Consider the following 57,671-nt stretch of genomic DNA (forward strand, 5'->3'; position numbering starts at 1 on the left):
GGCAGAAACCGTTAATAATTTATAACTACGGCCTGCATCGGTTGGCTGCACGGCAGGAGCTTCTTCCAGGATGGCATGTGCATTGGTGCCCCCGATGCCAAAAGAACTTACCCCTGCCCGTAAGGGCCAGTTGCTGTTGCGAGCCCAGGGCTGCAGGCGGGTGTTCACATAAAAAGGCCCCCCTGCAAAATCGATCTCCGGATTTGCTTCCTGGAAATGCAGGCTCGGTGGCAATTGTTTGTGTTGCAGGCTCAGCGCTGTTTTAATAAGCCCCGCCACCCCGGCTGCCGTATCAAGATGTCCAACATTTGTTTTTACAGAACCGATAGCACAGAATTTATTATTACCGCCAGTGGCAAATGCTTCGTTAAGGGCCCGCACTTCCACCGGATCACCCAATCTTGTACCTGTGCCATGTGCCTCGATATACCCTATGCTGTGCGCCGGTACATTAGCCATCTTTTGCGCAGTTACAATACAATCCATCTGGCCCTTTACAGCCGGCGTTGTATAACCGGCTTTCTGACTGCCATCATTATTGATGGCAGTAGCTTTTATTACCGCATAAATATGGTCCTTATCATTGAGCGCGTCCTGCAGTCTTTTCAACAGCACGACACCTGTACCTTCCCCTACTGATGTGCCCGTTGCAGCGGCATCGAATGCGCGGCAATGACCATCGCTCGAAGTAACTTTTCCTTCCTGCCAACAATATCCCTGTTTAGTAATTGTCTTTATTGATACGCCACCGGCCAACGCCATCCAACACTCCCTGGTGAGCAGGCTCCGGCAGGCAAGATGAATAGCCACCAGTGACGTGGAACATGCCGAATCAACATATACAGCCGGGCCCTTCAAATTCAGTTTATAGGCAACAAGGGTGGCAATGAAATTGGCATAAGAGATCATTTTAAAATACAGCGGGTCCACTGATGAATTCGCCAATTGCCCATGGGCATACAGCTGCCAGTTTGCATTGGCCGAAGCACCTGTAAATAAACCAATCTTTTTATTATCAACCGCAGCTGCATATCCTGCATCTTCGAGCGCCTGCCAGCAATGCTGGTGAAACAGTCTTATCTGGGGATCCATTAATGCAGCTTCTTCCGGACTGTAACCAAAAAACCCATGATCAAACTGATCTTTATTATTTACAATCCCGCCGCAGGACCGCACATAAGAGGGATCCTGCCACAGCGCTTCGTCAATATGCAATGCTTTTAGTTCGGCTTCCGTGAAAAAGGTAAGCGATTCCCTCCCTTCCTGCAGGTTTTTCCAGTATTGCCGGTAATCATCGCTTCCCGGAAATTGCGCCGACATCCCAATGATGGCTACCTCCAGCCCACTGTATCCGTTATCTTTACTCATGCGCTTCAATATTAAACTTGTTAAATGCGGTTATTAGTTCTTCCTGTTCATATACTTCTTCGTTAGCTGGTACCGGCTCCTGCACAATATGATCCACCAGCCCCTTTATACTCGGGTATTCAAATAACAGGGCTACACTTATTTCCCGGCCAAGCAAATTGCTTACAAGACTGGCCAAACGCACGATCCGGATCGAATTGCCCCCCACATCAAAGAAATTATCTGTGATGCTTATCCGCGCTCTTCCCAGCAGCTCACGCCATATTTGCACCAGTTGTTCTTCTATTTCATTCCGGGGTAACTCATGGCCCTGGCTTTCCAGCCGGTTGAATGCCCCCGGAGCAGGTAGTTTACTCCTGTCGATCTTACCATTCACCGTCAAAGGAAGTGAATCCAATTGCAGCAGATGCGCCGGCAACATCCAGGCAGGCAAACGGGTCAACAACCAGCTCTTCAAAGCTGACAGATCCAGTTCGCTTTTTGCTTTTATATAGGCTGCCAGCTCCTGTTCGTCATTGTTGCTCCTTACCATCACGACAGCGGTATCCACGCTTTCATATTTTAGTATTACATTTTCTATCTCACCCGGCTCCACACGATATCCCCGTATTTTCACCTGGTCATCCCGGCGGCCAATAAACACCAGGCTGCCGTCGGGCAGCCATTTGCCAAGATCTCCTGTGCGGTACATACGTTCGCCCGCGCCATAGGGATTTGACACAAACTTTGCGGCAGTTAGCTCCGGGTTGTTTAAATAACCATAGGCCAGGCCCGCACCGGCAATGCAGATCTCCCCGGGTATGTCTGTTCCGCAGGGATTATTATCCTCGTTAAGAATGTAGATAGCCGTATGCGCAATAGGTTTACCGATAACAACCCGTTCGCCCTGTTCTATACGGGCCACCACACATCCTACAGTCGTTTCGGTTGGACCATATTCATTATATATTTCAATTGCCGGAGCTATCTTTTTCAATATATCAACCTGTTCTGCCGTCAACTGTTCCCCGCCTACAATAGCCCGCCGCATGGTATCGGATGACAAAGTCAGGTATTTCATAAGGCCGATGTGCGAAGGCGTTAGTTTAATGCTGTTAACACTGCTTTCCGCACTGAAACTGTGCATTAATACTTCTGCCAATGCTGTCGTTTGGGGATACACCGTGAGTGTGCCACTCTGGGTCAGGGTGCAAAAGATACTGGTAACAGTTAAATCGAACGACAGCGAGGTGAACAACCCAAAACTGGCCGGTTTGCCATTGCTGAAATAATAGTTATTCGACCACTGAATATAATTGGAAAGACTGCCATGGGTAATAGCACATCCTTTTGGGTTTCCTGTTGAACCGGAAGTATAGATCACATAAGCCAGGGCCTCACCTGCCGTTGCAGCCGAATGTACCGGCGCATCGGTTATTCCACTTAATTGGAGGTCCATTGCCACTATCGGCCCCTGATAAGCATCCAGGTCATAGATGTAGTCAGATTGAGTAAGCAAAACTTTTACCCCCGCATCTTGCAAGATATATTCCCTTCGCGTCCGGGGATATTCGGGGTCTATGGGTACATAAGCACCCCCGGCCTTCAACACGCCCAATACACCAACGATCATCAGGGGCGATCTGTCGAGCAGGATGCCTATGCGGTCGTTCGCTCCAATGCCATAATTATTTATCAGGTATGCGGCCAGTCTGCCCGCCTGATCATTCAGCTCCCGGTAACTTACCGCAGTGCTTCCGAAACTAATGGCTACATTTTCCGGATGGCGAACAGCTTCGGCTTCGATCAACGCGGTCACTGACTGGTAACCGGTATAGTTGGGAACAATGTCGTTAAACGATCTCAATACCTTGTTCCGCTCTTCGTCACTTAAACCGGTAATATCCTTCACCGCTGCCGAAGGATCGTTCACTATTTGTTCAATGATCTGTGTGAGGCATTCCTGCAACTGCCGCACCTTGTCTTCAGCATATATATTCCCATTATAATCAAACCGGATAGAGAAGGTGCGGGCCGGATTCACCATCATAGTGAAGTCAAAATTATTTTGTGCAAATACCTTAAAAGAAGTCATGGAAAGGGAATTGCCCTTACTTCCCACAGGCATACTTTCTTCTACCAGTTGCTGAACCGGGAAATTCTGGAATAAGATAATATGATCGAATAATTCCCTCCCGGGTGATAGCGCTTCCTGTATTTCTCCCAGCTGCAGATACCTGTCCCCTACATTATTTATAGATGCCTGTTGCGTTGCTTTCAAAAGCGCTGCGACAGTAGCTGTACTATTTATTGTAATCCGAACCGGGATCGTATTGATGAACATCCCGATCATTTCTTCCACACCTTTCAGTTCGGCAGGGCGGCCTGATACAACAGCGCCGAATACCACATCTGATGTATTATTATACCTGGAAAGTAAAATACCCCAGGCAGCCTGGATAAATGAACTTTCTGTTATCGCCAACTCATCACAAATATTCCTTACGGATTGACGAAGTGACTCCTCAAGAGAAAAACCCACAGACTGCGGTAAAAATGCCCGGTTTGCCACGGTTTCCTTTTTAGGCAGCACACTCATAGTATCATAACCGGACAGATAATTTTTCCAGTAAGAAAGACTGGCTTCCCGATCCTGCTTACCCAGCCATTCAATATATCGCGCATATGGCTGTACTTTGGGCAGTGCGGCCTCCCGGCTCTGTTGCAGACTGTAATAGATCTCAAAAAACTCTTTGATCAAAATGCCCACACACCAGCCATCCATTAAGATATGATGATGACTCCACACAAACTCATAACGATCCTGATCCAGCTTTATAAGCGTGAGTCGCATCTGCGAACCCTGGTGCAAATCAAAACCCTTTGACCGGTCTGCAGCTCGTAATGCCTCTACGGAAAAATCACGGTCTGTTGTTTTATCTTCATAATGAAACCCGTTTGCCACTGTTTTCTTTACCAGTTGCAAGGGCCTTTCGCCTAGCTCTCTACTAAAACAGGTGCGTAATACCGCATGCCGTTCTACCAGTAGTTCATAGCTCTTTGCCAGTTGCGCAAGATCGAGTTCGTCTTGCACCCCATAACACATCTGTTCAAAATACGCCCCGGCACGCGGGTTCATCAGCCACTGATAATACAATCCTTCCTGCAAGGGACTTAAAGGATATACATCTTCTATCTGTTCATCGCGGTTTAAAACCTCCCATTGCGCCACAGACAGTTCTTTCCACGTAAGGTCTACCGGTGTCAGTCGCTCAGTGGTTGTTATAGACAGCTCTCCGATCAATGCTTCCAGCTCCTGCCGGTATATCCTGGTCAGTTCTTCTATGGTTGATTTGTTATATTGCTCATTACTATAGCTTATCGACAATCGCAGCTTCCCCCCTATCGTAATGCCTGTTATATCCAGCAGCGTCTCCCGCTGGCGATCCGGACCGATACGATTGCCTTGCGGTTCGCCCGATAATTCCCCCAGTGGATTACTACTGCCCGCCGCTGTTCCGTCGCCAAAATCGCCCAGGTAGTTAAAGCTGATCTGTGGATCCGGACCATGTGTGCGTCCTTTTAAATATCGCAAAATTCCATAACCGATCCCTTTATTAGGGACCCGGTGCAGGTGCTCCTTGATGGCTATTAGCTGCGCGATCCGGTTGTCGCGGTAACTCAGGTCCAGTACAACAGGATACATCGTCGTAAACCAACCCACCGTACGGCTCAGATCGGTTTCTGCTCCTATGTTTTCACGGCCATGGCCTTCCACACTGATCAACAACCGATCAAGACCCATCACCGAGGACAAGGCAAGACCGAGCGCCGTTAATAAGATATCATTGGTTCCTGTATGGTATGCTTTATAACACCTGGTAAACAACTGCTCCGTCAACTGTTCATCGAGCATAAATGAACACGATGCCCGGTCCTTTTCCAGGTTGCTTCCTTCGCTATTGTCTATTCGAATTGAAGGATGGGGCTCAATCGCCAGCGAAGACCACCATGCTTCTTCCTGCTGCAACACCGTACTGTTGCTGTACTCTAATTGTTGCTGCATCCAGTACTTAAAAGAATCGGTCTTTAAGGGTAATTGCAGTGGCGAACCCGACAGAAACTGCTCATACAGGTTGCCCAGGTCTTCCAGCAGTATACGCCACGAGACCCCGTCTGTTACCAGGTGATGGATCACCAGCAACAACCGGTCGGCTTCCGCACCCCGGAACAAACAGACCCGCAGCAGAGGACCTTCCTGCAGACTGATGCCCGATTGCACCTGCTCGCAGTGTTGTTCAAAGTTTTCCGGCGTCACAACTTCCACTATCTCGAATCCATACTGCTGCTCCCGGCCAAGATTTTCCTGTACCCAGCCCTGGGCAGTTTGCCGGTACACCATCCGCAGTGTATCATGGTGTAATACCAGTTCATCAAGTGCGGTCCGCAAGGCGGCTTCAGACAATCTACCCTTGCTTTGTAATAAGATCGACTGGTTATAATGATGGCTGTTGCCACTGTTGTTGGTGAAAAACCATTGCTGTATTGGACTTAATGGAATAAGGCCTGTTACCAGTTCCTGGTCAATGGAACGACCACTGCTGCTAATGCGTGCTGCCAGTTCTTCCAGCACCGGGTATAACAGCACATCCTGGATCGGCAGGGTGTAACCCTGTTGCTTCAGCCGTGCTACCACCTGGATCGATTTGATGGAATCACCGCCCAGCACAAAAAAATCATCCTGGATGCCTATGCGTTGCTTCTTTAACACTTCTTCGCAAATCGCTATCAGCACCCGTTCTTCTTCGGTTCGCGGGGCTTCGTATGGAACACCAGTTTCATGCGACATCCCATGAGGATCAGGCAATGCCTTTTTATCCAGCTTGCCATTAATATTGAGTGGTATCTTTTCTACTTGTATATAATAAGCCGGCAGCATCCAGGCAGGCAGCCGTGCTGCCAGGTATTGCCGCAAAACAGCAGCATGTATTGTCACTTTACCTACAAAATAAGCAACCAGCTCCAGCTCACCTTTCTCATTCCGCTTAGTCAAAACAGCGGCTTCGAGTATGTGCTCATGATGCTGTAACACATTGCTGATCTCATCCGGTTCAATCCGGTATCCACGTATTTTCACCTGGTCATCCCGGCGGCCAATAAACTCGATATTTCCGTCAGCCCGCCACCGGCCAAGATCACCGGTACGGTAAATGGTGGCCCCGTCTTGAAATGGATCATTCACAAACTTCAATTCCGTCAGTTGGGGATTGTTCAAATAACCACGGGCCAGTCCTGCCCCACCAATGCAGATCTCGCCCACAACACCAACCGGACAAAGCATCTGCGCTGCATCGAGCATATAAATACGGGTTTGTGCTATTGGCCGGCCTATCTGCACCGGTTCTTCTTCCTGTAGTAACTTTACAATACAGCCTACTGTCGCTTCAGTAGGACCGTATTCATTATAGATCTCCATAGCAGGATTGATCCGTTTAAGTATATGCACCTGCTGTGGTGTTATTTGCTCGCCGCCCACCACGGCACAAATGACAGCCTTGCTTTGGATGTCGAGATGGCCTAACAAATTAATATGTGAGGGAGTAAGTTTGATGCTGTCATTGCCACTGTCGAGGTGGAAATAATGCTGTAGAATATCTTCTGTTGCCTGCTCCTGTTTGTATACGGTTAAAGCGCCGCCGGTGGTCAATGAACAAAAAATACTGGTCACTGTCAGGTCAAATGACAGGGAAGTATACAATCCAAAATTTGCCCTGCGGGAACCCGGGAAGTAATAATTATTTGACCACTGAATATAATTTGATAATCCACCATGCGTGATGGTACAACCTTTCGGCTGCCCGGTAGACCCTGAAGTATAAATCACATAAGCAAGATCCATCTCATCGATGGCAGGCAGTGTAATATTGACAGCAGGTGGTAACGTATCCAGTTGAATGTCGATGGAAAAGATTTGTCCGGCGTAATCGCCGAGATCAAACATATAAGCTGTTTCAGTTATCAACAACTGCAAGCCGGCATCCTTAACAATGTAATCGATGCGCGGTTTGGGATAAGCAGGATCAATGGGAACATACACGCCACCAGCCTTCAGTATTCCTAAAATAGCAACAATCATTTTTTCCGACCGGTCAAGCAGTATCCCGACCATATCACCCTTGCGAAGCTGGTATTCATTTAACAAACTGGCCGCCAGTTTCGTTGATTGCTCATCCAGTTGTTTATAGGTGAGACGCTTCCCCGCATACACTATTGCCGTACTGTTCTCGCTCATAGTTACTTGCTCTTCAAACAGGGACAGCACAGACCTGTATGTGTTATAATTTTTCGGTACTGTGTTAAAGGCAACCAACAGCTTATGCTTTTCTTCTTCCCCTAAATAATCCAATTTCGACACAGCCAGATCCGGCGTGGACAGGGCTGCTTTCAGTAGACCTTCGAAATGGAAGCCGATCCGTTCAGCAGTTGCCCGCTCAAACAGATCACTGTTGTATTCCAGCAATAAATTAAGTTGTCCATCCTGTTCAATAAACAGGAAAGTAAGATCAAACTTACTTATAACATGCGTTGTGGCTTCATAAGCATTTACCTGCAATTTTTCCGGTTGCATGGCAGGTGTTGAAGAAAAGGTCCCCGCCGTTTGCAGATCTATAAAAACATCAAACAAAGGGTTCCGGCTCGTATCACGTTGCAGGTTCAATTGCTGCAGTAATTCATCGAATGGATAAGCCTGGTGTTCATAGGCTTCGAGGGTTATCTGTCGCACATGACTGAACAGGTCGCGAAAATTATCATTACCCTTTACCCGGGCCCGTAATGCCAGTGCATTTAAATAAAACCCTATCTGGTTTTCCAGATCAGCATGCTCTCTGCCGGCAATCGGGCTGCCGGTTATCAGATCTTCTTCACCGGTGTACCTGTATAATAAAAGATTCACCATGGCCACCAGCCCCATAAACAGGCTTCCGCCCTGTTCCTGACTAAACTGTTGTATTCCCCGGTAAAGAACCTCCGGCACAGGCACCGTGACTATGCCGCCGTTATAAGTCTTGACAGCAGCCCGTGTTTTATCATAAGGCAGCTCCGGCACGGGTAACTCACCTGCCAGTTGCTGCAACCAATACGTTTTATGTATATCGAAGGCGCCTGACTCCAATTGGTGCTGTTGCCAGACAGCATAATCTTTGTAATGTACGCGTAAAGGGTCCGGTTCATAGGTTACGCCGTTACTATGTGCATAGTAAAACGCCATCAACTCACGAACAAGAATATTCATCGACCAGCCATCGCTGATGATATGATGCATGGTAAACGCAAACACCCATTGAGTATCAGCAATACGGAATAAAGCAGCTCGTAATAAAGGACCATTCACTAAATCGAAAGGCCGGTTATATGCCTCTTGCACCAGCTCTTTTGCTGCGGCGCCGGGATCTGCTTCCCCGCGCAGGTCATGATCGGTCACACTAAATCCTATAACTTCTGCCGCCTTGATTATTTGAACGAGATGCCCCTGCGCATCTTCCCCAAAGGTGGTTCGCAGGCTTTCATGCCGTTCAATGAGACTACTGAAAGCAAACTGCAGGGATGATAAATTCAGCTCGCCTTCAAAAATAAATACCCGGCTAATATTGTAGGCAATATTGCCCTGTGGGAGCTGGCTCAGGAGCCACAATCTCCGTTGCGGGGACGACAGCGCGTAATGAGCGTGCGGAGCCACAACCGGGATGGCATCATACAGCGCTTTTTTCTTTCTGTAGGTAGTAATTAATTCGATCAGGTCTTTTTTATGCAACCTGATTTCATCGAGCAATGTACCGGTTAAAACACCCTTAGGTGCTTCAACGTCTAATTGCCCGTTATTTACGCTGATGTTAACCTTAAGCTGTTGTAATTTTTTATATAATGCAAAGGCCATATAGAAGCATTAACTGTCAGGAATTACCTTTTATATTGAGACTTTCTCCACGTCATCGATTTCAAAAAGTTCATTATTGGCCCAGCCTGTCTTTTCTATTTCATCTGCAAGACTTTCAATGGTAGGCTTATTGAACAGCGTGGAAAGATTGAGGTTGATATTAAACTGTTTGTGGATCTGGCTCGCCAGTCGGATTGCCTTAAGGCTATGACCGCCGATGTGAAAGAAATTATCCTTGGTACTAATTGTTTCTTTATTGAGAATTTCACGCCAGATCACTGCCAGCCGGATCTCTGTTTCAGTCACCGGTTCTACATGTTCTGTCTCCCGGTTGAATGCTGTTGCTTCGTAGCCGGCCAATGCTTTCTTATCTGCTTTTCCATTTGGCAACAGGGGCATTTTTTGCAGCAATACATATCGGGCAGGCTGCATATATACAGGCATGGTTTGCGCAAGACTGGCCCTTAGGTGTTGCAGATCAGGTTCCTCCCGGCACACCAGGTAGGCGACCAGCGATTTTTCAGTTGTTTTTTGATCCTCATATTGCAGCACCACTGTTTCTTCAATTCCCGGCTGTTGCAGTAAGGCCGCCTCTATTTCGCCCGGTTCAACACGAAATCCGCGGATCTTTAGCTGATTGTCTTTCCTTCCCACAATCTCCAGTTGTCCATCAGGCAATCTGCGACCCAGATCGCCGGTCCGGTACAACCGCTCCCCCTTGTGAAAAGGATTATCGGTAAAACGAATTGCCGTTTGTTCAGGCTGGTTGATATACCCCCTGCTCACCCCAACACCACTGGTCCAGATCTCTCCTACCACACCTGTAGCACATAAACTGCCATCGGCCGAAACAACGTATTGCCGCATATTCTGAATAGTGTTACCGATCAACACTTTGTCTTCCAACAATCCGGTTGGCGGCACTTTGTAACAGGTTGTCACATCCGATGATTCGGTTTGCCCGTACGTATTGAAAATTTCCACCTCCGCATTTCCTTTATAGCATTTATTTACAAAATAAGGGGTGAGCTTTTCGCCTGTCAGGATCAGCGTTTTAATACTACCCAGTGGCAGTTGTTCTTCATACAATAAATATTCATTCAGTTGGGAAGGTATAATTTCCAGTATACGCACGTTGTTGGCATTGGCTTTCACCAGCAGCTGTTCTATGTTTGCCAGTTCTTCCTTATTGCACAGCAGTACCCGTCCACCGGTAACCAGTGGTCCCCATAACTGCCAGATGCCACCCACAAAATGCAGTTCGGAGGTATGGCATAACACTTCTCCCTGCTGCAGATGCAACTGATTGAGCTTACTAAAAAGGTGATTGATCACCCCGCGATGCTCCAGCATACAGCCCTTGGGCCTTCCGGTAGAACCTGAGGTATATATTATATAACAAAGCTTATCAGGTGTATTGATAGCCGGGGGATTATTTATACTGTATAATGCGGCATTGTTTTCAATTGCCGTAAAAGTTTTTTCGTCGATTATTACTTTACATCCGCAATCGGCGAGCATTTGATCGATGCGAACAGGAGGAGCTGCCGGATCAATCGGTACACAACCGGCGCCTGATTTCAATACGGCCAGGGTAGCCAGTACCGCCCGTTCGTTTCGTTCCAATTGTATTCCTACCAGGTCGTCGGCCAGAATCCCATATTGGCTGCGCAGGTAATGACCCAGCCTGTTGGCCTGTTCATTCAATTGCCGGTAAGTGAGTTCCGTATTTTCAAATACGAGCGCCACCACGTCGGGCGTTTTTGCTGCCTGCTCTTCAAACAGGCTGATGAGGGTATGCTGGCGCGGATAAGCAACAGAGGTATCGTTGAACTCAGTTAGCAATTGGGTTCTTTCTTCCGGATGCAGGAAGTCTATATCTCCCGTAGTGCCCTGTGGGTGTTGTACCATCTGCCCGATTACCTGTTGCAGGTGATACTGGAGGCGCGCCATTTGCGTCTCCTCATACAACTGATCGTTATACACAAATTCTATCCGCATTGTTTCCTGCGGAATGATCATCACCGACAGATCAAAATTGGTTTGCCAGTTCACTCCTGCATCGATCACTGTCAGGCCACCCGTTCCATGGGCATGCGCCATCTCCTGCACCGGGTAATTCTCAAATATTAAGATGTGATCGAATAAATTTTTTCCCGGCACACTGGCCGACTGTACCTCTATCAACTGGCTATACTGATAAGGTCTGCTTTGGATAGCTTCCTGTTGAACTGCTTTCAACAGTTCTGCAATGCCTGTACTTTCCTGGATGCTAATTCTAACCGGTATGGTATTGACAAACAACCCGATCATATTCTCCACGCCTTCCAGTTCCTCGGGCCGGCCCGATACCACGGAGCCGAATACTACATCAGTTGTGTTATTGTATTTACTCAATACGATCGCCCAGGCCATTTGTATAAAGGTGTTCTCTGTTATGCCCAGACCGGCACACAAGGTCCTGATCGACTGCCGCACCTCGCCTTCAATAGTAAATGCACGTCTTCTTGGTTGCCAGTTGTTGCCCGGCTGCAACAACTTGTGTGGAATACTGGCAAGCGTTTCATAGCCGGCCAGATAATCCGTCCAATATGTCAGCGAAGTCCTTTGATCTGTTTTGTCCAGCCAGTCAATATATCGCGCATATGGATGCACTTTGGGCAGGGCAGGTTCCCGGCCCTGTTGAAGACTGTAGTAGATCTCAAAAAACTCTTTGATCAAAATACCTACACACCAACCGTCCATTAAGATATGATGATGACTCCACACAAACTCATACCGCTCCTGGTCCAGCTTTGTCAGAGTGAGTCGCATCTGCGAACCCTGGTGCAAATCAAAACCCTTCGACCGGTCTGCGGCACGCAGGGCCTCTATGGAAAAATCAGGGTCTCTTGTTTTATCTTCATAGTGGAACCCACCCGCCACTGTTTTCTTTACCAGTTGCAACGGCCTTTCTCCAAGCTCTCTACTAAAACAAGTGCGTAGTACCGCATGTCGCTGCACCAGCAGTTCATAACTCCTGGCCAGTAACCCAAGGTCCAGCTCGCCTTGGACCCCATAACTCATCTGTTCAAAATACGCCCCGGCACGCGGGTTCATCAGCCACTGGTAATACAACCCTTCCTGCAAGGGACTTAATGGATATACATCCTCTAGCTGTTCATCGCGGTTTAAGGACTCCCATTGCACCACACTTAGTTCTTTCCACGTGAGGTCTACCGGTGTCAGTCGCTCGGTGGTTATTACCGACAGCTCCCTTATCAGTGCTTCCAGTTCCTGCCGGTATACCCCGGTCAGTTCTTCTATGGTTGATTGGTTATATTGTTTATTACTATAGCTTACCGACAACCGCAGTTTGCCCCCTACAGTAATACCTGTTACATCAAGCACCGTCTCCCGCTGCCGCTCCGCACTGATGCGATTGCCTTGCGGTTCGCCCGATAATTCCCCTAGGGGATTATTTGCCCCTGCCGCTGTTCCGTCACCAAAATCACCCAGGTAATTAAAACTGATCTGTGGATCCGGACCATGTGTGCGTCCTTTTAAATATCGCAAAATGCCATAACCGATCCCTTTATTAGGGACCCGGTGCAGGTGCTCCTTGATGGCTATTAGCTGCGCGATCCGGTTGTCGCGGTAACTCAGGTCCAGTACAACAGGATACATCGTCGTAAACCAACCCACCGTACGGCTCAGATCGGTTTCGGCTCCTATATTTTCCCGCCCATGGCCTTCCACACTGATCAACAACCGGTCTATGCCCGTCATTGAGGACATGGCCAGCCCCAGCGCCGTTAATAAGATATCATTGGTTCCTGTATGGTATGCTTTATAACACCTGGTAAACAACTGCTCCGTCAACTGTTCATCGAGCATAAATGAACACGATGTCCGGTCCTTTTCCAGGTTGCTTCCTTCGCTATTGTCTATTCGAATTGAAGGATGGGGCTCAATCGCCAGCGAAGACCACCATGCTTCTTCCTGCTGCAACACAGCACTGTTGCTGTACTCTAATTGTTGCTGCATCCAGTACTTAAAAGAATCGGTCTTTAAGGGTAATTGCAGCGGCGAACCCGACAGAAACTGCTCATACAGGTTGCCCAGGTCTTCCAGCAGTATACGCCACGAGACCCCGTCTGTTACCAGGTGATGGATCACCAGCAACAACCGGTCGGCTTCCGCACCCCGGAACAAACAGACCCGCAGCAGCGGACCTTCCTGCAGACGGATGCCCGATTGCACCTGCTCGCAGTGTTGTTCAAAGTTTTCCGGCGTCACGACTTCCACTATCTCGAAACCATACTGCTGCTCCCGGCCAAGATTTTCCTGTACCCATCCCTGGGCGGTTTGCCGGTACACCATCCGCAGTGTATCATGGTGTAATACCAGTTCATCGAGTGCGGCCCGCAAGGCGGCTTCAGACAATCTACCCTTGCTTTGTAATAAGATCGACTGGTTATAATGATGGCTGTTGCCACTGTTGTTGGCGAAAAACCATTGCTGTATTGGACTTAATGGTATAAGGCCTGTTACCAGTTCCTGGTTAATGGAACGACCACTGCTGCTAATGCGTGCTGCCAGTTCTTCCAGCACCGGGTATAACAGAACATCCTGGATCGGCAGGGAGAATCCCTGTTGCTTCAGCCGTGCTACCACCTGGATCGATTTGATGGAATCACCGCCCAGCACAAAAAAATCATCCTGGATGCCTATGCGTTGCTTCTTTAACACCTCTTCACAAATCGCTATCAGCACCCGCTCTTCTTCGGTTCGTGGGGCTGTATAACCTGAACATCCGCCTAAAGCTACACCGGCGGGGTTAGGCAGATTACGTTTATCTATTTTTCCGTTGGTTGTCAGCGGCCACTCTGCCAGTTGCACAAAATGCGCAGGCACCATATAACCAGGTAGATAACCCAACAACCAGCTACGCAGTTCCTGTACCTGTAACGCTTTATTACCGATTACATAAGCCACCAGTTCCTTTGCACCTGCTTCATCGGCTTGTACCATTACCAAAGCAGCCTCCACGCCTTCATATGCCTGCAGCACTGTTTCTATTTCGCCTAACTCTATGCGATAGCCACGGATCTTAACCTGCTCATCCTTACGTCCGGTAAATACCAGGTTTCCATCGGGAAGCCATTTTCCCAAATCACCAGTACGATAGATCCTTTCTCCCGGCCGGAAAGGATCTGCTACAAATTTTTCCGCTGTCAGTTCCGGGCGGTTTAAATAGCCGCGCGCCAGTCCTGCACCACCAATGCAGATCTCGCCCACAGCACCAACCCCACAAAGGGAATCATGTTTATCGAGAATGTAAATGCGATCGTTAGCGATCGGTTTACCAATGGGAATATTTCTGTAAGTAAATAAGGTCCCTTTATTGATCCGGAACAAACAGGTACAGATAGCTGCTTCGGTAGGTCCATATGCATTAAACAGGGTCCCTTTCTTTACAAACGCAGCCACATCATCGGGATTGGAAGGCTCACCCCCTACTATCAGCTTTTGCAGGGTATGCAGTTTATCTATTCGTAACTGATGTAAAAGGGCAGTCGGCAACCCGGCAATATCAATATTATTGTTTACGAGAAAGGCTTCAAGCAATGCCGGATTCTTTTTATCCTCTTCTTTAATAATATGCATTTCGGCGCCTGCCACCGGGGCAGAGAATATTTCAAACACCGATACATCGAAGGATAAGGAATAGAATTGAAGAAACTTTTCCTTTTGTTTTATTTCATAAATGGCATTCATGGCCTGCATGGAATTGGCCAACGAGCCATGTTCTATCATCGCCCCTTTGGGCTGTCCGGTTGACCCGGATGTATAAATCACATAAGCCAGTTGATTGGCAGCGATGGAATCAGCAGATGGCACCTCCGTCTTCTTAAAATCATGTAGCTGAACATCAAGCGCAATAACTGCTCCTGCATAATACTCCAGGTCAAAAATATAATCAGTTTTTGTTATCAGTATTTTTATCCCGGTATCCTGCATTATAAATTCCTTTCTTGCTCTGGGATACTCGGGATCAATAGGAACATATACCCCACCGGCCTTTAAAATGCCGTAGGCAGCTATCATTACTTTATCAGACCTGTCTAACAACACCCCTACCAGCTCTTCTTTGCCTATGTTACAATGCTCCCTCAAATAACCGGCAAGCAAATCGGACTGGTCATCCAGTTGCCGATACGTCAATCGGATATTGTCGAAAACCACCGCTATTGCATCGGGAATCCGGGCTACCTGTTTCCTGAATAATGCAATCACATTACCAGGTCCGTTAAATTCGACCGCCGTATCATTAAATTCATGTAAGAGAAGATGTTTATCCTTTTCAGTGAGGTATTGCAATTGATGAACCGGTAAATCGGGCGCTCTGACTGCTGCCGCCAGCAATTGTTCAAAATGCGTTGTCAATTGTGTTATGTTACCAACACTATACACATCGGGGTTATAAATGACCCGCAGGTCCAGGGTGTCTCCGGTTTCCACAAAATTCAGCACCAGATCAAACGCACCTATATAGCGGGCAGCGCCCTGGTATTTCCCGATTGCCAACCCCTGCAGATCCTGCAGGGCATTGTTATCTGCGTTTTGCAGCAATACCTGTATGTCGAATAAAGGATTGCGGCTTACATCCCGCTGCAGCTGCAACGCCTCTACCAGTTCATCGAAAGGATACGACTGGTGTTCAAATGCCCCTGCTACCAGTTCCTTTACCAGTTGCAATATTTCGTTAAACGGATCCCCATCTTTAAACTGAGCCCGTAAAGCCAGGGTATTGGCATAAAACCCTATCTGGTTTTCCAGATTGGCATGCTGCCGCCCGGCAACAGGACTGCCAATAATGATATCCGTTTGACCGGTGTATCGATAGCACAGCGCATAAGCCGTTGCCAGCAATCCCATATACAGGGTTGCGCGCTGTTTGTGGCAATATACTTTGAGGGCCTTAGTAGTAGATGCCTCCATCATTTTACTGTAGAATGCACCATTGTACGTTTTAACGGCAGGGCGGATGTGATCGGATGGTAATTGCAATACCGGCAGTTCCCCTTCAAATTGCTGCAACCACCAGGCTTTATGAGCCGGTTCGCCTTCATTGAGCTGCTGCTGCCATACCACATAATCTTTATACTGAATAGGCAGTGGCGGCAATGGATCTACTGTGCCGTTCACATACGTATTATACAATGAAATTATTTCACGGATCAGGATATTGATCGACCACCCATCGCTGATGATGTGATGTACCACATAGGCAAAGACCCATTGATCGTTTTGTACCCGGTACAGATACAACCGCACCAGCATGGCATCCAGTTTAAACGGCCTGTTGAGGTCTGCCTGTAATAACCGCGGCAATCCTTCCTCGGGCGTTTTTTCCTGACGAAGGTCGTGGTATACCAAACGCGGCTGTGAGATAGCTGCAGGTAGAATGAATTGACGAATCTCTCCCGCCTCGTTTTCGCGGAATACAGTGCGCAGACTTTCATGACGCCGCATCACTTCGTAACAGGATCGCTCCAGCGCTTTTTGATCGAGATTGCCTTCGAACCGGTACACGCCAGACATATTATAGGCAATGCTGGCCTGTTCGGTCTGACTTACTACCCAAAGCCTGCGTTGTGCGGCCGACAGCGGGTAAGACAACTGTTCATCTGCCCGGGGGATCTGCGCCCCTGCGCCATTTGTTTTTTTGTACGTATCTATAAAACTGATCAGCTCGTCCTTATGCGCTTTGATAGTAGCCAGCAATTCCTGATTTAAAGTGCCCTTTGGTGCCTTTACATCAAGGCTGCCATCAACAACCCGGACAGTAACGTTTAATGCTTTCAGTTTTTCAAACAAATCGGCAATCATATCAAAAAGTTTTCAGTATCGCTAATGTCTTCTGTTGTATACAGATCACCACTGGCCCATTTAATTTTATCTATTTCATTCGAGATCGCTTCGATGGTAGGCTCAACAAATACATTCCTGATATTCAGCGTAAGGTTCATTTCCCGTTGTACCCGGTTTACAAAAGCCCCCACCGACAGGGAGTTGGCACCCAACTCAAACAGATCATCGCGTATACTTATGCTGCCGGTATTTAAAATGGACCGCCATATTTTTTCCACCTGCACCTGCGTTGAAGTGGCGGGCGGTATAGCGGGCAACAAAGCATCATTTTCGCTTGCCGATGGCCGCGGCAGTGCCTTCCGGTCAATCTTGCCATTACTGTTCAACGGAAAGGATCCAAGGACCATAAAATGCCCCGGTATCATATAGGCAGGCAATCTGCCTTTGAGGTATTCTTTTATTTCATTGATCGCCGGTAGCTCATCAGCCAACAGGTAGGCGCAAAGCTGGTTCATACCGGCTGCATCGTTGTAGATATCTACTATGGCGCCTTTTATATTTTCATGCTTTTGCAGCACGCTTTCAATCTCTCCCAACTCAACACGGAAACCCCTTATTTTTACCTGGTTGTCTTTTCTTCCCAGAAATTCCATATTGCCATCAGGTAGTAACCTGCCAAGATCGCCGGTCTTGTACATAATTCCACCGGGTCGATCACCAAACGGATCTGGTTTAAAAGCGGCGGCTGTTTTCTCCGGATCATTGGCATATCCCCTTGCCACGCCTACCCCGCCAATGTATAATTCGCCCGCCACTCCTTTGGGAACCGGCTGCAGGTTATCATCGAGAATGTAAAATGTATTATTCTTTATCGGCTTGCCATAGGGAATGCTGCTCCACGACTGATGTACCTCATTAATAGGATAATAGTTAGACCACACAGTTGCCTCTGTGGCGCCTCCTAAACTTATCAGTTCCGCACTCGGAAAATAAGGCCGGATACGGTCCGGCAGGTGTACAGGGATCCAGTCGCCACTCAGGAATACCAGCCGCAGGTCGTGTTGTACAAAATCATCTTTCGCGGCTTCCAGCTCACCAATAAGATAGTTCATAGTGGTAGGAACGGAATCCCAGAAAGTGATCCGTTCTTCCTTCAATAATTTTTTCAATGTATCAACCTGCTGTACTTCTTCATTTCGGGCAATCACTACAGTTCCACCGGCTGCCAGCATCCCAAACACATCGTACACCGATAAATCAAAACACATGGAGGTAATAAACAAAAGCCGGTCATTGGCGCTAATCCTAAAAGTATCATTTACCCATTCAACCAGGTTAACTGCCGAATGGTGTTCAATCATCACGCCTTTGGGTTTACCGGTAGAACCGGATGTATAGATCGTATAAGCAAGTTCGTAGCTATCGTGTATTATACCTGGATTCTCTTTACTAAAAGTAGATAACGCGATCTCGTCAATCCTGACAAGCTGCATTCCTTCCACCTTATTACCAGCAAGAGAGGCTGCATCTATAACTATGATTGTAACGCCCGAATTACGTGCAATGTATTCCTGTCTGTCTGCCGGATACTCAGGATCGATGGGCACATAGGCGGCACCTGTTTTCAGAATGCCATACATCCCAATGATCATGTCGAAACTGCGCGACACATACAAACCGATATTATCTCCTGCTTTCACGCCATTGGCCAGCAGGCAGGCCGCGAGCTGGTTAGCCCGTTCGTTTAAGACTTTGTAACTAAAGCTGATCCCATCCTGCCTCAGGGCAATGGCATCGGGTGTTTTGGCTACCTGTATTTCAAACAGTTTATCAAGCGTTAGTTCGACTGCATATGGAGCCTGGGTGGCATTAAAGTTTACCAGTATTTCCTGGCGCTCCTGGGCTGTCAATATATTCAGTGAAGCCAGGGGCGTATGTATATCTTTTGCAAAAGTTTCAAGTATCCGCACATAAATATTCAGCGCATACCGTACATCTTCCTCATTAAAGTAACCCGGCGCATATTTGATCCTTGCCGTAAACCGGTCGAGCGTTTTGCTCACTTCCACATCAAATAAGGTATTCGTCATTTCGTTCGATAGCTCCAACTCCGGGTCGTGGCTTCCTGCCTCCAGGATATTTATAAAATCATTCCCACTTATTTTAGAAAACGTATGAAAGTCGGTATAATTTAAAAGGGTATCAAAAACCGGGTTGCCAAAGCTGGTCTTCTCACCAATCATTGCGGCGATCTCGCTTAAGTGTATCTCATAAGGCTTAACACCGCTGAGATAATTATTTACCTGCTGTAAGAGCGATAAAACATCAACCTGCTGATCAAACCGGACCCGAATAGGAATGGTAGTCAAAAAACAGCCCAGCATACTTTCTCCGCCTTCTATTTCCGGTCTTTCATGAGTAACGATGCCGGTTACAATATCATCTTCTGCACACACAATATGCAGCAGGCAAATATGCGCCGCCACACAAATTGCTTTAAACGACAACTGGTAATAAGCAGCCAGCCGGGTCAGGTCTTTTAGTAACTGTTCATCAATGGTGGTATTCACCTTCCGCATACCACCGGCCTCACTTATCCTCACTCCTTTATAGTTGAAGGGCAATTTATTCCTGGTATAACCCTGTAGCAGGTTCTTCCAGTAGTCCTCTATGCCTTTTACCCGCTTTCTGCCTAAACAAATAGCACAATAATCTTTATAGCTATAGGGCAACAGTGGCAGCGTTCCACTGTCCGCATTCATAATCTCGGTTTTAAAAACCGCCATGCTCCAACCGTCTAATAAAGCATGGTGAACACTGTAGGTTATAAAGTAGGTATCATCGGCTAACCTGAACAAATTAACGCGCCACAACAACTCACCGTCAAAAGTCAACCTTATGTTCAGGTCTTCCCCGATATATTCTTTAAGCCGATTTTTCTGTTCGCTATCCGGCAACCCCGACAGGTCATTGAAAGTAAATGGCAGGTCTATTTCAGGCACCACCACCTTAACTGGATGGCTGAAACTGTTGATGTAGTATTTCGTCCTTAAAATGGAATGCCGATTTACCAGTTGCTGTAACCTGTCCTTAAACTGTTCCGGATCTTTAAGTCTTATAATAAATGAATACTGATCATAATAAACAGGATCCACAGGATTCAGCAAAGAAGAATAGATCATTCCCTGCTCTATTTGAACGAGCGGATAAAGATCGTCATACACTGCAGGCAACCTGTTCTTCAATTGATCTTCTTCTTCTACAGCTAACCTTATGCGTGCTATTTCTTCCAATCCGATCGCCCAATCGCTATATACTCCGTTTTTGTTATGGTTGTTCTTTTCTGCACTGATATAGGCAGCCCAATCTTCCAGGATGCCGGTTTCATATAAGTTTTTAACACTTACCTGTACCTGCAATTGTTTTCTGACAGCAACAGTAAAGGTGATTATTTTAATGGAGTCGCCGCCTAATGCAAAAAAATTATCTTTCATTCCCGGCCGCTTCCTGCCTGTTACGGCCTCCACCAATGCCGCCACCTTTTCTTCCATGTCGTTACGTGGGGCAACATATTCTGTCCTGGCCGCTATGGCAAGCCCATCAGGGTCGGGCAGCTTTTTACGATTTACTTTACCACTGAAGGTCAGGGGCAGATCCGCTAACCGTACAAAATAAGCAGGCACCATATAGGCAGGCAGCACGCTCATCAGGTACGATCTGAGCTCGTCCCCGTCCAGGTCTTCCCGCAATACGATATAAGCGATCAGCTCCTTACCGCCTTCCACACTACTCCGGGTAATAACGACTGCCCCATCAACAGCCGGATGTTTTTGCAGCACGCTTTCAATTTCTGCCAGTTCAATCCGATATCCCCTGATCTTTACCTGGTTATCTACCCTTCCTATAAACTCTATATTGCCATCGGGCAACCACCGGCCCAGGTCACCTGTTCTATAGATTTTCGCTGCGTTTATAAATGGATTGTTTACAAACTTTTCCGAAGTCAGTTCAGGCCTGTTCAAATATCCTTTTGCCAGTCCCACCCCGCCAATGCAAATCTCACCGGCAACGCCAACAGGCAGCAACCTGCCGGCGCTATCTGTAATATACATTTGCGTATTCCATATTGGGCGGCCAATGGGTATTACAGTATCCGTTGCTGCCGTAACATAATAGGTAACATCGATAGAAGCCTCGGTTGGACCATATAAATTATATATAGGCGTGGCTGTTTTTTCGTACCAGGCTTTAACCGTTTGGGGCAATAAAGCTTCGCCGCTGGTTATCACCTGTCGCAGGCTTTGTAAGGAACTGTGGATGTCGGAACGATCAAACAAAGAATTTATAAAAGCCTGTAATAGGCCAGGAACAAAATGCAGACAGGTTATCTGGTATTTTTCTATGAGGGATAAGATCCGTTCAGGATATCTGTTATCATCCTGTGGACATACCACCATTTGGGCACCCAGGCACAAGGGCATAAATATTTCCCACACAGATACATCAAAAGTAAAAGTGGTTTTCTGCAGAATGACATCGCTGGTTTCAAAACCGAATTGATTCCACATCCACTCTATCCGGTTGATTACCCCCCGGTGTGCAAGCATACAACCTTTTGGCTGCCCGGTAGATCCGGATGTATACAATACATAAGCAAGATCTGTTGGCTTATTTATCCCTTCCCCATTATCTCCGCTATAATCATTTTGAGTTGCTGTAAACAATGCCAGTTCTTCTTCATCAATCACCACTTTACACCGGCTGTCGGTTACCAGAAAATCAACCCGCTCCCGGGGATAGGACGGATCGATAGGAACATAGGCACCCCCTGCTTTCAGTACGCCCAAAATAGCAACCATCAGCCATTCACTTCTATTCAGTTTTATCCCTACCAGGTCATTGGGTTGAATGTGATAATTTACTCGTAAAAAATTGCCCAACCGATTACATCGATCATTCAATTCCCGGTATGTGAGGGTTGTTGTTTCGAATACAACTGCTATTTTATCAGGGGTTTTATTTACCTGTTCTTCAAAGAGTTTAATTAAAGTGGTATCGGCTGAAAAATCAACGGTTGTATTATTAAATCTTTCCAGCAATTGCCGCCGCTCCTCATTAGTCAAATATTCCAGCTGCATAACAGGCGTGGCTGGATGTTCAATTGCAGCAGTTATTAGTTGCTGTAAATGAGTTACAAACTGAACTATGGTGCTCTGGTTAAAGAGATTTGAATTGTATTCTGTTTCCAGGAACAATTGTTCTTCCGACTCTATAAATACAAAACTGAGATCGAATTTACTGGTTTGGTTTTCTACCCCTTCATACCTGGTTACCCTAATGTTTTCCCGGTCATCTGCAGCCTTATTTATACCCCCGGGTTGAAACACAACCATTACATCAAACAAAGCATTCCTGCTTCTATCTGTAGCGGCATTTAATTCGACTACCAGTTCATCGAACGGATAAGCCTGGTGTTCATAAGCATCCAGCAGAACCCGGCTTACTTTATTCAGTAGCGCTTTAAAAGTATCTGATCCGCTGAAACGGTTTCTTAAAGCCAGCGTGTTTACATATAATCCTATCTGGTCTTCCAGATCTACATGTTCCCGCCCGGCAATGGGGCTTCCTACTATAATATCATCCTGACCGGTATACCGGTATAAGAATGTATACACACCCGATAACAACCCCATAAAAAAGGAAACTCCCTGGTCTGTAACCAGGCCCTTCAACCCTTTAACGAGCTCGTCGTTGAAAGCAGTTCGAACTACACTTCCCTTGTAATTTCTTACAGCTGCACGCGGGTTATCTATTGGCAGATCCAGTACAGGCAATTCACCGGAAAACTGTTCCAGCCAATAGGATCTATGCCGGTCAAAAGCGGCGCCGGTCAACTGCGATTGTTGCCAGGCCGTATAATCTTTATATTGAATACGTAAGGGTGCTAGTGAAGGTTGTTGACCAGAACAGCAGGCACTGTATAACTGCATTAGTTCTTTCAGCATCACTTCCATTGACCAGCCATCGCTGACAAGGTGATGCATTACATACGAAAACACCCAGGTAGTATTATCTGTTCTGAACAAACTGCCCCTGATCAGCGGACCTGTAGCCAGGTCAAATGGAGTGGTCCACTGTTCTTGTACCTCGCGTTTCAGCACCTCCTCTCTTTGCGCATCATAACGCAGATCGTGACAGGACAGTTGAAATCCTGTTTGTTTTAATGGCAGGATCCATTGGCGGATTGCGCCTTCTTCATTCTCCCTAAATATTGTTCGCAGACTTTCATGGCGGGCGATCAATTGATCAAATGCAATAACAAAACTTTCTTCGTTCACGTTTCCTTCCAACACATAACTCTTCACCATATGGTAAGCAACACTGGCACCTGGCAACTGGTTGGCGAGCCATAACCGATACTGCGCCGATGACAACGGATAATTTTCCTGAACGGGTACTAGAGGAATATTCGTAGTATATCCTTTTTCAAATCCTGCCTGATCATTATCAGCCAGGAACTGCAGCAACTCCGCTTTCTGTTCTTTTATTGCGGACAACAGCCCCGGATGGATCTCAGAATCGCCGGCAAAGACCTGCAACTTGCCATCCACTACTTCCAGCAAAATGTTATTATCCCTTATTTGTCTTAATAACTCTTTCATCAGTTTATAACTCTACTTGTTTTAAGTTCTTCCGGTTGGCTTTCCGGTGGTTTTGATCGAGAATGAAAAGGATCTGTTCGCTGATGTTCTCAACAGTTGGTTCTTTGAAAATGCTTTGGATATTTATTCTTATTTCAAAATGCCTGTTGATGCGGGAGATAAGCTGCATCATTTTCAGGCTATGTCCGCCAGACTGGAAAAAATCATCTTTCACGCCGATGTTGTTTTTTCCCAGGAGCTCCGCCCAGATGGACACCAATTGCCTTTCTATCTCGTTGCGGGGTGCTATATGCGTATTTGCCGAAGTCAGTTGTGCATCCGGCTCAGGCAATGATCTTTTATCAATTTTTCCGTTGGGCGTAAGAGGCAGTTTATCGAGCCATACAAAATGCGTGGGGATCATCCAGACGGGTAAGGTATGGCCAAGCCACAAACGGATATCAGCTATTGCCAGTTCTTCTTTGACTACGCAATAAGCCACCAGTTCTTTTTCACCAGTTGCATTGTTCCTGGTAAGCACCACGGCTGTTTCAATTTCCGGGTGTTTCCCTATAGTCAACGCTATTTCTCCGGGCTCTACACGGTAGCCCCTTATTTTTACCTGTTCATCTTTTCTGCCAATAAATTCAACCTGGCCGTTGGGTAACCAGCGGCCCAGGTCACCTGTTTTATACATTCGCCGGCCTTCGTGGAAAGGATCGGGTACAAATTTTTCAGTAGTTAGTTCTGGTCTGTTGAAATAACCACGGGCTACGCCGGCACCCGCTATGCAGATCTCACCAATAATTCCAACCGGTACTAACTGGAGCTGATTATCCAAAATATAAACCGACGACTCACAAAACGGCACTCCCAGTGGAACAGGATCGGGTATCTGGTTCAGATCAATAGGGTTGATCAGCTTGCCAATGGTAGTTTCTGAAGGGCCATAATGATTATATACCCGGCAGGCGTGATTGGCTTCCTTTATTGTTGTAAGTATTTCGGTGGTCAGCGATTCGCCACCGAAAATCAGGCATTTTTCCGGCAGAAAGACCTTATCAGGTAATTGCAGTGATTTCCAATGCGAGGGAACAATCTTTATACAATCCGGCGTCTGGGCAAATATTTTCTCTGCGTCGAGTAAATCTAGCGCAGAATAGATGTGCAGCTCGCCACCCATCAACAGGGATGTATATATAACGGTATTGCCCAGGTCGGCAGCGATCGTGGAGACCAGTCCAAACCGCCGGCACGCCGCGATATTTGTTTTTTGCTGAATGCCAAAAAAATAATCAACCAGCGACCGGTGGGTGATCATTACCCCTTTGGGATGCCCGGTTGAACCTGAGGTGTAGATCACATACGCCAGATCGTCGGACTGAACCTTTGCCGGTTCATATTCACTAGTAACAGCTGGCATGATCACTGGCTTGTCAAGGGCAATCACGGCACCTGCATAAGCCGCCAGTTGTGATACATATTTCGATTCCGTAAGCAGTACAGCCGCCTTACAGTCTTGTAGAATATATTCAATGCGTACCGCAGGATATTCGGGATCGATGGGTACATAAGCACCGCCCGATTTCAATACCGACAGCAGGGCAACGATCATGTCGGCTGACCGGTCGACCATCACCCCTACCAGTTCATTAGGCTTTACGTGATAATCCGTTACCAGGCGGGCGGCCAGTTGATCGGTCTTTTCATGTAGTTGCCGATAAGTGAGTGTTGTATCACCTGACACCAGGGCCGGTCTGTCTGGTGTCTTCAGCGCCTGTTCTATAAAAAGATCAACTACGGTTTTATGCTGCGGGAAAGAAGCTTGTGTATTGTTAAATCCGGTCAGCAGTTCCTGTATTTCATTCCGGGTCAGTAGTAGTAAGGAATTTACCGGCATACCAGGCCCATTCAACACAGCCATCAGTAATTGCACGAGGTGCCTTTTCATTCGTTCAGCCGTGCCGGCAAAGTACAGATCGCTGTTATAAACAAGGTCGAATGTTATGGTATCCCCATGATCGATAAAATTAAAAGACAGATCAAACTTACTCACGTTACCTGTTCCAGCATTCCAGGGCGATATGCGCAGATTAGGCGCATGCGGTTGTTCATCCACCATTGCAAAGCCATCTTCATTTAACGTAATCATTACATCAAACAAGGGGTTCCTGCTCCTATCGGTATGCAGCTGCAATTCATCTACCAGTAAATCGAAGGGATAGGCCTGATGCGTCTGCGCCTGGACTGTCGTTTCTTTTATTTTGCTTAGTAATTGCAAAAAGCTATCTGCACCAGTACAACTGGTCCTTATAGCAACCGTATTTATGTATAAACCGATCTGTTCTTCCAGTTCAGGATGCTCCCTTCCGGCAACGGGCGTACCTATAATTATGTCTTCGTCTGATGTATACCTGTGCAGGAATATTTTTACCAGGGTTAGCAATCCCATAAACAAAGTGCTACCCTGCTGCTGCAGCATGGCTTTCAAAGCAGCGGTGGCACCGGCATCGACCATCCCCGTTGTTACGCCCCCGTTGTATGTTTTTATTGCTGGCCGCTTCTTGTCGGCGGGCAGTTGTAAAACGGGCAATTCTCCTTCAAACTGCTTCATCCAGTAGGAACGATGGGCAGTATAGTGTTCGCCTTTTATCTGTTGCTGTTGCCAGCCTGCATAATCTTTGTAATGGAAGCGTAGCGGCGCCGGCCATTCATTCCCGCCTTCACAAAGCCGCGCATAGGACTGCATCAGTTCGCGAATCAGCACGTTCATCGACCAGCCATCGCAAACGATATGGTGAATAACAAGATGAAAGATCCATTTTTCATTGGTGAGCCTGATCAGGCCTGCGCGCAGCACCGGACCTTTTTCCAGATCAAATGGCTGTTGCAGTGCTTCCTGTATTATTTTTTCAGCTTTCGCTTCCCGATGGCTGCCTGATCGTAGATCAGTGCAGGATACAGAAAAATGCAATGCTTCGGCTGTTAGAACACTTTGCCTGATCTCACCGGTTTCATCTTCTGTAAAAACAGTCCTTAAGATCTCATGCTTTTCTATCAAATGGCCAAAAGCAGTGATCAGATGCGCCACCTGCAATTCACCTTCAAACACATTGATCATCGGGATATGATAGGCTGTCCCGCCGCCAAGACGGCTCAGCACCCAGATGCGTTTCTGCGCAGAAGATAGCTCGTAATGCTGCTGATGAGGCAAAGGTTGAACCGCCGCAAGGGGTGCACCAGCAGGGCGCAACAGTGCAATAATTTCCTCTTTGTACAATTGCAACCGGCTGATCTGTTCTTTTGTCAGCATCTTTACATTGCCCTGCACCCTCAGTTCCCGCCCGGATGTTCCCAGCGAGAAATGGATCTCATGTTGTCTGCAGACCGCCAATAATTCAAACAGCTCTTTCATGTTAAAATATGATCTCGTCCTGGTTATCGGCCGTTAGCTCCCTTTTATTCTCCATCCACCGGATGGTGTCAACGTAATTCGACAGGTGTTCTACCGTAGGTTCTATAAAAAGCGCTTTCAGGTCTATTTTAACGCCCATGGTTTCATGGATCTTCGACACAACCCGGGTGGCTTTCAAACTATGTCCGCCCAGATCGAAGAAATTGTCTTTTATTCCAATGCCTTTTCTTTCCAGAATGTTTTCCCAGATACTCAGGATCAACTGGTCGGTGTCATTTCTCACAGGTACAGCCAAAATATTTTCATTGATGGTATCCTGCGGGCGCGGCAGCGCATTTTTATCCAGTTTGCCATTGCTGTTTAATGGGAAGCTTTCCAATGGAATTAAATAGGAAGGCACCATGTAAGCCGGTAACTGCTCACTGAGCCCTTTGCGCAGGTCACTTATGCTTTCAAAATCTTTGGCAGGCAGGAACCAGGCCGCCAGTTCATATTCTCCTTCCCCATTCTTCAGGCGTAATACCACGGCATCCTGAATGTCGGGTCGGCGAAAGATCGTTGCCTCTACTTCTGCCAGTTCAATGCGATGTCCCCTGATCTTCACCTGGTCATCGCGACGGCCAATGTATTCAAGATCGCCGTTCGGTAATATCCGGGCATAATCACCTGACCGGTACATGCGTGCTGCTGATTGAAAGGGATGGGGAATAAATTTTGTACTGGTGAGTTCGGGTTTATTAAGATATCCCCGGCCCACGCCTGCGCCGCCTACACACAACTCACCGGTTACGCCAATGGGCACCTGCCGCAAATCGGCATCCAGCACATAACAGCTTACCGTAGGCATGGGAACGCCAATGTTACTGGCGTTGGCAGCTATTTCGTTAGCGGTAATTTCTTTATAGGTAACATGCACGGTGGTTTCTGTAATACCATACATATTCACAATTTTGCAATGAGGCACCGCCTGGTGCCAGGGAGCCAGCATGGCGGGCATCAGCGCCTCGCCGCCAAATATCAGGTAGTTAACAGGCACGTCGGGCGAAAGCCGATCGCTGTTCGCCTGCAACAGGCTTCTGAAAGCCGTGGGTGTCTGGTTCAGCACCGTGATCCTTTCTTCTATTAAAAACTCATAAAACGAACGCCCATTCTGTGCAATGTGTTTTGGTACCATTACCAGGGTGCCGCCGTTTAACAGGGCACCATACATCTCCCACACCGAAAAATCAAAACAATAAGAATGGAACAATGACCACCTGTCATCTGGTCCGAAAAGGAACAAATTATTTTCATGAAAGAGTAACCGCGCAACCTGCCGATGCTCGATCAAAACGCCTTTGGGATTACCGGTGGTACCTGAGGTATAAATAACATAAGCGAGTTGTTCAGGTTGTACCTCGGCCACGTATCCTTCACCGGAGTAGTTGTGCCGGGTGATATCCTTAAACAACCTGTCGGAGTACTGGCTTCTTATTTCCTCTTTCAATGGCTCGTCATATAAGACAAGCGGACTTGCAGAGTCATCAAGCATATAGGCAATTCTCGCAGCGGGATAATCGGGATCTGCCGGCACATAAGCCGCACCTGCTTTCAGCACGGCCAGTATGGCAATCAGCATCCATTCGCTGCGTGTTACATGAAGCACCACCAGGGTTTCAGGTAATACACCACACTCCTGCACCAGTATTTTTGCCAGCTGGCCGCTCTTTGTATCCAGTTCCTGGTAAGTGAGGTGGCGACCATTCACTACCAACGCCGTCCGATGGGCAAATGCCCTCACTGCCAGTTGAAAAAGACTGGTGATCGTAGCCTCCCGATCATACGCCACCTGGCTTTGATCGGCTTTAGAAATCAGTACCGCATATTCCGCCTCATCGGGCAACACAATATCTTTGATCTTAGTGTTCGGTTCTGCAGTCACCTGCTGCAACAGCTTGTCCAGGTGACGGATCATTCGTATAATGGTTTCCTCCCTAAACAGACCGGTATTGTACTCAAGACTCAGCAGCAATCCATCGGCCTGTTCTGAAAAAGAAAAAACAAGATCGTATTTCGCACCCCCCGTATCAATTGACAGTCGTTCAAACTGCAGTGCTTCTGTTACGTTGTTCACCGGTCCTATGCCCCATTCAGCAGTATCCTGCAGCACTACTACCACATCAAACAGGGGTGACCGTGACAAATCCCGCTTTACGGGTATTTCTTCCAGCAACATTTCCAGCGAAAATGCCTGGTGTTCGAAAGCCGACAGGATAAATGCTTTTTCTTTCTCCAACGTCGACACAAAAGATGCATCGGGATCAACGGATACGCGTATCGGCAATGTATTTATATAACAACCGATCTGATCGTGTAACTGCAAATAATCTCTGCCCGAAACCGGGGTCCCGATAACAAGATCCTGTTCGTTGGTATATTTCTTTAATAATACCCGAATAGCAGACATCAGCGTCATAAAGAGACTGGCATTTGCCTGTACAGCCAGTTGACGGATGTTCGCCACTGCAGCGGGTGTAAATTTCCATTCACACGCGGCGCCTGTATACGTCTTTACCGCTGGCCGGTTAAAACCCAGGGGCAGTTCCAGTGCCGGCGCTTCTATTTTAAATACTTCTGTCCAGAACCGGCGATGTGCATCAAACCGCCCTTCTGCCAGCTGCTTTTTTTGCCATACGGCATAATCTTTACTCTGAATCTCCGGACACGGCAGCTGTGCAGATGGAGCAGCGAGCAGCAATCGATAGGCTTCTGTTACGTTCTTATATAAAACTCCCAACGACCAGCCATCGCTGATAAGATGGTGCATATTGAATGAAAGCAACTGTCCTGCTGCAGTTTGTATCAGACTGCAGTGTAACAAAGGTCCCTTGCCAGGGTCGAATGGTTTTTGCCATTGTTGTTTCAGCCATTCCAGCGCCTCCGCTAACGGCATGGGCTGGTCGGGAACGATGGTTTCCAGTTCAAAGCCGGCCGCTTCAACAGACAATATTCTTTGTACAGGAACACCTTCTTTTTCTGTAAATATTGTCCTTAAGATCTCATGCCGTTCAATTACCTGCCTGAAGGCCGCCTGCAAAGTGGGGATATCAAGTGTTCCCTTTACTTCAAAAACAGCCGGCATATTATAGGCAATGGAAGCCTCGTCAAATTTGGTAAGTACCCACAACCGTTCCTGTGCAATAGATAATGGATATACATCCTGCACCGGCGCCTTACCAATTGTCACCACTCCCGCAGCCGGTTTACCGGCAAGCAAGGTAGCTTGTGCTTCTATGGTAGCGCAGGTAAAGATCTCGTTGAGCGTAATTTCTTTTTCAAATTCTTTTGCTATCAGCGATCGCAACCGGGTTGCTTTCAAACTGTGCCCGCCTATGTGAAAGAAATTATCGGTAATACCGGGTTCTGCCATAGGCAGCACTTTTTTCCATAATAACTGCAACCGCTGTTGTTCGGCTGTTCGCGGCAGCACTTTCTCTGCAACCTGTTGGCCTGTGCCGTCAGCAAGGGGTAACTGTTTTTTATCTACTTTGCCATTATTGTTCAGGGGTATTGCATCGAGCATTACCCAATAGGCCGGCACCATGTAGGCCGGCAGTTTGCCCGATATATATTCTTTCAAAAGAGCGGGGGTAACCGGTTTGTCTCCTTTGACATAAGCTACCAGTTGTAGCTCGTCGCCGATCTGCTGCACCATTACCACTGCCTGCTGAACCAGGGAATGCTGTTCAAGACACACCTGGATCTCACCGGGTTCTATCCGATAGCCTCTTATTTTAACCTGATCATCTATTCGCCCACCGAATGCAACCTGTCCATTCTCCATCCAATAACCGCGGTCACCTGTTTTGTACATCGCGGTACCCGGCAGAAAAGGATTGTGCACGAACCGCGAAGCGGTTAGACCGGGCTGTTTAAAATATCCTTTGGCGATCGCTTGTCCGCCGAGGTAAATCTCCCCCGGAACACCTACAGGCTGCAGGTTACCGTTCCCATCCAGTATATACAGTTGCGTATAATTAACAGGGACGCCAATAGGTATGTTTGTATTTCCATCCGGCACAAACCGGTACACAGTACTATAGGTGGTAGCTTCCGACGGACCATATAAATTCCTAACCTCCATCCCCGAATAATCCAGTTCGTTTTTAAAACTTTCAGGCACCGGTTCACCCGCCATATTCAGCGCCGTTACCGCACGCCAGTCTATTTCCTGCTCCAGTAAATGGCGCACTGCAGAAGGAACTGTATTGATCATTACTTTTTTATCCGTATGAAGCCAGACAGGAATGTCTGTTGCCGCTTGCAGTAACCGGATGGTTTTGCCCTGCATTAACGGGAAAAATATTTCGAAAATTGATAGATCAAAACAAATGGAAGTAGTGGCATATAACTTATCGAAGGGGGTACCAGCAAATTCTGCCGCCGCCCATTTCAAAAAGGCAATGGTGTTACGGTGACAGATCTCCACCCCTTTCGGTTGTCCGGTTGAGCCCGATGTATAGATCAGATAAGCCGGTTGTTCCCGCCAATCTTGCACTGCGTTCCGGGATACTGCACCTACCTGTTCTGTTGCTACATCTTCTAATAGAACAACGCGGCCTTTGTAGCCGGCAGGGATCAACTTCTCCCCATCCCTGTCAACAAGAATGCATGCCAACTGTGCATCGGATATTATAAAAGCGATCCGGTCTGCAGGATAATTAATGTCAATGGGAACATAGGCAGCACCAGCTTTCAATACCCCCAGGATACTGACGACTGTAGCTGCCGTGCGTCCCATTAAGATGCCTATAAAAGAATGATCACCCGTTTGTCTGTATTCCTGTAATCGCACTGCCAACGCTTCTGATGCACCATCCAGTTCACCATACGAATAGGTTGTTTCGTTTACGAGCAGGGCCGTTTCCTGTTGCCTGCTTCTAAATGACGACTCCAATAAACTGATAATGCTTTGTTCTTCAATGGAGCCTACAGGCGCATTAAACTCCCGTAAGATGGTGTGCTTTTCTGCAGCAGGTACCATATCAATTGAACCCAGCGTTCTTTCAGGGGACTGCATCACCTCATTGATAATATGCATCCAGCACCTGAAAATCCGGTCAACCCGTTGTTTTCTGAAAAGCGCAGTATCGTATTCGATCTCGATGTAGAAATTATTATCCGGGTCATAATCGAGATTAAAAGTAAGATCGAATTTTACAGAGATCCTTTCATCTTCCTGTCTTCCATCGGGATACAGCAAGCGTTCCAGCAAACCCAATTCAAAACCATATTGTCCCCGTTTGTTCACACTGCCTTCCCCGGTAGCCTGATGCTGTACCACCATCATCACATCAAACAATGGGTTTCGATGCAGTTCGCGCTGCACCTGCAGGTCTTCAATTACTTTATCAAAAGGGTAATCCTGAAATTCAAACGCTTTGAAAGAATGTTCAGCAACCTGTTTTAGAAAATCCAGAAACGGCATTTGCGGATCAACAACAGCCAGCAAAGGCAGCGTATTTACATATAACCCAACCTGACTTTCCAGGTCCAGGTGATTTCTGCCCGAGACCGGCGTTCCAATGGTAATATGCCGCTGCCCCGATAACCTGCTTAACAGCAGCGTTAAGGTAGCCCTGAAAAAATTAAAAGTAGTTACCTGGTTGTTTTTACAGAATGCCACTATCTGCGAATAGCACAATTCACCGGGATAATAACGGGTTACTGCCCCTTCGAATGATCGCATCGCCGGTCGGGGAAAATCTGCCGGTAAACTCAGCGGTTCAGGCAGCACCGCAAACTGACTTTTCCAGAAAGCTTTTGCCTGTTCGCCTTTGTCGCTTTCTATTCGGGCGGTATGCCACTGACAATAATCTTTATACTGAATCGTCAACGGCGCTGTATGCAACCGTTCCTGTTTACAAAACAATTCATACGCATACATCAATTCATGCACCAGTACACCGATCGACCAGCCATCGCTCACAATATGATGCACCCCGAAGAGAAGGGCATATTCTTCTGCCGCCAACCGATACAGCTGTACCCGTATCAGCGGTCCAATTTCCAGGTCGAAAGGCTGGTTGGTGCATTGCACCACTTCCTGTTTCAGGTAGCCTGTTATATCGCTCATGTCGCTGAGATCAGTATAACCAAGCGTAAAGGACATATTTTCCAGCACCACCTGCCTGAGCTCCCCATCTACTTCCCTGAAAACAGTTCGTAAACTTTCATGTCGTTCTATGCAAGTTTGAAACGCTTTTTCAAGGTGCTCTTTTATTACACTGCCTTTCAGGTAAAAACTTCTGATGATATGATAGGCCGTGCGGCCCCCGTTCAACTGGCTCAACACCCAGATCCGTTTCTGAGCATTGGAGGCTGCGTAGCTTTCCTGCGCTGGTACTTTTGGAATAGGTATATAGGCCCATTGATCCATGGCATTTCGCAGGAACCGGATCACTTCTTCCCGGCTGTTTCTTACCTGTTCAATAAGATCAGCCGGCAGCTGCGTTGTTTCGCCCACCAGTTTCAGTTGATCGCCCACGAGCCTGGGCACCACTTTATATTTTTTTAAGGCAGCAATAATGTCGAGGGTGTTCATATAGTAATTTCTTCACCGGAACTTTGCTCATTTTTGAGCCACAACAATTGTTCAATGGTATTTACAAGACCTGCGATCCTGTTGTCGCCAAATACATTGGCCACATCAATATGAATACTCAGGTCTCTGTTGATCATATTGATCAGTTCAGTTGCTTTCAGGGAATCAATGCCTATTTGGGTGAGTTCCGTTGTATCCTGTAATTCATCGGTTGGCAGGTTGCCGAGCGTGCTGCCGATGATGCCGATGAGGTATTTCTTTATTGAAGCAGCATTCGGCTGCTGCAGCATGCCGGCTGATGAAAATGGCTTCTTAGCAGGCATGTTGTTTTTCCCTTCCATGGCCAACAGGGAAGCGATCGGGTTGAAATCACCAGCCTGATAAAACTCCCGGCATTTAACCCTTTGCAATTTCCCGCTCGTGGTTCTGGGAATTCCAAGCGGCGCCAGCAATAGTATATCGTGCACAGCAGTGCCAAATGTGCCGGATACGGCCCGGGCAATAGTGGCAATAAGCGCTGCAGTATTCAGTTGTTGCACAAAAGCTCTTTTTATTTCAGCCACAATCACCAGCTCACCACCCGGTTTATCTACGCAAAAGGCCGCCACCCCGTTTGTTTCAACAGCGGCATCGCAGCCCGCCACCAGTTGCTCGATGTCGTAGGGATAAATATTCCGGCCGCGAATGATCAACATATCGGTTAATCTTCCCCGAACAAAGAGCTGGCCATTATAAAAAAAGCCGAGGTCACCTGTACGCAGGAACTGCCGCTGATCCAATCTATAAAAAGTACTGCTATTGTCTTTATTCCAATATCCACGCGTGACACTGTCTCCCGAAATGCAGATCTCTCCTTCTTCCAGTTCCCCACATGTTTTTCCATCGCCGGGAGCAATGATGCGTACTTCCATTCCCTCAGGAACACTACCCGAGGTAACAATTATTTGCGCCTGGGCATCCGATTTGTTTGTGAGCCGGATGCTGTTACCGGCTACCTGCTCCTTTTCAATCGCAATCGTTGCAGCACTTCCGCTTTCTTTAATGCCGGCCACCAGCAACGTAGCTTCGGCCAACCCATAACAGGGGTAAAAGACTTCCGGTTTAAAACCTGCCGGTTCAAAGTAAGCGGCAAAGCGTTGCAAAGTAGTGTAACGAACAGGCTCCGACCCGTTATAGGCTACCCGCCAACTCGAAAGATCGAGCTCCTGCAATTCAGCAGGTGGTATTTTTTCAACACACAGATCGTAGGCGAAATTGGGGGCCCCGCTATGGGTGACCCTGTAATGTGAAATGGCTTTCAGCCATTTTAGCGGTGTTTGTATAAAATGGTAGGGCGACATCAGTACACACCTGCATCCTACGTATACTGTATGCAGGATATTACCTATCAGCCCCATGTCATGATGAAAGGGCAACCAGGAAAAGATAACCGCATCCCGGTCACACCCGAACGTATTTTTAATCAGCTGCTGGTTATGCAACAGGTTCTGCGCCGTTACCACTACTCCTTTGGGACTTCCAGTTGACCCCGAAGTATATTGAATGAAGGATATTTCATTGGGTTGGGCGGCAACAGTATCGCCATCGCTGTTAATTGCATCAGAAATGCTTGTAGGGATGATCCTTATTGCAGGAGCGTTTGCCGTCAGTTCACGTTCCAAATGCGGCACGGAATCAAGGGTACAAAAAACAGCCGCGGCCTGCGCATCTTCCATAATACCTAATAACCGCGCCACCCGCTTAGTGCCTTTCAAATAAGGTACCGGCACCGCAATGATACCTGCATACTGACAAGCCAGGAACGCAATGATGAATTCGGGTATGTCCTGGTAGATCAGTAACACATTGGTACCTGCCAGTGATTCCCTTTTCCATTGTGCAGCCAGTGTTTTCACTGCTGCCGCCAGCTCCCTGTATTTGATTGTACGTTCGGAGCCATCCTCCTGCAAAATGGTAAAGGCTGATTTGGCAGGAAAGTCATCCGCATGATGAAACAGGTAATCCACTATGCTATTCTGCGCTATATGCATATGCATCATTAAAAACCTTAGGCAAGCTTTAATCCCTGATTTGTATTCACTGAAAAATCGTATCCCAGGTTAAATCTTTCGAGGTGCTTATTGTACAGTTCAATAAATCTGGTGCGTTGTGCTTCGCTAAACTCAAACTGCCCGGTATTGGATTTCCCTTTTCTGATAAAATGCTGATCGGTTTTCCGCCCGAATTTCAGCTCGTGTTCTTTCATAAACCCGAAACTACAGCGTTCCATTACGCGTTGTATAGTTGCTTCGGTGGGGGTTATCTTCATAAAGGCAGCCAGTTTTTCGATGGTCGCTCGCATATTATCTGTCACATCCTCGTATTTCAAATAGCACACGTTCAACCGGTTTTTATTTTCCAGCCAGTCCTCCACATATTTGAACCAGGAAAGACGGTCCATAAAATTATTAGTCAGAAACTTGTCCCAGTTAAGATCGGGATTGTCATAATTCTTATGATAGTGAAAAATAGAAGAAGCCACATCCATCCCATTGCGTACCACATAAACAATCCTTGCATTCGACTTCCGGCGAAAATATTTATAGTCACCATGCGTTTTAAAAATTCTTGGCGAAGGCAGCTGCTGTAATTGCTGTGGTGCATTGATAGCGTCTTCTAATAAAGGAGAGATATCAGAAAGGTGGTTAAAATTCATATTACCATCTGTGAGCAACTGGTACAACATCATTTGTACAAGGGTGGTGCCCGACCTCATATAGGTGACCACGCATATATCATCTTCCCGGGCTTCGAACTCCTGGATAAAGATCTTCTTTTTCATTTGCCGCTCCAGCACAAACAATTTTTTCCAGCCGGCTGAAACCAGTTTCAACACCATACGATTATATCGTGCCTGGAATGAAAGATGCGTACCGTTATTCATACGATTGATGTTTTTGAAATACTAAGTCGCCTTGTATGCCGTGCAAATAAAGGGACCGTTTATCAGGGATGTTTTATTATATAAAAATTCGCCGCCCGATGGCATGGAAAGTGCTCCGCCGCTGTATTGCACAATTGCATGTCCGGCTGCGGTATCCCATTCCATGGTGGGCCCCTCGCGGTAATAGAGATGTGCGGAACCTTCTGCAATCAGACAGAACTTCAGCGAGCTGCCTGCAAAAAGTTGTCTCGATACGGGGTAATGGTTTAACATTTCCCTTTCCGACGCACCCGCATGGGACCTGCTGCCGACAGCTGTCCAATCTGTTGTTCGCTTGTCGGTATATATGCGAACCGGGTCTTTGTCCCGTATTCTCTTCCAGCTACCGTCGTTGTACGAACCATAGTACAGCGTTTGTAAAACCGGTAAACAGATAATGCCCAACACAGGTGTTTGCCGGTGAATGAGTGCTATGTTGACTGTAAATTCATCGTTGCGCTGCAAAAACTCTTTGGTTCCATCCAATGGATCTACACACCAAAAGTATTCCCATTGCTTACGTTCTTCGTAGGGTATGGCAGCGCCTTCTTCAGACAACACGGGAATACCAGGCGTAATAGCCTGCAATCCCTTCACAATGATCTCATGGGAAGCCCGGTCGGCCAGTGTTACCGGTGAAGCATCCTGCTTAAGCGTGTACTGTTTCATCAGGGCCTCGTCTTTATATATCTCCAGAATACCGTTAGCGGCCTGTAAAGCCAGCCTCAGCAGTAAGTCTATGGGAAGTTCAGGGAACAATTGATAAAGTATTATACATTATGCCAGTCGATCTGTTGTAGTCCAACCAAACCTGTATTGACCAGGTTGTTAAACCAAACAATGATCTTCCGTACAGATTCGTCGGGGGTCAACAGATCGGTTCTGATCTCCAGGTCGGGATTAACAGGCGGCATGTAATCGTCGTGTATCCCCGTAAAGGAAGCGATCTGATTTCGGCGCGCCTTGCCGTATAACCCTTTTACATCTCTTTCCTCGCACACCTGCAACGGGGCATTGATGAAGATCTCGGAAAATAATTCCTGTCCGATAATCTCTTTTGCCTTCTCTCTCAATTCGGCATAAGGACTAATGGTAGAAACAATACAGACAATTCCATTATGTACCAATAGTTTTGCTATCTCCGCTATTCTCCGAATATTTTCACTTCTGTCGGCAGCCGAAAAACCAAGATCGGTATTTAAACCCTTTCGCAACAGATCGCCATCAAGGACTACAGCCATGCATTTCACCTTCATCAAATGCGCATGCAACGCCTCTGCAATAGTAGTTTTCCCCGCACCTGATAAGCCGGTAAACCAAAGTACTTTGCCTTTTGGTGTCATAATTATATAGTCATTAAAGATTCTTCGGGTAATTTGAGTAAAATGCTTCTTTGTAAAAGCTCCACCCGTACCAACAGCCTGCAATTACCGCTTGTTTCAACCACTTCGCAGGATAACCCGGTTAAAGGCCCCTGGCTGATCACCAGCTGACGCCCTGGTTGAAAACGGTTATCGGAGATCTCGATATCATCTGCCTGGCCCGAGATCAGCTTTATATTATTTACAACGGTTTCCCCCACCCGGGCAATTTCTTTTCCTGTTCTAACATAATATAAAGCACCTTCGGCATCTGCCCCCCGATAATAACTTTGCATGTTATCGAGATAGATAAAAATATAAGAAGGGAAAAGTGGTTCGTCTACAATCTTTTTCCGGTCATGCCATACCCGCAGTGTTTTCCTGGTGGGTAAAAATGAATGGATGTGGTTTTCAGCTAAGCGGGCATTTACTTTTTTCTCATGCCGGGGTTTTGTATAGATCACGTACCATCCCGCGCGAAAGGTAGTCATGTGACAAGGTTTTTTAATTTTTATACACGATATAATCACCCATGACAAGACAATCGAGGTCGCATTCAAAGAAGAAACGCAAAGCATGTTCAGGCGTTTCAACTATAGGCATGTTTTTTCGATTAAAGGAAGTGTTCAGCAATACGCCCACACCGGTTTCTTTTTTAAATGCGGTAAGCAGCTCGTAGTATCGTTTGTTCCATTGTGGTGTTACAGTTTGTATGCGGCACGAATTATCCTTATGCACTACACCCGGTATCCTGTCTTTCCAGTCGGGCTGTACCTGTGCCACCATGATCATATAAGGGCTTTCCCCTTCATACCGGAAATAAGTAGACACATCCTGCAATAATACAGAAGGCGCAAAAGGCCTGAAGTCTTCCCGGAATTTCACTTTCGAATTAATAAACTGCTGGATGTCTTTTCTTCCCGGATCAGCCAGAATGCTGCGATGACCAAGGGCCCTGGGGCCAAATTCGCTTCCCTCCTGGAACCAGCCGATCACTTTGCCTTCAGCTAAAAGCCGGGCGGTTGTGCCTACCACATCCGGCTCATAGGTATATATTGGTTTACGGACATTGCCATTGTGCAGGCGAATCGCTTCCTCCATCGTTTCCCTCATCTTCGCACTGTCAAAAATGTAACGCAATCCGGCAATATCTCCTTCTGCCTGCAGCCTGCCACTCCCGATCAAATCGTGTGTAAGGTTAAAATTCAACATCCACTGCATAAAATCACGGCCATCAATTATAACGGTGCCATTAACACCGGCAATCATTTTGTTCGACAGCTGTATTGGCTCACCCTTCTTTTGTTCCACCAAATACACGCCACATCCTTTTATGATAAACTGTAAAGCAAATGCCAGTTCAGCAGCATCCTCCCGGGAATATTGAGCAAGGTTTGAAAAGAAAGTATCAACAACCTCAGGGATATTTACATTAGTATGATCCTGGTAATTTTCAATTGCCTGCACGATGTCTGCATCCGGATAGATCCTGCCAAAACAGGAGTTGCCATCAAATTTTATCCGTTCCTTCTTCAATACTTCCATCCACCCGAAAAAAGCACAGCCAATACTAAGACCATTATCACCGGCTGCCGGGGTCATATACAATTGTTCAAACGGACTATTTTGCAGGATGCGCGCATTGGCTACTGCATTCAGCGCTACCCCACCTGTATAAGCGAGGTTTCTGCTTGAAGTTAACCGCGCCCGTTCATTTACCAGATACAGGATAGCCCGCTCGGTTTCTTTTTGAACCCAATAGGCGATGTCAGCATAATACTGGAAATCTGACTTAAACTGATTATAATTCCTGAATGGCTGTTTGAAAGATTTCTGCCAGTGGTAGTTCACAAAAAAGCGGCCATCCCGGCAATCAAATATTTCCTGATCATACACACCCTGCCGGCCATAGGGCGCCAGCCCCATTAATTTGCCCGTGGCGTTCTGATCGCCGAGACAATACATGCTGGCTGCCTCGTACAAACTGCCAATGGAGTGTTTCAAAACATCGGGAAGAAATACATAATTAAAGAACCGGCTTCTGGGCGAAAAATCCTTAAAAAGCGGCTGCAGTTTATTATTACGATACTCGTAAAAACTATCTTTTTCCCATAATAGATGCTGCCATTCACCCGGGATCTGATCCGGTACACAGGCACCGTCAAGATCCATGCATTCACTCATTGAATTACCGCATCCATCTATAACCAGTATGGCCATTTCATCGAACGGGGCTGTACCAATGGCACTGTAGGCATGGGCCAGGTGATGGGAAATAGTAACTACGGGAATCGTTTGCCGGTATAACTCAATCAGCCTTTTACCAACTTTTGTTTCATAAGGCGTATATCCGCCATGAAAAATATAATTCATTCCGGCCTCCACAATCAGATCAACATCCTCCATTTTTATTCCTTCCGCATCCAGGCAATATTGAATGGCATCATTGTCATTCCAGCCATCATGTTTCCGGCGGGTAATGCGTTCTTTCTCTATAGCCACTGCAATAACTCCATCTTTAAGTAAACAGGCCGACCCATCGTGCGATGTGCCTGTTCCAAGCACATAAACTGGCTTTTTCATAGTTTTCCCTGATCACGAACATAGCTACCGCTACAGCAGGTAACAAATGTCCTGGTTGAAACGATTAAACAATAATTATATCGGAATTGAAAATAGATTGCTACTGTTCCAGGTATTGAAACACAGCTACCGCTACAGCAGTTAACAACACCTCTGCATTAAAAAAATGTAATAATGTATTCAACAGGAACCGCAGCAATTTTCAAAAAGAAGATCAATTGCAAAACCAAATTAGCCAATAACACAATACTAGCAGTTAGTAGTAGACATAATTATCATTTCGGTTTTTACTAAACGATACAAGGTTTTGCTTCATAGCATATTTTTCGTAAAATCCGTATTGCAAAAAGCGGCTATTACCTTCTTCAGAATAGCGAGTAACCATTAACTTGAATCATGGTGTTTGTATATACAGCCTGCTGCAGTAAATATTGTTATGATCAGCTAAAGCGCGATTATATACAATACCTGCCAGCGGCCATGATAAAAAGAATGAATGCTTTCCAGATCGAAACAGATGCGTTTCGTTTCCTTTTAGGAAAAGTATTGCTTTTAGAAGGCATGGTAGCGCAGGGCTATCCCTATACTATTTTGGAAGAACTGCAATTTAATGAGTACCAAAAACCTTTTTTACCCGGTGGTCCCAGCTTTAATATCTCCCACTCCGCAGATCATGTTGTTTGTGTAATCAGTCCAATTGGGAAAGTGGGGGTAGACCTTGAGCACATCAATCCTGTTGACATCAACGTCTTCCGGGTATGCTTTACCCATAAAGAATGGCAATATATTAATAGCAATATAGATCCCTTATACACTTTCTATAAATTCTGGACAAAAAAGGAGGCGGTTGTGAAAGCTGATGGAAGGGGCCTGCTTATTCCCTTTTTAAGTTTTGAAGTGATCGACGAAACAGTATATCTGAATAATACCTCCTGGCACTTCGAACCCTTACCAATTGAAGATGGATATATAGCATATATAGCTACAGACACTCCGCAGACAATCGAGGTTGGCAGACTGATGAGCCTGAATAAATCGTAAAAACGACAAAAAAAGCAGCTCAGCAGGTAAACAAATAAGGAAGAATTTTTATTTTACCTGCCAAAACCAGATTATTTATGATTGAGTCTATCAGCAATACCGTAACACTCCGTTTTCTTGCCGAACCATCTGACGTCAATTTCGGCGGAAAAGTACATGGTGGCGCTGTAATGAAATGGATTGACCAGGCGGGTTATGCCTGTGCGGCCAACTGGAGCGGACAATACTGTGTGACCGTATACGTGGGTGGTATCCGCTTCTTCAAACCCATCTCTATCGGCGACATGGTGGAAATTACGGCTACTGTTATTTATACCGGTAATTCCAGTATGCACATCGCTATCAATGTGCAGGCTGGTAACCCCCGCCGTCAGGACAGGGTAAAAACCACCCACTGTGTGATGGTATTTGCAGCAGTGGATGACAATGGCAAAACAGTACCCGTTCCTAAATGGGTACCTGAATTACCACATGCTATTGAAATGGAGAATTATGCCAAAAAATTGATGGCCCTGAGACAGAATATCGAAGATGAAATGAAACCATATATGTAAAGAAAATCGCACACTAAATAAAAAAGCCCTCCCGACATCATCTGGAGGGCTTTTTAACAAAGAAATAATTTACTTCAATGCGTTCTTTATTTCCTCAGCGGCATACCGGATAACCGATTGCACTTCGGGTATATGTGACAGCGGGTTCAACATCCCATAATCATGGATCATGCCCATGCAGCGGATCAACGATACGGGCACCCCGGCCTGATTCATTTTTCTTGCATACGCTTCGCCTTCATCGCGCAGCGGATCATTCTCGGCAACTTGCACCAGGGCTGGTGGCAGTCCTTTTAACTGATCGAGCGAAGCCCGTAATGGAGAAGCATAGATATCCTGGCGGGCATTTTCGTCGGTGGTATAATTATCCCAGAACCAGATCATCATATTGCGGGTTAGAAAGCGGTCATTTGCAAACAGGTGATAAGACTCGGTATCGAAGTTGGCATCGGTAACCGGCCACAATAATACCTGCAATTGTAATTCCGGGCCTTTTTTCTCTTTGGCCATCAGTGCTACCGCAGCGGTCATATTACCACCCACACTGTTGCCTACCACGGCCAGTTTCTTTCCATTTACATTGATGTCAGCCCCATTCTCAGCCACCCATTTGGTAGCCACATAGGCTTCTGTAATAGCCACGGGATATTTTGCTTCGGGTGAAGGCGTGTATTCCACAAACACAGCCGCCATACCGGAATGCACTACCAGATCGCGCACCAGGCGTTGGTGTGTGGGAAAATCGCCCAGCACCCAGCCGCCGCCATGAAAGAACATGAAGGCAGGCAATTCCTTATCTACACCTGCAGGACGCACCACATACAATTTCACTGTAATTCCATCCTGGGTAATTGTTTTCTCCATCACGTCAATGCCCGACAGGTCTACAGTCACCGATTTTTGGGCGCCTACCAGCACCTGGCGGGCTTCTTCCGGTGTCATGGTTTCCATCGGTTTACCACCAGCACTGTTCAGTGCTTTCAGAAATTCTTTTGTTTGAACCTCAATAGAAGGATCGGTAGCATAGTTTACCACTTCAGCTGTAATTGACATGTCTGTTGGTTTTGAATGTTAACAATAATAAATTTTGTGTTGTGCTCAGTAACAGGTGTCTATGGCTACTTCAGGGGGGTACAGGAAGAAATGGTATACAAGGTAGGCATTTCAGCTCTTGCGAAATGCATCTTACACTATTAAATTTTGATGATTAAAATCAAATTCCGCTAATCATTGTATAGCTGGGTTTGTGGCACCAGCTCCTGCGGTTGGGAGGCACTTTGCCAGAAGAGGTAGAGGGCAGACCGGTCGTCCTGGTTAAAGTACTCCAGTCTGATGGTGTATTTTTTCCCGGCCTCCAGTTTTATTTCAGGGGAAGTATGGGTGGTGGTATACAGGTCGTGCCAGCGATCGATGAGCAGTTTATCATCCACCCATAACCGAACACCGCCGGCCACTTCGGTAATGAAGGTATAGTCTTCGGAAAATTGGGGTTGAATAAAACCTGTGAACCGGATACTGTATTTGGTGTCCTTTATTTTGTAATGAACGCCGGTTGCCAGTCCGGGCAGCGGGATCCGCCATTCCGGAAAACTGATCAGGGGGTCGACTCGATCTTCTACAGCCGTGTCGTACGCATTTCCATTATAATATACGCCTTTCAATCCGGCACCTGCGCCCCATACCAGCGGGGCAAAAGCAGGGATGTCAGCTTTTCCGGTCTTTGTGATCTTATAAGGTTGTCCTTTTATGGGTTGAACGCGGACAACTTCATCTTTACCGGCGTCTGGGGTAAAATGAATATCGCCATGCAGATCGCATTGCACAATGTCGAGCGATTTTGGGGCAGCGGTACTGGCATTTTCAATAGCGCCTTTGGTTCCACCTTTGATGATACAGTTCCGTATCAGGACCGGGCGGGCACCTTTGGCCGGCCCTTCCACCATCCGGAAGGGATAGGGAATTTGGGCAGCACCGTCGAGTGTCAGGTTCTCGATGCGCACACCGTTGGCTCCGCTGGCTGCATGGTCTTCAAAAACGCTGTTGTAAATATAGCCGCCGTTGTAGGTATAGTTGTTTACATAGGCGCCGTGTAGCACCCCCACCTTGCAATTGTAAATGACAGTTTGTTCCAGCACATGGTTCTTGCCATTGTTCTGCCAGCTGCGGATGCCGCAATCGGAATTATGCACCACATTGCCTTTAAAGATCCAGGCCGATTCGATGGGCATTTCTTCCCAGTCGTAGGCGGCGTTTACGGTTTCCAGTCCCTGCTGACCAGCCACTACATTGCTGTCGCAGCGATTGTCGTCGCCCATGCTCAGCACAAAAGCATGCGTGCCGAAGGTGGGAGCGCCCTTAGTATCGAGCGAAATGGCGCCTTGCACGTATTGGGGAGCAACAACCAGGTTGTGTGCCCAAACGGTACGATGGGTGGCATCGGGCAGGTCCCACCAGAAAGGAGCATCCATACAATTAAAGGCGATGTTGTGCGTCATGGAAATACCGTTGCTTACATGGGGGACGTAGGCATGGTTATCTATATCACGCATCACACAGCCATCAACAATGGATCCTTCGCTGCCATCATCACAATGATGAAAGTGGAGCCCATACCGGCCCTGTACCTGGTCCTTGGCAGAGGAGCCGCCCTGGTCTTTACGCGGACCTAAATACCGGAAGGCCACCTGTTGAACCGATTGCGCTACCATTGAGCGGATGAAGATATGTGACTTACCAGTGGCCGTACCCTCGATGCGTACGTTGCGGGTAAGGTTGCCTACTTCGGCAGTCCACAAATTATTTATGATGGGATGAGCGGTAGTAGCCGTATTCAGCACAATGGTATTGCCTTTTATGCCAGTGATGGTGCGCACATCTACATTGCGTGCATCGGCAGCCGTTGGGGTGATGACAATTTCATCGCCGACCTGCCAGCCATTGGCGTTTTTGACGTTTATACTGGTTGCGCCAGCCACAATCGATGAAGCGGCGTTTGTCCAGGCCGTTTTTGTTTGCCCCTGTAACTGCAGCTGCCCTGATTGCATTACCCACAGGCCGATATCGGTGTTGAGCATGTCCATACCACCGCCAACAAATTTATCTTCATCGATACCGGTAAAGCGAAGGGTTTGAATGGTAGAAGCTTTGGCCGGTAGCATTTGCCATTGGCCGGTAACCAGAATGTTTTGGGAAGAATGAATCGAAATAGCCTTTGTGGGATCGACAATCAGTTTACCTGCCACGTGCATTCCCGCAATGGTTACATCTTTATCAACTATGACTGTATTGCCTATTGCTATAACCGGCGCATCGTTCGGACCGGGTACTCTCCCACCCCAGGTAGCGGCGTCTGACCAATTGCCACTGCGTACACTTGTAATAGTTCCGGAATATGGTAGCGAAGTAGCACCGCAGGAAATTACAGGCCTGGACGGCCGGTAGGAACCGAAAACCAAAGTGATGAAGATAAATGCCAGGTTTATTTGGGATTGCATAAAGCCTACTGTATTTCAAATTTACCGTATTCCACGGAAGAAGCAAGGTAAAAAGGTAAAGCTGAAAGACGACAGCTACAAACCTTAAGCTGTAACCATTGCTTAGTTGGCTGCCAACTCCCCCTCCACCGGAGGGGGCCGGGGGGAGGCCCGGAAACTGGTAACCGGTACCAGCCGCTTCACCTTCTAATTATTCAGCTTCACGGCTTTTTGGCAAAATCACCGTACTACCTGCTCCCATCTTTGGTAAAAAAAGCATGTATAAACAATTTATCGTGTACGCGCTACTGACGCTTTTGACGATCGGGGTTTTTAGTTGTAAAAGGACAGACAACCCGCCCATTACCAATCTCCATTTTTATGATTCCATGCAGTCGGATGGTTATGTGCGATCGTATTTATTGAACCTTCCGCCCCATTATGACGACAGCAGTAATTTTCCGCTGGTGATTGCCTTGCATGGATTAGCGGGCAGCGCCAGTCAGATGGAGCAGGATTATGGGCTTACCGCCAAATCGAACAACGCGGGTTTTATAGTGGTGTACCCGGAAGGCGTACGCAGTGATGGCATCCTGGGCATTCGCACCTGGAATGCCGGTACCTGTTGTGATTTTGCCATGGAGCACCATGTAGATGATGTGCGTTTTATCAGTCAGTTGATACAGCGGTTAACAAGTACCTACAAGATCAACCCCAAACGAATCTATGTTACCGGCATGAGTAATGGCGCTATGATGACGTATCGGCTCGCCTGCGAGTTGTCGGATCAGATCGCGGCTATTGCACCGGTGAGCGGCACGTTGTTAACCAAACAACCTTGTACACCGGCAAGGGCGGTGCCGGTATTGCATATCCATTCAGCGGTTGACACCAAGGTACCTTATGGCGGCGGCTATGGATTGGCCAATTATTATTTTCCGCCGGTTGATTCCACCTTGCATGTATGGGCTGGTATCGATGGATGTAATGCAACACCCCAGTTGGTAACAGAAGCCAACCTGTATATGCAAACCCAGTATATAAATTGCAGTCCCAATACTACTATTCAGTTATACCTCACCAACGACGGTGGACATTCCTGGCCAGGTGGTTTGCCGGCAAGGCCTAATGCGGATGCACCATCTTCTGCGTTTAATGCAACAGATCTTATTTGGAATTTCTTAAGCAATTATGAGTTGCCTTAACAGTTCAAAGTTGAAAGTTGTAAGTTGAAAGTTTTAAGTTGAGTTTGCAGGTTGTAGGTTATAAGAAATTGCTTGTAACTTACAACCTGCTTTTCGTTAAAAACCTTTACCAGCGCGGGTATCCGATTAGTGCTTCGAATTCACAATTTCGTCGTTTTGGCAAAAAGTCAAAATGCACATTATTAATTTACAGGAAAATACATAAAGACAATATAAATATTAAATCCAAGTAGGAGACTTATCTACATTTACAAAATGAAAAGCGATTTGCCAGCGATGTTACAAACACACTAACGGTTATATTTAGTCTTACCCTGCAAGCTCAAGAGAGGCGCCACACTACATCCATTCACGAACCTTAACCTATATTATGAAAAAACAAACACGTGCGACAACCGATCTGGAAAAAGTAGTAAAGGCCAGGGATATTATTGATCAGGAATTTTACAAACCGATCACGCTGGAATATCTGAGTCGGCGCGTGGGTATGAGTCCGAAGAAGCTGGCAATAGCCTTTCCCCAAAAATACTACCAAAGCATACAGAAATACCTGATCATGTCGCGTGCATTGACCGGCATGCAATTATTACTGGAAACAAAACTACCTATATACGAAATAGCCTGGGAAACCGGCTATACAGTAACCCGTCCGTTCTCTACGATGTTTAAAAAGGTGACCGGGCGGGCACCATCCAAATGGCGAAAAGTACAACTCAGCAATCCCCCCGGAACAATCCCCTATATAATGCTCGACCGCTAAAACTTCCAAAACCAGCGCTTATCAATTAGCATACAGTCCCACCCTTACCGGACAGGCGATTGTATGTATTATCCATCATTAAACCGAGTTCCATGCGTAACAGAAAAAAGTTGAAAAAGCATGTAGTTACTGCCATCACGGCGGCCAAACGAATTTTTGATCACAACCTGGGCGATGAGCGCACTGCGTATAGGATGTCGCAAACGCATGGTGTATGCCGCAATGTGTTGCAGAAAGCCTTCAAAGAAGAATATGGAGTAGGCATCAGGGACTATCGATTAAGGGTACGAATGGAGAAGTCGAAAGCGATGTTAGCAGAAGGGAAAGATGCCAAGGAAGTATCTATCACGTTACGCTATAGTAATCCCAGCGCCTTTAACAATGCCTTCAAGAAATACTGGAAGGTAACACCAAAAGAGATGTTCGACTTTACTGAAGGCGATAGTTTTTGTGCGTAGTAATATGCAGCACGATTATGACTACACGCAAATCACCATGGATCAATCAGTAACAATGAAACGTGTGCAAAGTATAAATATGTTGTGCTAAGTATAAACAGAAAACACTTGACTTTTGGTAAAGACCACCCGTATATTTGATGTAGAAAATGAATAATTGCTCCGGTTAGTCCACCGGAAGAAACAACAGCCAGAAATAATCACCCATAACATACTGCAACGAATTACACCATTAGATTGGACAGCCATTTATTTATCTAAACAATAAATAGTACATGGAAACCTTATTCAAAGTTCCGGTTACGCCGGGGGCCAGTCAGCTGGCACCGGAGAATGAAGCAAATGACAATTATCCCATCAGGCGATTATCCATTATTATACCCGCGTACAATGAAGAGAACACGATTGCCTCGATCCTCGACCGCATTAATGAAGTTAAATTACTACGCAATATAGAGAAGGAAGTGATCATTGTAAATGATTGTAGTACCGATGGTACTGAGGCGGCTCTGCGGGCATATCTTGCTAAAACCCCTAATCTCACGATCAATTACCTCAAATATACCAGGCACGATGTAAACCAGGGAAAGGGTGCGGCTATCCATACGGGCATTGCCCAGGCAACCGGCGAATACCTGTTGGTACAGGATGCTGACCTGGAATACGATCCGGGCGAGTACAATACGTTGTTAAAACCCATATTACTCGGATCGGCAGATGTGGTCTACGGCTCAAGATTTATAGGCGGCAATCCACACCGCATCCTGTTCTTCTGGCATTCCATCGGGAATCGGGTGCTTACCTTTCTTTCCAACATGTTCAGCAATTTGAACCTGACTGACATGGAAACCGGTTATAAGTTGTTCCGTACTGCTATCATACAAAGGATTTACCTACATGAAAAACGATTCGGGTTTGAACCCGAAGTAACCCAAAAGGTATCTATGGTACCAGGCATCCGGATCTATGAGGTAGGTATCTCCTATTACGGCCGCACCTTCGCCGAAGGCAAAAAGATCGGCTGGCGAGATGGGTTCCGAGCTATTTACTGCATACTGAAATATGGGCTGTTTAATAACCAGCTACTCGTTAAATCAGACGTCCCGGTTTTATCTGAGCGATAATTTACCGTCAACATGTAAGGCCTCACCATATAAACTTGCATCTTATGACCAAGCGTACAACTGTCATTGAGATCATCACCGTGCTGAATATCATTCTGTTTTTGTATACAGGGATTGCCAAAATAATGGATTATAGTGTGTTTAAGGAGCAACTGGCTATGTCTCCTATTCTTTCATGGGCCGCGACTCCTGTTGCAGTGCTGCTACCCGTTGTTGAGTTTGCTATTGTGTTGATGTTGGTGATACCTCGCTGGCGGTTAAAGGGGCTTTACGCATCATTTGTCATCATGGCTCTGTTTACTGCTTATATCATTGCGATGTTTATTGTGGCTCCGGAGATGCCTTGTAGCTGTGGGGGGATCATCTCGGAACTTTCATGGACAGGGCATGTGGTGTTAAATAGCGTATTTGTATTGCTCAATGGGCTTGCCATATATCTGCAGCGGAAGGAAAAAAAAGAGTTGGGGAAAGGATGGAATAGTGTGAGTGGATATAATGTATCGCATTCGTGAATGTAGTTGGAGGAAATTTTATTGACCTGGAGAATTATTTACTGAACATTAATTTTTAAGAAGATGAATCAAGAAACAACTATGTCATCAGCAGAAGTATCGTTTAAGGATTTCTTGTTTAATAATAAAAGGAATCGAACTATTCTGTGGTTGGCTGCGGCGGCTATAGTTATTCAGTTTGCTGTATTTAAGTATTTTTATCCGTTTGCCAGTTACATACACGGAGATTCATTTTCCTACATAAAGGCTGCAGATCAAAACCTTAACATAAATACGTATCCAATTGGATATTCAAAATTTTTGCGACTATTTAGTGTGTTTGCAAAACCAGACTACGTCCTAACATCTTTTCAATATTTGTTAATTCAGAGTAGCATTTTATTTCTATTGTTCACCTTCTTTTACTTCTATAAGACAGGAAAGGGGATGCAATTTCTATTATTAGGATTTATGTTATTTAACCCCTTATTCCTTCACCTTGGTAATTTGGTAAGTAGTGACAACCTTTTTCTTTCAATAAGCTGTATTTGGTTTGGACTCTTACTATGGATTATTCATAGACCAACTATTAAAATAATAATCTGCAACTCAATAATACTTTTAATCGCATTCACTGTCCGATACAACGCTATGATTTATCCATTTATAATGCTTATCGCATTATGGCTTTCCAATTTACCGCTTAGAAAAAAAATATTTGGTCTAGGATTGAGTTTGATGTTATGTGGAATTTTTACAAGCTTTACTATGTACCAATACAAAAAGCTGACTGGCTACTGGCAATTTTCACCCTTTAGCGGTTGGCAATTTGCAAACAATGCAATGTATGCGTATAGATATGTACATATAGCAGATAGACATCCGGTACCGTTAAAATTCCAGGAATTGGATAATATGATTCGTGTTTTTTTTGACAGCACTCGAGATACAAAAAAAAACCCATCGGAGAATTTAAAAGCCAGTTCTGTCTATATGTGGACACGTAGAATGCCCCTATGGAAATATAGAAACAATCTCTTTAAAAATGATACTACATCAATTGAGTTAAAGAAATGGGCCAGCATGGGACCTTTTTACAAGGACTATGGGATCTTTATCATTAAGCAATATCCAATTTATTTCTTAAAATATTTTATCTACCCAAATGCACTTAAATATTATGCACCACCAGTCGAATTTCTTGACGTCTATAATTCATACAGAAAATCCGTTGCGCCAGAGGCTAGCAAGTGGTTTGGTTACGATAGCAATAATGTTAAAACGCGTATGAAAGACAACAATGTACTTGTTCTCAATTTTTACCCAATACTTTCAGGAATGATAAATGTATCAATATTATGTTTATTGATCATTTATTTAACATGGAAAGGATGGACTTATAGTAAACCTTTTCAAAAAGGTTTAACTATTGGAGGAGCATTTTGGTTATGCAATGCCTTATTTACAATATTTGCGTCTCCTGCTGCATTGCGTTTTCAGGCATTTCCAATAATCCTTACCACTATATTAGTTTGCCTTTTAACTGACTTTATGTTTCAAATTATGGGAAAATTGAAAACAGAAAAAGATAGTTACATAAGGGTACAAGTCCCTAAAAACAAACTAGTAGCTACCAATCCGTCGGCTTAAGTACATGTATTTTAATTCCTACAATTATCATAATCGTGAAAAGGTCTAAAGCAAAGTTTTCAATAAAGTTATTATGTATCCTCCTAATACCGACACTGCAATTAGGATGTTACTACTCAATCGCAGAGAAAACAGGTAAAGAAGGGATGGTTATTCCCTCCTTCAAATTACTACTCGTTGACAGCATAAATTATTTTGACACAAGGGATATTGCTAAAGGTAAACCATTCGTAATATTTTATTACAGATCCAATTGTCCCTATTCAAGAGCCCTAATGGATGAAATTATCAAAAACATGGCAAGTTTTAAAAATTATCAATTCATTATTGCAACACGGTCTCCCTTTAATCAGATGAAAAGCTTTTACACACATTTCAAATTAAATAAATATAAAAACTTCATTGCCGGCTTAGACATCGAGAATGTTGTCCCAGAATATTATAACGTTAAAGGAGTACCATTTACGGCTATTTTCGACAACGATAAAAAATTAGTATGCTCGTTTACAGGAAGAATCGACGGCAAGGTGATACTAAATTCTATAAACCCTTATAAATAAACTTAGAATACTGATCAGTAAAAAGTGTCCGACCATCTTACGCATAAGCAAGGATCCACTCATGCAATGATTCGGACAACTATTCCTTGTAGTAACTATGTGGGTAAGCCGAAAACCACTATTAAAGAGTAGGCGTTATTTATTTTAAAATTTAGCTTTTTTAATTTAAAAAGCACTTCGTTTATGAAAAAGATAAAAATCATGTTGACTGCAGTTGCAGTACTGGCAGTTGTTGGTGGAGCTTTAGCTTTTAAAGTAAAAGTAAATGAAAGAGTATATTGCTCAAATACAACTACTTTAACCGAAAACGCTATTACTATTTCTGACGGTTTTAAAATAGAACCTACAACTGAAGGAACCCTATTCTGTACAACTGATGGTACTCAAACCGACCTGAAATCTAAGGTTACTACTAACTAATCTCGTGATTAGAGGTGCAAATTCACGCCTCTATTTATTCTCACTATTGCACCAACCTGTGGTTGGTGCAATTTATTGCGAGTTGTATATTCTTTTTAATTTACTTCAATTGATGGCTTATCTGTACGTTCACTCAAACTCCATTCATTTATTGGTTTTTTAAACATCCCAGGAAATCTCTTATACTGCTCATTCCATTTTTTACATATTGGACATTCTTTGTCAGATAAAGAACATGTACCAGAAGGATCTAATTCATACCTACTCTGGACACCTTTCAATTTAGCCGGAATTCCTTGTGTCATCCATCTAGGAGCCGGAGCTTCTTTTAAAAAATGGTCAAAAAATTGTGTGCATCTTAGGGTAAAATCTCTAATATCCTTCAATTTGTATACACCATGACCTCCATCGTCGTATTGCAACCACCAACTTTTTTTCCCGAGGCGCCTCAAGGAAGTATACAGCTCAACTGCTAGTCTTACATCGTCTCCGTCGTTTTTATTGTGAAATAGGAGCAAAGGACTGATAACTTTGTCAGCATTTAAAATTGCCATATGATCCAACCATACATCTTTATTTTGCCAAATGTCGCCCAATCCATTACCAAAACTCCCAATCTCCCCCCACTCTAATTCACTATATCCAGCTTTATTTGTCGATAAGGACAAACTAATCATATCCGTCCCACCGTGACCTGAGCCAATAGACATTGCTGCAAATTTATTTGAATGAGTAAGCAAATAATAGCTATATCGGCCAGAGTTACTATGCCCAACAGCTCCAATATGATTACTATCCACAAATGGCAAATTGCTTAAGTATCTTGCAGCTCCTTCCAAAGAATTTAAAGTATTAGGCCCCCAATAGCCTTTTGAAAAATCAATATCAGGTACAAATACAAGATAACCATGACTTACGAGCCATCCTGGACTTTCCTGTAAATAATTTGGTGTTTTTAAAAGCTCTGGTGCAGGAAAGAAATTTAATAGATAAGAACTAACAGCATAAAACGCAATAACAACTGGATACTTTTTCAAAGGATCAAAATTTTCAGGCTTGTATAAAACGCCTTGACTTAAGCTCCCAGCCAACTTATTGTAAGTGTGAAGCTCTGAAGATAGCCAGTTATATTTATGCTGTGGTTGCAGATCGGTTAAAGATTTAAAGGCTGCAAAATTTGTAGTTAAATAATAATTAGGCGATTCCTCAGCACTTTGCTTTTTTACTATCCAAACCTCCGCATCCTCAGCCTTAACTGGTATCATATCATCAGCAATTGTAGTAACTACTTTTTCAATTACACAAGATGCCATAAATAACTTTTTCGGATTATTTCCTTTCTCCGACTGAATTCCATAAAAACCATTGGATTTATCATTGACATTGTAAGCTTTCAAAATAATGTGTCCCCTGCTATAAGTAGGGCTTTCAACGGCGCCAAATTCATCACCGCTGAGCCTAAAAATAATAAAGCTAGAACGACCATAACCATTAGTAATATTAACTGCCGTTCTTTTTCCAGTGAGATCAAGCGCCCAAATGTCATATTTATCATATACCCATACAACTTTGTATTTTTCATACCACGTGGCTATACCAAAGGGAGTATTACGATCATCTTCAATAGGCCAAAATTCATTCCATTCATTCGTTAAAGTACCTTTCGGAACGCCATTTGAAATATTTACTTGTTTGCCTGAATTACAATCATAGCTAAAATAATTACCTCCATCCCTCGGATCATAATATACCAAATAGTTACCACTTGGTGAAAAGCGAAACAACCGACTGTTACCTTTTGTCGATGGCAATGAAGTGCGAGACGCATCCATTAGCGACACAAGCCAGTTACTGTCTACATAGTAATCATTTAGCCAGAATCGATCTCCATTTTGCTCCTTTCCTCTTTTTCTAAATATCACAAAATCACCAGGTATATGATCTCTATCATTGACAATTCTTTCACAATCACTTTCCTCAATAATTGAATCATTATTAACATTCATGAAAGCCCTATAACTCCTTATGCTGTGTTTGGTAAGCTCCACTAACTGAGTAGATTGTATTAATGTGTCTTTATAATTCCACACATCTAGTTGTACTGCATCTGAGTCATGATTGTAAATCCCTTCTTTTTTTTCAATATCAAACTGAATATACCGCCCATTTCCGGTAAAAGAGGCATCTCCATTAAGCATACCTTCTGGAATTCCATTTGAACGATTTTTTATCTTTTCAACTGCCCTATCCATACCCATTCTCCAATACCATATTGAATTTTGCGCTTGATTATTTATATTCTGTTTGACATTAAAAACTATCTGCGTCCCCGTTCTGTCAAAATGGTAATTACCAACAATTAATGCCGTGTCATTCGTAAAAAAGACTCTCTTTTTTCCAACTGCGTTTCCTTCATACGTTAAATCTATGCCGTTAGAGGATGAGGCCATCAACAATACTGCCTTTCCTGTAGCATCAAATTTGTAATCTTTTATTGATGCATATTTTTTTTGAGTCCCATTTATCAAATCTTGCACAAGAAGCTCTTTTGTAGAGCCATACAGTTGACAAACAAACTTATTACCATTTCCCTCAAAATTGTAATTTAATACTCCCTTGAAAAGAACTTCATTTCCTGATAATAGATTTTTAAGTATTACACTTTTATTTCTTAATTCATAGGCAATAAATTTGGGTTTATTACCTGGAGGCTTTTTATAAGCTACAATTCCAGTAACTTCATATAGCGTTTCACTATTGGTCTTTAAAAAACAAAGTACATCATTCTTCAAAAAGATGTACTGCTTTCCGTCAGCGGAAAAAAAACCAGGCAATGTACCAGCAATACACTTCCTCCATGAGCCACTAGTTGATTGTATCACAAGTGAATCAATTGCCCATTTTTTATACCAGTTATAGGAAATAACATATGCAAAATACATCCCATCGCAGCTGATGGCCAATGAACCTTTTCTACGTTCCAATGAACGCCAGTTTTCGATGGCATCAAAATCCAAAATTGATTTACTCCCCTTTGCTGGGAAAGCATGGCTCCACAGATATTTATTTAAATACAAGTTATTCACTACACTCGGATCAGGACTTGCAACCGAAGGGGAAAACGTCTGTGAATAACAATTAAAGCCTACCCCAAAAAATAAGAGATAAAAAAAAAGCTTCATAGCTGACATAGTTTTATGGTTTATCTATACCAGTACCAAACAAAAAGTAAGGAAGACAATTTAACCACATACCTTTGCCCTGATCTATTTGAGGACTCTAATAGCGTGAGTATAAATAAGGAGAACAATATTGAGTAATAAAGCTAATAAAAATGATTTAAATTAGCCCGAATTACTAAGCTATTTTCATTAACTAAGCTTATAAATATGCCCTAGCGTTACTAATTTAATTGCCAGGTAGGCAAACCAGCCTTCATTTTTTTAAGCGTTTCAACAATTGCTTTATCTGACCTCGATCGTATAACAGCAAACTCCTGTAGTTGAATTGCTTCTTTAACTCTATTCATTCTGTAAAGAATGTTAGCTTTAGTATCAATATAGTTTGCACCATAACTTGAAGTATCCAATTTAATTGCCATATCGACCCATCGAAGGGTCTTTTTTAATAACTTTTCATCGCCACATTGCAAGAATAAATTCCAAGCATAGTGATTTAAGGTCCAACTATCACCATAGGGGCCAAGCGCTCTTCCATTGACCTTAGGGGAGTACATTCCAATTTTTTCATTTACATACTTTATATAATTCTTCCAATCGTGTGCAATTGCAAAATACTTAATTTGATTATCAGGGAAAAACATTTTTATGTAAGGTTGTCCGTATTTTTTTCTTATTATTTCTTGAATTTTTTTCCAATCGGGCATTGAAGAGCTCAATGGCTTTCCGTCCGTATAAATCTTATCTACAATCTCTTCTTTATAAATTATATTCTGTATAACCTTTTGGCTTATTGTCCGCTTCATTATTGAATCAGCCATTGCGGGGTTATTGTAAAAAAATTGAAAATATCGGTCATCTGACTTCATAATATCCCATGAAAAATCAGCTATAAAAAATAAATTGTCTCCACTAAAAGCCTCCTTGCCCTCTAGCTTATCTAGATATTTCTGTTTGAATTCACCTGCTATCTCAATAGCTGTTTGTTTGTCTTTTCTTTGTCGCGCTTCTCGAGCTAAATCGGGCATAGATAAGTAATCCAATTCCTTATTTTTAAACCTTATAATAGATTCTTTATACCTATCTTCTGGATTCGTTAATGCTTTCTTCGTTAATTCAATAAACTCAGTCGCATTTCTCATTCCCAAAGCCTTATATACTAGCTTGCCATCTGGGCCAAAAAATAAAAATGATGGGTAACCTTCGATGCCGTATTGTGTTTCAAATTGCTTTGCCACCGTATACCATTTTAACACCAACTGATCATCTTTCGCAGTCTGGTCCATTTGTACCCGTACTGAAATAAACTGCGGATTCAATGCGTTGCCAACCTGCTCATTGGAATATACCTCTTTATCCATCTTCTTACAGGGCGCGCACCAAGTTGCATAAGCATCTACAAAAATGAATCTATTTTCATTTAACGCTTTTAGTTTAACCTGTTCCCACGATAACCCCTCTACCCATTTAATACCTTTACCCGCAGAGTCAGCTTGAGCAAATAAGTTATTTGCTATACACAAAGACAGGCATATAATAATTAAACACAATGATCGCCTAAATTGGTACATATCTATTTTGTTGGTTTTAGTAGATCCCTTTATAAAAGTTAATGGTAAAGGGCACTTGAAATAATTCAGTATTTTACTTTACCCTATTCGTATCCTGAATTTTGAATAATCTGAGGTGCTTTATTAATTTCCGATTGTGGGATTGGATACAATTGATCCGTTTTCTCCCATGTTCCATTTTTTACAATTGTAATCGAGGGCATAATAGTGTTAATTATATTAGTTCTCTTTAAATCGAACCAGCGATGTCCCCATTCAGTAAAGAGTTCAACTTGACGTTCGTGAATTATTTTATCTATTAATGCAGTTTGATCAATGCCGGGATTAGTAGTGGCCATGAGGCTGATATTAGCTCGCTTTCGTACAGAGTCTAAGTCAGCAATCGCTCCAGGTAACTTGTTTTGCCGAGCTCTTGCCTCAGCTCTTATTAAATATTGCTCAGATAGGCGAAACACTGTACAATTTTCTTTCGCAGTTGTATTGATTGCACCAATTTTATA

At 45.1% G+C, this 57,671-nt stretch carries 27 protein-coding genes (1 of these 27 running past the window's edge); 10 read left to right on the top strand and 17 right to left on the bottom strand.

Translation table 11 applies throughout. The features are described 5' to 3' along the window. The 12 genes from BMX95_RS31855 to BMX95_RS31910 all read right to left on the bottom strand — a co-directional run. Nucleotides 1-1,368: type I polyketide synthase (locus tag BMX95_RS31855; RefSeq protein ID WP_143067627.1), on the bottom strand; the 1,368-nt coding region annotated here is incomplete at its 3' end. Continuing rightward, nucleotides 1,361-9,283 carry a non-ribosomal peptide synthetase gene (locus tag BMX95_RS31860; RefSeq protein ID WP_090519704.1) on the bottom strand — a complete coding sequence of 2,641 codons (7,923 nt, stop codon included), beginning with the start codon at nucleotides 9,281-9,283 and terminating at the stop codon, nucleotides 1,361-1,363. The genes BMX95_RS31855 and BMX95_RS31860, both read right to left, overlap by 8 nt. Before the next feature lie 30 nt (nucleotides 9,284-9,313). Then, a complete protein-coding gene (locus tag BMX95_RS31865; RefSeq protein ID WP_090519707.1) occupies nucleotides 9,314-17,158 on the bottom strand; it encodes a non-ribosomal peptide synthetase in 7,845 nt (2,614 codons plus the stop codon). After that, nucleotides 17,155-23,802, bottom strand: coding sequence for a non-ribosomal peptide synthetase (locus BMX95_RS31870; protein ID WP_081202143.1), 6,648 nt, complete (start codon nucleotides 23,800-23,802; stop codon nucleotides 17,155-17,157). The genes BMX95_RS31865 and BMX95_RS31870 overlap by 4 nt, the downstream gene beginning before the upstream one ends. Before the next feature lie 4 nt (nucleotides 23,803-23,806). Continuing rightward, nucleotides 23,807-27,196, bottom strand: coding sequence for a non-ribosomal peptide synthetase (locus BMX95_RS31875; RefSeq protein WP_081202145.1), 3,390 nt, complete (start codon nucleotides 27,194-27,196; stop codon nucleotides 23,807-23,809). Nucleotide 27,197: 1 nt separating this feature from the next. Then, entirely contained in the window at nucleotides 27,198-33,779 is a 6,582-nt protein-coding gene (locus BMX95_RS31880; protein ID WP_081202147.1) for a non-ribosomal peptide synthetase, read from the bottom strand. Beyond that, nucleotides 33,776-35,809, bottom strand: a complete 2,034-nt coding sequence (locus tag BMX95_RS31885; RefSeq protein WP_165758997.1) for an AMP-binding protein — start codon at nucleotides 35,807-35,809, stop codon at nucleotides 33,776-33,778. Before BMX95_RS31885 ends, BMX95_RS31880 begins: the two co-directional genes overlap by 4 nt. A gap of 17 nt (nucleotides 35,810-35,826) precedes the next feature. Beyond that, nucleotides 35,827-36,702 carry a sulfotransferase domain-containing protein gene (locus tag BMX95_RS31890; protein ID WP_081202151.1) on the bottom strand — a complete coding sequence of 292 codons (876 nt, stop codon included), beginning with the start codon at nucleotides 36,700-36,702 and terminating at the stop codon, nucleotides 35,827-35,829. 21 nt (nucleotides 36,703-36,723) lie between these two features. Continuing rightward, the gene (gene cysQ, locus BMX95_RS31895) at nucleotides 36,724-37,500 is read right to left on the bottom strand and encodes a 3'(2'),5'-bisphosphate nucleotidase CysQ (RefSeq protein WP_165758998.1); all 777 of its coding nucleotides are present in this window, start codon (nucleotides 37,498-37,500) and stop codon (nucleotides 36,724-36,726) included. Nucleotides 37,501-37,511: 11 nt separating this feature from the next. Beyond that, entirely contained in the window at nucleotides 37,512-38,084 is a 573-nt protein-coding gene (gene cysC, locus BMX95_RS31900) for an adenylyl-sulfate kinase (protein ID WP_081202153.1), read from the bottom strand. A 2-nt stretch (nucleotides 38,085-38,086) separates the two neighbouring features. Then, nucleotides 38,087-38,593 carry a UpxY family transcription antiterminator gene (locus BMX95_RS31905; RefSeq protein ID WP_081202156.1) on the bottom strand — a complete coding sequence of 169 codons (507 nt, stop codon included), beginning with the start codon at nucleotides 38,591-38,593 and terminating at the stop codon, nucleotides 38,087-38,089. Nucleotides 38,594-38,606: 13 nt separating this feature from the next. Further along, nucleotides 38,607-40,685, bottom strand: coding sequence for a carbamoyltransferase family protein (locus BMX95_RS31910; RefSeq protein WP_081202158.1), 2,079 nt, complete (start codon nucleotides 40,683-40,685; stop codon nucleotides 38,607-38,609). 396 nt (nucleotides 40,686-41,081) lie between these two features. Between BMX95_RS31910 and BMX95_RS31915 the strand changes: the two genes are divergently transcribed. Together BMX95_RS31915 and BMX95_RS31920 are read left to right on the top strand one after the other, a co-directional pair. Then, on the top strand, nucleotides 41,082-41,726 hold the full coding sequence (locus BMX95_RS31915) for a 4'-phosphopantetheinyl transferase family protein (protein ID WP_081202160.1): 645 nt from the start codon (nucleotides 41,082-41,084) through the stop codon (nucleotides 41,724-41,726). Nucleotides 41,727-41,803: 77 nt separating this feature from the next. Then, nucleotides 41,804-42,280 carry an acyl-CoA thioesterase gene (locus tag BMX95_RS31920; RefSeq protein WP_081202162.1) on the top strand — a complete coding sequence of 159 codons (477 nt, stop codon included), beginning with the start codon at nucleotides 41,804-41,806 and terminating at the stop codon, nucleotides 42,278-42,280. Between the two features lie 69 nt (nucleotides 42,281-42,349). Here the strand turns inward: BMX95_RS31920 and BMX95_RS31925 are convergent, their stop codons facing one another. Both BMX95_RS31925 and BMX95_RS31930 read right to left on the bottom strand, forming a co-directional pair. Next, a complete protein-coding gene (locus tag BMX95_RS31925; RefSeq protein ID WP_081202165.1) occupies nucleotides 42,350-43,333 on the bottom strand; it encodes an alpha/beta hydrolase in 984 nt (327 codons plus the stop codon). A 170-nt stretch (nucleotides 43,334-43,503) separates the two neighbouring features. Next, nucleotides 43,504-45,774 (bottom strand): PA14 domain-containing protein, encoded by a 2,271-nt coding sequence (locus BMX95_RS31930; RefSeq protein ID WP_081202167.1) that lies wholly within the window; start codon nucleotides 45,772-45,774, stop codon nucleotides 43,504-43,506. Nucleotides 45,775-46,049: 275 nt separating this feature from the next. Between BMX95_RS31930 and BMX95_RS31935 the strand changes: the two genes are divergently transcribed. From BMX95_RS31935 to BMX95_RS31970, 8 genes are all read left to right on the top strand, one after another. Then, nucleotides 46,050-46,958, top strand: a complete 909-nt coding sequence (locus BMX95_RS31935; RefSeq protein WP_165758999.1) for an extracellular catalytic domain type 1 short-chain-length polyhydroxyalkanoate depolymerase — start codon at nucleotides 46,050-46,052, stop codon at nucleotides 46,956-46,958. Nucleotides 46,959-47,328: 370 nt separating this feature from the next. Further along, on the top strand, nucleotides 47,329-47,718 hold the full coding sequence (locus tag BMX95_RS31940) for a helix-turn-helix domain-containing protein (protein ID WP_081202172.1): 390 nt from the start codon (nucleotides 47,329-47,331) through the stop codon (nucleotides 47,716-47,718). Between the two features lie 92 nt (nucleotides 47,719-47,810). Further along, a complete protein-coding gene (locus BMX95_RS31945) occupies nucleotides 47,811-48,176 on the top strand; it encodes a helix-turn-helix domain-containing protein (RefSeq protein WP_081202175.1) in 366 nt (121 codons plus the stop codon). Nucleotides 48,177-48,451: 275 nt separating this feature from the next. After that, nucleotides 48,452-49,300, top strand: a complete 849-nt coding sequence (locus tag BMX95_RS31950) for a glycosyltransferase family 2 protein (protein WP_081202177.1) — start codon at nucleotides 48,452-48,454, stop codon at nucleotides 49,298-49,300. A gap of 44 nt (nucleotides 49,301-49,344) precedes the next feature. Continuing rightward, nucleotides 49,345-49,812 (top strand): MauE/DoxX family redox-associated membrane protein, encoded by a 468-nt coding sequence (locus BMX95_RS31955; protein WP_081202179.1) that lies wholly within the window; start codon nucleotides 49,345-49,347, stop codon nucleotides 49,810-49,812. A 63-nt stretch (nucleotides 49,813-49,875) separates the two neighbouring features. Then, nucleotides 49,876-51,441 carry a hypothetical protein gene (locus BMX95_RS31960; RefSeq protein ID WP_081202181.1) on the top strand — a complete coding sequence of 522 codons (1,566 nt, stop codon included), beginning with the start codon at nucleotides 49,876-49,878 and terminating at the stop codon, nucleotides 51,439-51,441. Between the two features lie 35 nt (nucleotides 51,442-51,476). After that, nucleotides 51,477-52,001 (top strand): TlpA family protein disulfide reductase, encoded by a 525-nt coding sequence (locus tag BMX95_RS31965; protein WP_090519711.1) that lies wholly within the window; start codon nucleotides 51,477-51,479, stop codon nucleotides 51,999-52,001. Between the two features lie 183 nt (nucleotides 52,002-52,184). After that, complete coding sequence (locus tag BMX95_RS31970; RefSeq protein ID WP_081202185.1) at nucleotides 52,185-52,421, top strand: hypothetical protein; 237 nt, start codon at nucleotides 52,185-52,187, stop codon at nucleotides 52,419-52,421. A gap of 95 nt (nucleotides 52,422-52,516) precedes the next feature. Here BMX95_RS31970 and BMX95_RS31975 read toward each other — a convergent pair whose 3' ends face one another. From BMX95_RS31975 to BMX95_RS31985, 3 genes are all read right to left on the bottom strand, one after another. Next, nucleotides 52,517-55,612, bottom strand: a complete 3,096-nt coding sequence (locus BMX95_RS31975; protein WP_081202187.1) for a S9 family peptidase — start codon at nucleotides 55,610-55,612, stop codon at nucleotides 52,517-52,519. A 212-nt stretch (nucleotides 55,613-55,824) separates the two neighbouring features. Next, on the bottom strand, nucleotides 55,825-57,123 hold the full coding sequence (locus tag BMX95_RS31980) for a thioredoxin family protein (protein ID WP_165759000.1): 1,299 nt from the start codon (nucleotides 57,121-57,123) through the stop codon (nucleotides 55,825-55,827). 131 nt (nucleotides 57,124-57,254) lie between these two features. Beyond that, a protein-coding gene (locus BMX95_RS31985; RefSeq protein WP_081202191.1) for a RagB/SusD family nutrient uptake outer membrane protein crosses the window boundary here: on the bottom strand, nucleotides 57,255-57,671 show its end. Its footprint extends 1,056 nt past the window's final position; 417 of the gene's 1,473 nt are visible here — the last part of the coding sequence; the start codon falls outside the window, past its right edge; the stop codon is at nucleotides 57,255-57,257.

Source organism: Niastella yeongjuensis, assembly GCF_900110245.1.
GTDB classification, from domain to species: Bacteria; Bacteroidota; Bacteroidia; order Chitinophagales; family Chitinophagaceae; genus Niastella; species Niastella yeongjuensis.

Bases quoted from the DNA above. Each gene is read 5' to 3' on its own strand.
- BMX95_RS31915 (WP_081202160.1), top strand. From the start codon at position 41,082: ATGGTGTTTGTATATACAGCCTGCTGCAGTAAATATTGTTATGATCAG.
- BMX95_RS31870 (WP_081202143.1), bottom strand. From the start codon at position 23,802: ATGAAAGAGTTATTAAGACAAATAAGGGATAATAACATTTTGCTGGAA.
- BMX95_RS31930 (WP_081202167.1), bottom strand. From the start codon at position 45,774: ATGCAATCCCAAATAAACCTGGCATTTATCTTCATCACTTTGGTTTTC.
- BMX95_RS31860 (WP_090519704.1), bottom strand. From the start codon at position 9,283: ATGGCCTTTGCATTATATAAAAAATTACAACAGCTTAAGGTTAACATC.
- BMX95_RS31875 (WP_081202145.1), bottom strand. From the start codon at position 27,196: ATGAAAGAGCTGTTTGAATTATTGGCGGTCTGCAGACAACATGAGATC.
- BMX95_RS31890 (WP_081202151.1), bottom strand. From the start codon at position 36,702: ATGAATAACGGTACGCATCTTTCATTCCAGGCACGATATAATCGTATG.
- BMX95_RS31975 (WP_081202187.1), bottom strand. From the start codon at position 55,612: ATGTCAGCTATGAAGCTTTTTTTTTATCTCTTATTTTTTGGGGTAGGC.
- cysC (WP_081202153.1), bottom strand. From the start codon at position 38,084: ATGACACCAAAAGGCAAAGTACTTTGGTTTACCGGCTTATCAGGTGCG.
- BMX95_RS31865 (WP_090519707.1), bottom strand. From the start codon at position 17,158: ATGATTGCCGATTTGTTTGAAAAACTGAAAGCATTAAACGTTACTGTC.
- BMX95_RS31880 (WP_081202147.1), bottom strand. From the start codon at position 33,779: ATGAACACCCTCGACATTATTGCTGCCTTAAAAAAATATAAAGTGGTG.
- BMX95_RS31925 (WP_081202165.1), bottom strand. From the start codon at position 43,333: ATGTCAATTACAGCTGAAGTGGTAAACTATGCTACCGATCCTTCTATT.
- BMX95_RS31970 (WP_081202185.1), top strand. From the start codon at position 52,185: ATGAAAAAGATAAAAATCATGTTGACTGCAGTTGCAGTACTGGCAGTT.
- BMX95_RS31955 (WP_081202179.1), top strand. From the start codon at position 49,345: ATGACCAAGCGTACAACTGTCATTGAGATCATCACCGTGCTGAATATC.
- BMX95_RS31945 (WP_081202175.1), top strand. From the start codon at position 47,811: ATGCGTAACAGAAAAAAGTTGAAAAAGCATGTAGTTACTGCCATCACG.
- BMX95_RS31940 (WP_081202172.1), top strand. From the start codon at position 47,329: ATGAAAAAACAAACACGTGCGACAACCGATCTGGAAAAAGTAGTAAAG.
- BMX95_RS31920 (WP_081202162.1), top strand. From the start codon at position 41,804: ATGATTGAGTCTATCAGCAATACCGTAACACTCCGTTTTCTTGCCGAA.
- BMX95_RS31910 (WP_081202158.1), bottom strand. From the start codon at position 40,685: ATGAAAAAGCCAGTTTATGTGCTTGGAACAGGCACATCGCACGATGGG.
- BMX95_RS31960 (WP_081202181.1), top strand. From the start codon at position 49,876: ATGAATCAAGAAACAACTATGTCATCAGCAGAAGTATCGTTTAAGGAT.
- BMX95_RS31905 (WP_081202156.1), bottom strand. From the start codon at position 38,593: ATGACTACCTTTCGCGCGGGATGGTACGTGATCTATACAAAACCCCGG.
- BMX95_RS31950 (WP_081202177.1), top strand. From the start codon at position 48,452: ATGGAAACCTTATTCAAAGTTCCGGTTACGCCGGGGGCCAGTCAGCTG.
- BMX95_RS31885 (WP_165758997.1), bottom strand. From the start codon at position 35,809: ATGCATATAGCGCAGAATAGCATAGTGGATTACCTGTTTCATCATGCG.